Annotated in this window: 42 protein-coding genes and 1 pseudogene; 20 read left to right on the top strand and 23 right to left on the bottom strand. The window is 65.7% G+C overall.

Features of this window, described 5'->3' with window-relative positions:
• Positions 1-337: 337 nt before the first annotated feature.
• Positions 338-1,627 (bottom strand): glutamate-5-semialdehyde dehydrogenase, encoded by a 1,290-nt coding sequence (locus BMW28_RS12145; protein WP_091818318.1) that lies wholly within the window; start codon positions 1,625-1,627, stop codon positions 338-340.
• A 136-nt stretch (positions 1,628-1,763) separates the two neighbouring features.
• Here BMW28_RS12145 and BMW28_RS12140 point away from each other — a divergent pair, with 136 nt between their 5' ends.
• Positions 1,764-3,209: a mechanosensitive ion channel family protein gene (locus tag BMW28_RS12140; protein ID WP_234970144.1), complete on the top strand. Its 1,446-nt coding sequence runs from the start codon at positions 1,764-1,766 to the stop codon at positions 3,207-3,209.
• A gap of 28 nt (positions 3,210-3,237) precedes the next feature.
• Here the strand turns inward: BMW28_RS12140 and holA are convergent, their stop codons facing one another.
• The 3 genes from holA to leuS are packed head-to-tail and all read right to left on the bottom strand — an operon-like array spanning position 3,238 to position 7,525.
• Positions 3,238-4,308 (bottom strand): DNA polymerase III subunit delta, encoded by a 1,071-nt coding sequence (holA, locus tag BMW28_RS12135; protein WP_091818316.1) that lies wholly within the window; start codon positions 4,306-4,308, stop codon positions 3,238-3,240.
• A gap of 8 nt (positions 4,309-4,316) precedes the next feature.
• Positions 4,317-4,811, bottom strand: a complete 495-nt coding sequence (locus tag BMW28_RS12130) for an LPS-assembly lipoprotein LptE (protein WP_234970143.1) — start codon at positions 4,809-4,811, stop codon at positions 4,317-4,319.
• Between the two features lie 8 nt (positions 4,812-4,819).
• Positions 4,820-7,525: a leucine--tRNA ligase gene (leuS, locus tag BMW28_RS12125; protein ID WP_091818314.1), complete on the bottom strand. Its 2,706-nt coding sequence runs from the start codon at positions 7,523-7,525 to the stop codon at positions 4,820-4,822.
• Positions 7,526-7,610: 85 nt separating this feature from the next.
• Here leuS and gorA point away from each other — a divergent pair, with 85 nt between their 5' ends.
• Positions 7,611-8,993: a glutathione-disulfide reductase gene (gorA, locus tag BMW28_RS12120; RefSeq protein WP_091818312.1), complete on the top strand. Its 1,383-nt coding sequence runs from the start codon at positions 7,611-7,613 to the stop codon at positions 8,991-8,993.
• Positions 8,994-9,281: 288 nt separating this feature from the next.
• Positions 9,282-10,271, top strand: coding sequence for a TauD/TfdA family dioxygenase (locus BMW28_RS12115; protein WP_091818311.1), 990 nt, complete (start codon positions 9,282-9,284; stop codon positions 10,269-10,271).
• Positions 10,272-10,333: 62 nt separating this feature from the next.
• On the opposite strand, the gene BMW28_RS12110 is transcribed toward BMW28_RS12115, so the two are convergent.
• The 5 genes from BMW28_RS12110 to BMW28_RS12090 are packed head-to-tail and all read right to left on the bottom strand — an operon-like array spanning position 10,334 to position 13,292.
• Complete coding sequence (locus BMW28_RS12110; protein ID WP_091818309.1) at positions 10,334-10,693, bottom strand: DMT family protein; 360 nt, start codon at positions 10,691-10,693, stop codon at positions 10,334-10,336.
• Between the two features lie 50 nt (positions 10,694-10,743).
• Entirely contained in the window at positions 10,744-11,166 is a 423-nt protein-coding gene (locus BMW28_RS12105; protein WP_091818307.1) for an ExbD/TolR family protein, read from the bottom strand.
• Positions 11,167-11,187: 21 nt separating this feature from the next.
• Positions 11,188-11,868: a MotA/TolQ/ExbB proton channel family protein gene (locus BMW28_RS12100; protein ID WP_091818305.1), complete on the bottom strand. Its 681-nt coding sequence runs from the start codon at positions 11,866-11,868 to the stop codon at positions 11,188-11,190.
• Positions 11,865-12,722: a 4-hydroxy-tetrahydrodipicolinate reductase gene (gene dapB / locus BMW28_RS12095; protein ID WP_091818303.1), complete on the bottom strand. Its 858-nt coding sequence runs from the start codon at positions 12,720-12,722 to the stop codon at positions 11,865-11,867. Before dapB ends, BMW28_RS12100 begins: the two co-directional genes overlap by 4 nt.
• Before the next feature lie 45 nt (positions 12,723-12,767).
• Positions 12,768-13,292, bottom strand: coding sequence for an outer membrane protein assembly factor BamE (locus BMW28_RS12090; protein WP_091818325.1), 525 nt, complete (start codon positions 13,290-13,292; stop codon positions 12,768-12,770).
• 154 nt (positions 13,293-13,446) lie between these two features.
• On the opposite strand from BMW28_RS12090, the gene fur reads away from it, so the two are divergent.
• The 6 genes from fur to BMW28_RS12830 all read left to right on the top strand — a co-directional run bounded on the left by fur (position 13,447) and on the right by BMW28_RS12830 (position 17,981).
• Positions 13,447-13,875 (top strand): ferric iron uptake transcriptional regulator, encoded by a 429-nt coding sequence (gene fur, locus BMW28_RS12085; RefSeq protein WP_091818301.1) that lies wholly within the window; start codon positions 13,447-13,449, stop codon positions 13,873-13,875.
• 79 nt (positions 13,876-13,954) lie between these two features.
• On the top strand, positions 13,955-15,094 hold the full coding sequence (glcE, locus tag BMW28_RS12080; protein WP_091818299.1) for a glycolate oxidase subunit GlcE: 1,140 nt from the start codon (positions 13,955-13,957) through the stop codon (positions 15,092-15,094).
• Between the two features lie 9 nt (positions 15,095-15,103).
• On the top strand, positions 15,104-15,475 hold the full coding sequence (locus BMW28_RS12075) for a CidA/LrgA family protein (protein ID WP_091818296.1): 372 nt from the start codon (positions 15,104-15,106) through the stop codon (positions 15,473-15,475).
• Positions 15,468-16,184, top strand: coding sequence for an LrgB family protein (locus tag BMW28_RS12070; RefSeq protein WP_091818295.1), 717 nt, complete (start codon positions 15,468-15,470; stop codon positions 16,182-16,184). The genes BMW28_RS12075 and BMW28_RS12070 overlap by 8 nt, the downstream gene beginning before the upstream one ends.
• A 4-nt stretch (positions 16,185-16,188) precedes the next feature.
• Positions 16,189-17,442 (top strand): glycolate oxidase subunit GlcF, encoded by a 1,254-nt coding sequence (gene glcF / locus BMW28_RS12065; protein WP_091818293.1) that lies wholly within the window; start codon positions 16,189-16,191, stop codon positions 17,440-17,442.
• 356 nt (positions 17,443-17,798) lie between these two features.
• Complete coding sequence (locus BMW28_RS12830; protein ID WP_143280601.1) at positions 17,799-17,981, top strand: hypothetical protein; 183 nt, start codon at positions 17,799-17,801, stop codon at positions 17,979-17,981.
• A 44-nt stretch (positions 17,982-18,025) separates the two neighbouring features.
• Here BMW28_RS12830 and BMW28_RS12060 read toward each other — a convergent pair whose 3' ends face one another.
• Positions 18,026-18,925, bottom strand: a complete 900-nt coding sequence (locus BMW28_RS12060) for a DMT family transporter (protein ID WP_091818291.1) — start codon at positions 18,923-18,925, stop codon at positions 18,026-18,028.
• A 43-nt stretch (positions 18,926-18,968) separates the two neighbouring features.
• The gene (gene lplT / locus BMW28_RS12055) at positions 18,969-20,258 is read right to left on the bottom strand and encodes a lysophospholipid transporter LplT (RefSeq protein ID WP_091818289.1); all 1,290 of its coding nucleotides are present in this window, start codon (positions 20,256-20,258) and stop codon (positions 18,969-18,971) included.
• A gap of 255 nt (positions 20,259-20,513) precedes the next feature.
• Between lplT and alr the strand changes: the two genes are divergently transcribed.
• Positions 20,514-21,632 carry an alanine racemase gene (gene alr, locus BMW28_RS12050; protein ID WP_091818287.1) on the top strand — a complete coding sequence of 373 codons (1,119 nt, stop codon included), beginning with the start codon at positions 20,514-20,516 and terminating at the stop codon, positions 21,630-21,632.
• Positions 21,633-21,737: 105 nt separating this feature from the next.
• Here the strand turns inward: alr and BMW28_RS12045 are convergent, their stop codons facing one another.
• The 3 genes from BMW28_RS12045 to BMW28_RS12035 form a co-directional block, all read right to left on the bottom strand.
• Entirely contained in the window at positions 21,738-22,547 is an 810-nt protein-coding gene (locus tag BMW28_RS12045; RefSeq protein ID WP_091818285.1) for a carbon-nitrogen hydrolase family protein, read from the bottom strand.
• Between the two features lie 104 nt (positions 22,548-22,651).
• Positions 22,652-23,656: a type I glyceraldehyde-3-phosphate dehydrogenase gene (gene gap / locus BMW28_RS12040; RefSeq protein ID WP_091818283.1), complete on the bottom strand. Its 1,005-nt coding sequence runs from the start codon at positions 23,654-23,656 to the stop codon at positions 22,652-22,654.
• 37 nt (positions 23,657-23,693) lie between these two features.
• The gene (locus tag BMW28_RS12035) at positions 23,694-25,841 is read right to left on the bottom strand and encodes a transketolase family protein (RefSeq protein WP_091818281.1); all 2,148 of its coding nucleotides are present in this window, start codon (positions 25,839-25,841) and stop codon (positions 23,694-23,696) included.
• A 140-nt stretch (positions 25,842-25,981) separates the two neighbouring features.
• Between BMW28_RS12035 and BMW28_RS12030 the strand changes: the two genes are divergently transcribed.
• Complete coding sequence (locus BMW28_RS12030) at positions 25,982-26,752, top strand: nucleotidyltransferase family protein (RefSeq protein WP_234970142.1); 771 nt, start codon at positions 25,982-25,984, stop codon at positions 26,750-26,752.
• 48 nt (positions 26,753-26,800) lie between these two features.
• Here BMW28_RS12030 and BMW28_RS12025 read toward each other — a convergent pair whose 3' ends face one another.
• Positions 26,801-27,154, bottom strand: coding sequence for an I78 family peptidase inhibitor (locus tag BMW28_RS12025; protein ID WP_091818324.1), 354 nt, complete (start codon positions 27,152-27,154; stop codon positions 26,801-26,803).
• Between the two features lie 50 nt (positions 27,155-27,204).
• Positions 27,205-27,762, bottom strand: coding sequence for a cytochrome b (locus BMW28_RS12020; RefSeq protein ID WP_234970141.1), 558 nt, complete (start codon positions 27,760-27,762; stop codon positions 27,205-27,207).
• A 227-nt stretch (positions 27,763-27,989) separates the two neighbouring features.
• On the opposite strand from BMW28_RS12020, the gene BMW28_RS12015 reads away from it, so the two are divergent.
• Positions 27,990-29,390, top strand: coding sequence for an aminopeptidase P N-terminal domain-containing protein (locus tag BMW28_RS12015; protein ID WP_091818277.1), 1,401 nt, complete (start codon positions 27,990-27,992; stop codon positions 29,388-29,390).
• 12 nt (positions 29,391-29,402) lie between these two features.
• Here BMW28_RS12015 and BMW28_RS12010 read toward each other — a convergent pair whose 3' ends face one another.
• Complete coding sequence (locus BMW28_RS12010; RefSeq protein ID WP_091818275.1) at positions 29,403-29,864, bottom strand: Lrp/AsnC family transcriptional regulator; 462 nt, start codon at positions 29,862-29,864, stop codon at positions 29,403-29,405.
• A 288-nt stretch (positions 29,865-30,152) separates the two neighbouring features.
• On the opposite strand from BMW28_RS12010, the gene BMW28_RS12005 reads away from it, so the two are divergent.
• Positions 30,153-30,728, top strand: a complete 576-nt coding sequence (locus BMW28_RS12005; protein WP_234970140.1) for an MOSC domain-containing protein — start codon at positions 30,153-30,155, stop codon at positions 30,726-30,728.
• A gap of 30 nt (positions 30,729-30,758) precedes the next feature.
• Here the strand turns inward: BMW28_RS12005 and BMW28_RS12000 are convergent, their stop codons facing one another.
• Positions 30,759-31,505, bottom strand: coding sequence for a hypothetical protein (locus BMW28_RS12000; RefSeq protein WP_091818273.1), 747 nt, complete (start codon positions 31,503-31,505; stop codon positions 30,759-30,761).
• A gap of 51 nt (positions 31,506-31,556) precedes the next feature.
• On the bottom strand, positions 31,557-34,586 hold the full coding sequence (locus tag BMW28_RS11995) for a DNA topoisomerase III (RefSeq protein WP_091818271.1): 3,030 nt from the start codon (positions 34,584-34,586) through the stop codon (positions 31,557-31,559).
• Positions 34,587-34,737: 151 nt separating this feature from the next.
• Between BMW28_RS11995 and BMW28_RS11990 the strand changes: the two genes are divergently transcribed.
• The 4 genes from BMW28_RS11990 (at position 34,738) to BMW28_RS13045 (ending at position 37,953) form a co-directional block, all read left to right on the top strand.
• Entirely contained in the window at positions 34,738-35,547 is an 810-nt protein-coding gene (locus tag BMW28_RS11990) for a biotin--[acetyl-CoA-carboxylase] ligase (protein WP_091818269.1), read from the top strand.
• Between the two features lie 69 nt (positions 35,548-35,616).
• Entirely contained in the window at positions 35,617-36,279 is a 663-nt protein-coding gene (locus BMW28_RS11985; RefSeq protein WP_091818267.1) for a glutathione S-transferase family protein, read from the top strand.
• A 10-nt stretch (positions 36,280-36,289) separates the two neighbouring features.
• Positions 36,290-36,718, top strand: coding sequence for an acyl-CoA thioesterase (locus tag BMW28_RS11980; protein ID WP_159430759.1), 429 nt, complete (start codon positions 36,290-36,292; stop codon positions 36,716-36,718).
• Positions 36,715-37,953, top strand: coding sequence for a thiamine phosphate synthase (locus tag BMW28_RS13045; protein ID WP_200785796.1), 1,239 nt, complete (start codon positions 36,715-36,717; stop codon positions 37,951-37,953). Before BMW28_RS11980 ends, BMW28_RS13045 begins: the two co-directional genes overlap by 4 nt.
• 167 nt (positions 37,954-38,120) lie before the next feature.
• Here the strand turns inward: BMW28_RS13045 and BMW28_RS11970 are convergent, their stop codons facing one another.
• Complete coding sequence (locus BMW28_RS11970) at positions 38,121-38,603, bottom strand: copper resistance protein NlpE N-terminal domain-containing protein (RefSeq protein ID WP_091818263.1); 483 nt, start codon at positions 38,601-38,603, stop codon at positions 38,121-38,123.
• A gap of 193 nt (positions 38,604-38,796) precedes the next feature.
• Between BMW28_RS11970 and BMW28_RS11965 the strand changes: the two genes are divergently transcribed.
• On the top strand, positions 38,797-39,588 hold the full coding sequence (locus BMW28_RS11965) for a 5'-methylthioadenosine/adenosylhomocysteine nucleosidase (protein ID WP_091818261.1): 792 nt from the start codon (positions 38,797-38,799) through the stop codon (positions 39,586-39,588).
• Positions 39,589-39,637: 49 nt separating this feature from the next.
• On the opposite strand, the gene BMW28_RS11960 is transcribed toward BMW28_RS11965, so the two are convergent.
• The gene (locus BMW28_RS11960; protein WP_091818259.1) at positions 39,638-40,078 is read right to left on the bottom strand and encodes an HIT family protein; all 441 of its coding nucleotides are present in this window, start codon (positions 40,076-40,078) and stop codon (positions 39,638-39,640) included.
• A 213-nt stretch (positions 40,079-40,291) separates the two neighbouring features.
• Complete coding sequence (gene uvrA, locus BMW28_RS11955) at positions 40,292-43,309, bottom strand: excinuclease ABC subunit UvrA (protein WP_091818257.1); 3,018 nt, start codon at positions 43,307-43,309, stop codon at positions 40,292-40,294.
• Positions 43,310-43,566: 257 nt separating this feature from the next.
• Here uvrA and BMW28_RS11950 point away from each other — a divergent pair, with 257 nt between their 5' ends.
• Positions 43,567-44,739 carry an iron-containing alcohol dehydrogenase gene (locus BMW28_RS11950; protein ID WP_091818255.1) on the top strand — a complete coding sequence of 391 codons (1,173 nt, stop codon included), beginning with the start codon at positions 43,567-43,569 and terminating at the stop codon, positions 44,737-44,739.
• 105 nt (positions 44,740-44,844) lie between these two features.
• On the opposite strand, the gene BMW28_RS13310 is transcribed toward BMW28_RS11950, so the two are convergent.
• Positions 44,845-46,263, bottom strand: a complete 1,419-nt coding sequence (locus BMW28_RS13310; RefSeq protein ID WP_234970139.1) for a hypothetical protein — start codon at positions 46,261-46,263, stop codon at positions 44,845-44,847.
• A gap of 270 nt (positions 46,264-46,533) precedes the next feature.
• Between BMW28_RS13310 and BMW28_RS13305 the strand changes: the two are divergent.
• Positions 46,534-46,800, top strand: a pseudogene (locus BMW28_RS13305) (transposase); the annotation flags it as partial.

Genomic DNA, 46,800 nt, shown 5'->3' with positions numbered 1-46,800 from the left:
GATGTTGTCGAAGACGTTCACCTACACGTCGAGGCAACGCCCGAAACGGTTTGAGAATCAAACCAATACCCGTCCACGGAAGTGGGTCAACTCCAACTCCATTCCCTCGTCGATCACAGGCCAAACATTGGCAATAAGTTCCATGCGGCTTCCTTTGGTACGCGGTATGGCGCCTAATACTCAGTATGCACCACTATCGGCACCTACCAACTGAAACTCGGCGCCTATTAGCCATATCTGACTAGAAAGTTCATATCTATTAGTAACGTGGCCTCAGATATGACCCCCTGGATGGTGTATCGCACAGAATCGGTAGCAGAGTCACCACCCCTGCCCCTCAACCCCGCACTTCCCCCTGCCCCAACACCACATACTTCAACGAGGTTAGCCCCTCAATCCCCACCGGCCCCCGCGCATGGAACTTGTCGGTACTGATGCCAATCTCTGCGCCCAGCCCGTACTCGAAGCCATCCGCAAATCGCGTACTGGCATTCACCATCACGCTGCTGCTGTCCACCTCGCGCAGGAAGCGCTGCGCATGGATGTGATCGGTGGTAACGATCGCCTCGGTATGTTGCGACGAATAACGGTTGATATGCGCAATCGCCTCGTCCAAGCCCGCCACCACCTTGACGCTGATGATGGGCGCCAGGTATTCGGTCGACCAGTCTTCCTCCGTCGCATCCACCAGCTGTGCATCGCGCGTATCCGCATGGCCGGCCAGAATGGCGCGTGACGCGGCATCGCAACGCATCTCCACGCCCTTGTCCTTGTAGATGCGGCCTATCCGCGGCAGGAAGGCCTCTGCCATCTCGGCAGCCACCAGCAGGCTCTCGGTCGCGTTGCAAGGGCTGTATTTCTGCGTCTTGGCGTTGTCGGCCAGCTTCACCGCCATATCCAGGTCGCAAGGCGCATCCACGTAGGTATGGCAGTTGCCATCCAGATGCTTGATCACAGGCACCTTGGCTTCGGCACTGATGCGCTCGATCAGGCCCTTGCCGCCGCGCGGGATGATCACGTCCACATACTCGGGCATGGCAATGAGGCGGCCCACGGCGGCACGGTCGGTGGTGGGCACCAGCTGCACCGCATCGGCCGGCAGGCCGGCAGACACCAGCGCCTGCTGCACGATGGCCGCCAGCGCCTTGTTCGATTCGATCGCCTCGCTGCCGCCACGCAGGATGCAGGCATTGCCGCTCTTGATGCTCAGGCTGGCCGCCTCGATGGTCACGTTGGGGCGGCTCTCGAAAATCATGCCGAACACGCCAATCGGCACACGCATCTGGCCCACGCGGATGCCGCTGGGCTGCTCCTGCAGGCCCTGGATGGTGCCGATCACGTCCGGCATGGCGGCCAGTTGCAGGCAGCCTTCCTGCAACGTGGCCACCACCTTGGTACCCAGACGCAGGCGGTCCACCATCGGTGCGCTCAGGCCGGCCGTCTCGGCGCGGGCGATGTCCTGTGCGTTGGCAGCATCCAGCGCCGCGCCGGATTCGCCAAGCAGGCGCGCCAGTTCGCGCAGGGCCGCGTTCTTGCTGGCCGCGTTGGCGCGGGCCATGGCAGTGGCAGCGGCGCGGGCGCGTTCGCCCATCTGCTGCATCAGTTCGTTGACGTCTTGGGTGCTCATGGATTTACAGTTCGAATAACATCCGCAGGGCAAGGTCATGCGCCTTGCAAACCTCCATGATAAGCTGACCGGCATGTTTGTGCCATCGTGGCGGCCGTCCGGCTTCTGGCCCGGCTCCGACCCCTACTCCAGACTGATGCCTCCCCTGCCCGACCAAGTTCGGGATCCGCTGCGCGGCGCCATGCGCGACGCGCTGAACTGGCTCCCGCCCGACTGGCCGGCCTCGGCCCGCGTGGCCGGCATCATCGCCCTGCTCTTCCTCGCGACCTGGATGTTGCGCGTCTCCCTCGAATTTGGCCTGCTGCAACTGCGCGAGCGCGTGCTGCGTTCCGACAGCCCGGCCTGGCTCGACATCCTGCTGGACCGGGCCGTGCTGCGCCGCTCGGCACGGATCGTCTCGCCCCTGCTGGTACAGCTCGGCCTGCTCAGCCTGCCCAAGCCACACGGGCTGGCCACCATCATCCTCTACACCCTGCTTTCGGCCTATGTGGTGCTGTGCGTGGTCCGGGTGATCCTGGCCTACCTCGATGCCACGCTCAAGCACCAGACGGTGTTCCTGCGGCATTCGCCCCGCCAGCAGCTGTCCATCAAGAGCTACATCCAGCTCGCCAAGCTGGTGGTGGTGCTGGGCGGCCTGATCATCATGGCCGCCGAACTCACCGACCGCTCACCGCTGCTGCTGCTCTCGGGTCTGGGTGCGCTGTCGGCCGTGCTGATGCTGGTATTCAAGGACACCATCCTGTCCTTCACGGCCGGCGTGCAGCTCTCCAGCAACGACATGCTGCGCGCCGGCGACTGGATCGAGATGCCGCAGGTGGGCGCCGACGGCCAGGTGGTGGACATGGCGCTGCATGCCGTCAAGGTGCAGAACTGGGACAAGACCATCACCACCATCCCCACCTGGCGCCTGATGAGCGAGAGCTACCGCAACTGGCGCGGCATGAGCGAATCCGGCGCACGCCGCATCAAGCGCACGCTCTCGCTGGACGCCACCTCGGTGCATTTCCTGCAGCCCGAGCAGATCGAACAGCTGGAACGCATCGAACTGCTGCGCCCCTATCTGCAGAAGAAGCGCCAGGCGCTGGCCGACACCAACGCCGCCCGCCTGCAGACGCTCTCACCCGAGGCAGCATCGCTGCCGCTCAACCTGCGCCAGCTCACCAACCTGGGCTGCTTCCGCGCCTACGTTTCGGCCTACCTGGAGAAACATCCGGACATCCGGCAGGACATGACGCAGATCGTCAACACCGCCGGCACCAGCCCGGAAGGGGTGCAGGTGCAGATCTACTGCTTCAGCGCCACCACCAACTGGCAGGAATACGAGACCATCCAGGGCGACCTGTTCGACCACCTGCTGTCGGTGCTGCCGGAGTTCGGGCTGCGCGTGTTCCAGCAGCCTTCGGGGCATGATTTCCGGACCATGATGCAGGGTGCTGCCATTCCGGTCACTCCGACGTCAGCCGCCCCCGCAAGTCCGGAAGCCTCTCCAGTCGGTGCCTCGCGTGCGATGCAGGCTGCATCGGTATCTGAGCCTTTAGCGCCATCCAGCCAAGCCGGAATAGACATTTCCGACAAGCGTTGAGTCCGGAGGCGTGACGGCGTAACAATCGCTAGCGCCGCCCCGCCTGCTGCGTCACCACCGCCTGCCGGCACAGCATGAAGGCCAGCTGGTGCAGGGCCTGCCAGCTGTCGGCCGGCCAGTCCGGCACCTTGATGCCCTTGACGATGCCATCCACCACATGCGCCGCATGCAGCAGACCGTTGAGGGAGGTTGCCGTCAGCCGCGGCACCACGCGCTCGAACAGGCGCTCGCGCATGCCCCACACGCGCTGTTCGCGCAGTGCCATCGGCAGTGGCTTGCCGGCATCCAGCGCATCACGCACGCGCTTGAGCGCACGGATGTCCTCGGCCAGCGTGTAGTGCACCAGCACCTCGCTTTCGCCTTCGGCCTGCAGGCCGTCGAGCATGCGCTGGGTACGCTCCATCTGGCCGGCCAGCACGGCCTCGCTCAGCTTGAACACGTCGTAGCGCGCCACGTTGAGCACCGCCGCTTCGATCTGCTCGGCACTCAGCTCACCATGCGGATAGAGCAGGCCCAGCTTCTGGATTTCCTGGTGCGCCGCCAGCAAGTTGCCCTCGACGCGGTCGGCAAAGAATCGCAGTGCATGCTCGCCTTCGGCGCCGGCAGCCACCTGCTGCCCCTGCAGGCGCAGACGCGCGGCAATCCAGCGCGGCAGCATCTGGCGCTCCACGCTTTCCACCGGAACCGACACGCCATGTCCCTCCAGCGCCACGAACCAGCCACTGCTCTTGGTGGCCTTGTCCAGCCGCGGCAGCGTCACCACCACCAGCAGGGCATCGTTGCCGGCGCTGGCTTCGGCGATCTGCTGCAGCGCCTGGCTGCCATCCTTGCCCGGCTTGCCGCTGGGGATGTGGATTTCGACGATCTGCTTTTCGGCAAACAGGCTGAGCGACTGGGTGGCGGCCAGCACCGTGCCCCAGTCGAAACCCACGCCCGTCACGGTATGCGATGAGCGCTCAGAAAAGCCCTGCCCGCGTGCAGCGGCGCGGATCGCATCCACCGCCTCCTGCACCAGCAGCGGCTCGTTGCCATGCACCACATACAGGGAACGCACCCCGTTCTTCAGTTGCGCGGGGAGTTGGTCAGCACTGACTTGCATGGAATCGTTCAGCGGGGTTTGGCTGCGGCCAGGCGGCGGATGATCTGCTGCACGGCGTCATTGCGCATGTCGCGGTAGAGCAGCTCGAACTCGGCCTCTTTCGACAGCGCCTCGCTCTCGTTGTAGCTCACGTCGCGCACGATGCGCAGCGAGGAACGGTCGACCAGCGTCGCGCCGGCATTGTCCGTCAGCGAAAAATCGACGTATTGGCGCAGTTGCACCTCGCGCACCTTGCCGCTGGTGCTCAGCACCACGGATGCCTGCTCCTGACGCTCGGACAGCACATGCAGCACGGCTTCAGCCGCTTCCGGAGTCTCGGCAACCGTGGCATAACCGGCAAGCGTGCGGCGCAGCAGCGCCTGCAGCGGGCCGTTGCCGCCCTGCACATGCACGGAGCGGAAGGGCAACTGCAGGTTGGATCCGCGCAAGCGGAAGCCGCAACCACTGGCCATCAGGCCAGCGCCCGACCCCAGCCCCAGAAAAAGCATCTGCCTGCGCTGCATATCGCTCCTTACACCACCACGTTGACCAGGCGGCCCGGCACCACGATCACCTTCTTGGGCGTCGCGCCTTCGGCATGCTTGGCAAAGCCTTCGCTGGCCAGAGCCGTCGCCTCGATCGCTGCCTTGTCGGCACCGGCCGGCACGCGGATGCTGCCGCGCAGCTTGCCGTTGATCTGCAGCATGAGTTCGACCTCGTCCTGCACCAGCGCGCCTTCGTCCACCTCGGGCCAGGCCACGTCGAGCAGCGTACCGCAATGGCCGCCATAGCCCAGCTCATCCCACAGGAAATTGGTGATGTGCGGGCACACCGGATACAGCACGCGGAGCAGCACGGAGAAGCCCTCGGCCAGCGCAGCGCTGTCTTCGGCACTGCCGGAGAGCTTGGCGCTTTCCAGCGTGTTCAGCATCTTCATCACGGCAGAAACCACCGTGTTGTACTGCATGCGTTCGTAGTCGTAATTGGCCTGCTTGAGCGTGTTGTGAATGTCGAAGCGCAACTGCTTGGCCGCCGCGCTGAACGCCACCGGCGCCTTGCCGTCGGCGCCACGATCCACGGCAAAGCCGGCCTTGAGCGCCGCCTCGTTCTTGGCGGCAAAGCCCCAGACGCGGCGCAGGAAGCGGTAGCTGCCTTCCACGGCAGCGTCGTTCCACTCCAGCGTGGCCTCGGGCGGCGCCGTGAACATGGTGTACAGGCGCGCCGTGTCGGCACCATAGCGCTCAATCAGCTCCTGTGGATCGACACCGTTGTTCTTGGACTTGGACATGGTGCCCACGCCCTCGTAGTCGATCTCGGTGCCGGCCGGCAGTTCGCCATCGGCACTGGGCACGGCCTTGTTCAGCTTGGCGCCGATCACCTTGCCGCCTTCGTCCACGATGTTCTCCACATCGGCCGGCCAGAAGTATTCCTTGCCGCCCTTGGCGGTGCGGCGACTGTAGATGTGGTTGAGCACCATGCCCTGCGTCAGCAGGCGCTTGAAGGGTTCGTCGCAATCGACCAGGCCCATGTCGCGCATCACCTTGGTCCAGAAGCGCGCGTACAGCAGGTGCAGAATGGCATGCTCGATTCCGCCGATGTACTGGTCCATCGGCATCCAGTAGTTGGTGCGGGCATCGACCATCTGCAGGTCGTTGCCGGCGCAGGTGTAGCGCATGAAGTACCAGGAACTGTCCACGAAGGTGTCCATGGTGTCGGTTTCGCGGCGCGCGGGCTTGCCGCACACCGGGCAGGTCACGCCGGCGTGGAAGCCCTCGTGCTTGTGCAGCGGGTTGCCGGAGCCGTCGGGGATGCAGTCCTGCGGCAGCACCACGGGCAGATCCTTCTCGGGCACCGGCACCGGGCCATGCTCTTCGCAATGGATGATCGGAATCGGCGTGCCCCAGTAGCGCTGGCGGCTGATGCCCCAGTCGCGCAGGCGCCAGGTGGTCTTGAGTTCGCCCAAGCCCTTGTCCTGCAGCGCCTTGGCCACGGCCTGCACCGCCTGCTTGTGGCCCATGCCGCTGAAGTCGGTGGAGTTGATGGTGACGCCGCGTTCCTTGTCGGCGTACCAGTCCTGCCACTGGTGGAAATCGAAATGCGGCTCACCCTCGACGAGGATGACTTGCTTGATCGGGATGCCGTACTTGAGCGCAAAGGCAAAGTCGCGCTCGTCATGCGCCGGCACGCCCATCACGGCGCCATCGCCATAGCCCAGCAGCACGTAGTTGCCCACCCACAGCGGCACGGCTTCGCCGGTGATCGGATGCGTCACCGTCAGGCCGGTGGGCATGCCTTCCTTGTCCTTGAGCGCCAGTTCGGCCTCGGTGGTGCCCCCCTGCTTGCACTTCTCGATGAAGGCAGCCAGTTCCGGGTTGCCCTTGGCCGCATGCAGCGCCAGCGGATGTTCGGCAGCCACGGCGCAGAAGGTCACGCCCATGATGGTGTCGGCACGCGTGGTGAACACGTACATGCGGCCGTCGCCGATCAGCTGGCCGTCATCGCCGGCAATGGTGTGCGTGAAGGCAAAGCGCACGCCCTCGCTCTTGCCGATCCAGTTTTCCTGCATCAGGCGCACGCGCTCGGGCCAGCCTTCCAGCGTGGCCTTGTCGTTGCCGACCTGCACGTGGTCCAGCAGTTCCTGCGCGTAGTCGGTGATTTTCAGGTAGTAGCCGGGGATTTCCTTCTTCTCCACCAGCGCCCCGGTACGCCAGCCGCGGCCGTCGATCACCTGCTCGTTGGCCAGCACGGTCTGGTCCACCGGGTCCCAGTTCACCACCTGGGTCTTGCGGTAGGCAATGCCCTTCTCCAGCATCTTCAGGAACAGCCACTGGTTCCACTTGTAGTAGTCGGCATCGCAGGTGGCCACTTCGCGGCTCCAGTCGATGGCCAGACCCATCGCCTGCATCTGCTTCTTCATGTAGGCGATGTTCTCGTAGGTCCACTTGGCCGGCGGCACGCCGTTCTTGAGCGCCGCGTTTTCGGCCGGCAGGCCGAATGCATCCCAGCCCATCGGCATCAGCACGTTGAAGCCCTTCATGCGCAGGTGGCGCGTGAGCATGTCGTTGATGGTGTAGTTGCGCACGTGGCCCATGTGCAGCTTGCCGCTGGGATAGGGCAGCATGGAGCACGCGTAGTAATTGGGCTTGTCGGCGGTTTCGGTGACGCGGTAGACGTCGGCGTTGCGCCAGGCGTCCTGCACGGCACGCTCGACGCCGGCGGGTTGGTAAGTTTCCTGCATGGGACGGGGGCTTCGAAAATCGGGAGAATAAAGAACTTCCCCGATTCTATGGCGCTTTGGCCTTGCACGGCCCCGCGACACCCTTATGCACTACGACTACGACCTGATTACCATTGGCGCCGGCTCCGGCGGCGTTGCGGCATCCCGCCGTTCGGCCGCCCTGGGCGCGCGCGTGCTGATTGCCGAAGCCAGCCGCGTCGGCGGCACCTGCGTGATCCGCGGTTGCGTGCCCAAGAAGCTGATGATGTACGCCGCCGGCTTTGCCGACAGCCTGCAGGATGCGCGCGGCTACGGCTGGGATTTTGGCGAAGCCCGCTTCGACATGGGCCGCTGGGCCGCCACCAAGGCCAAGGAAATCGACCGGCTGGAGAATATCTACGGCACCATGCTGGCCAATGCCAAGGTGGAACTGGTGCGCGGCCATGCCCGCATCGTGGCGCCGCACACGGTGGAGATCAACGGCCAGCGCCATACGGCCGAGCGCATCCTGATCGCGGCCGGCGGCGCGCCGTCCAGCCATGCCATTCCGGGACTGGAACATGCCATGGACTCCACAGCACTGCTGGATCTGCAGACGGTGCCCGACAGCCTGCTGGTGATTGGCGGTGGCTTCATCGCGCTGGAGTTTGCCAGCATCATGGCGCGCCTGGGGGCGCAGGTGCATCTGGCCTACCGCAACGAACTGCCGCTGCGCGGCTTCGACCACGACCTGCGCGTGCGCGTGGCTGGTGCGCTGCAGCAGGCCGGAGTCACGCTGCATCAGGGCGTAGGCCTGGAGCGCCTGGAACGTGATGCCGAAGGTTTTGTGCTGCACCGCGCCGATGGCAGCACCGTGCGCGCCAGCGCCGCGCTGAACGCCACCGGCCGCCATCCGAACGTGGAAGGCCTGGGCCTGGATTCCGTCGGCGTGCAACTCAACAAGAAGGGGGCGATCGAGGTCGACGCCTTCAGCAAGACTTCGGTCGACCACATCTGGGCCGTGGGCGACGTGACGGACCGGGTCAACCTGACGCCGGTCGCCATTGCCGAAGGCCGCGCCTTTGCCGAAACCGAGTTCGGCGGCACACCGCGCCAGATCGATCACAGCCTGGTGGCCAGCGCCGTGTTCACCCTGCCACCCATCGGCACCGTCGGCCTGACCGAGGAAGAGGCAGCGAAGCAGGGGCCGGTGGATGTCTACGTGAGCGACTTCCGCCCCATGAAGGATGCCTTCGTCGACGGCAACAATCGCAGCTACATGAAGCTGCTGGCCGATGCCAACACCGGCAAGGTGCTGGGCCTGCACATGATCGGCGCCGATGCACCCGAAATCATCCAGAGTCTGGCCGTGGCGCTGAGCTGTGGCGCCACCAAGGCTGATTTCGACCGCACCATTGCGCTGCATCCGAGCGCGGCGGAAGAGTTCGTGCTGATGCGGGAGCCGGCGCGGCGCGTGGGCGAGCCACCCGGTGCCGAGCAGCAAGCCTGAGCGGGCCGGCGCACGCCAGCCGTCCAGCGTCCAGCGTCCAGCGTCCAGCGTCCAGCGTCCAGCGTCCAGCGTCCAGCGTCCAGCGTCCAGCGTCCAGCGTCCAGCCGCACAATAGCGTGGATGTCGCCACCGCTCACCTATAAGAAGAATGTGCAAGCGCTGGCGTACAGGTGTCTGATAGAGGCATAATTTCCGGTTGAACCCAGGGTGCCAGTGCACCTGCAACGGAAACAAACATCGCAAGCCCCTGTGCCGTGCGCGGCGCAATGGATTGCTGCAGGAGATTCCATGAGCCTTATCCTCACCCAACCCATCACCGGCCCGTCCGCCTGGAAAGCTGCCGATCTGGCCAACAGCGACGCCTGGATCTATCGCCTGTCGCCCGACGCCATTGCCACGCTCGACGCGGCACTGGCCAGCGTCAAGGCCCGCGGCCTGAGCTTCCCCTGCTTCGGCAAGACCGACTTTCCGATCGAATCGCTGGCTGCTGAACTGAACCGCTGGTCCGAAGAACTGGAAAACGGGCTGGGCTTTCTGCTGGTGCGCGGCCTGCCGGCCGAGCGCTACAGCGATGAGGACTTCCAGATCCTGACCTACGGCATCGGCCTGCACCTGGGCCGCCCGGTGCGCCAGAACCCCAAGGGCGACCTGCTGGGCAATGTGGCTGCCGTCGGCGACATCAACGACAAGCACACCCGCGTCTACGAAACCAACCTCTACCTGCCCTACCACACCGATCCCTCGGACGTGGTCGGCCTGATGTGCGTGCGCAAGGCCAGCGAGGGCGGCCTGTCCAGCCTGGTCAGCACCGCAGCGGTCTACAACCAGATCCTGGAGCAGCATCGCGAGTACCTGGGCCTGTACTACAAGCGCTGGTACATGGCGCACCTGTGCCAGCCCGATCCGGCCCTGACCGCCCTGTTCAGCTTCCACGAAGGCAAGCTGAGCTGCCGCTACCTGCGCCAGTACATCGAACTGGGCCACGAGATCATGGGCCTGCCGCTGTCGCGTGTGGAGATCGAGGCACTGGACGTGTTCGACTCCGTGCTGCACGACCCGGCCAACCGTCTGGACATGATGATGGAGCCGGGCGACCTGCAACTGGCCAACAACAATGCCGTGCTGCACTCGCGCACCGGCTTCGTCGACCATGACGATCCGGCGCAGCGCCGCAAGCTGCTGCGCCTGTGGCTGGAAATGCCCAATGCGCGTGCGCATTCGCCCGATTTTCCGGGGCGCAACGGCTTCCCGGAGCCGGAGGCATTGCAGGCGGCCTGAGCCAGATCGCTGCAAGCACTGCAAAGCCGCACGGTTCGCGGCTTTGCAGGCCATTCTCCGGTTCAGTTGCCCCGGAACATGAAATACACCGCGCCCACCAGGCACAGGGCCGCCCACAGATAGTCGAGCTTGAGCGGCTCCTTCATGTAGAAAACGGCAAAGGGTACGAACACCGCCAGTGTGATGACTTCCTGCATCACCTTCAGTTGCCCCAGACTGAACACCGTGTAGCCGATGCGGTTGCCCGGCACCTGCAGCAGGTATTCAAACAGCGCAATGCCCCAACTGACAATGGCCGCCACATACCAGGGGCGCGCTGCCAGCTCCTTCAGGTGCGCATACCAGGCAAAAGTCATGAACACATTGCTGCAGACCAGCAGCAGCGCGAAGCTCAGCGCAGGGCGTGGGATCCAGGCATCCATGGGAGTGTCTCGGGGATGGTCAGCGTATAGGTGGCCGCGTCAGGCAGCGCCTATTTCTCCGGCTGCAGCGCAACGAAGCCGATCTTGTTGAGACCGGCCTGTTGTGCAAGACCCATGATCTGCACCACCTGCCCGTAAGGTACGGCAGCATCGGCGCGCAGCTGCACTTCCGTCTCGGAGTTGGCCTGTGCTGTCTGCTGCAGGCGCTGCGTCAACGCCTCCCGGCTCACCGGCTGATCATCGAGGAAGAGCGCCCCGTCCGCCTGCAGGGCGATGCGCAAGGCCTGGGTTTGCGGCTGCGCCTGCGTCGCGCCATCGGCCTTGGGCAGATCCAGCGCAATGCGGCTGGCCAGCAAGGGGGCCGTGATGATCAGGATGGCCACCAGCACCAGCATGACGTCGACCAGCGGCGTCATGTTGATCTCGCTCATCGGCTTGTCGCGGCTGGAGGTATCAAAGCGGCCCAAGGACATGCGTGGCTCCGTGGCGAGCGCTCAGGCTGCCTGCGAACCGCTGCCGCCATGCAGCGCCAGCAGGTCATGCGCAAAGCCGTCCAGCCGCTCCACCAGCGCGCCGATCAGCCGGCCGAAGATGTTGTAGGCCACCACGGCAGGAATCGCCACCATCAGACCAAAGGCCGTCATGATCAGCGCCTCGCCCACCGGGCCGGCCACCTGGTCGATGCTGATGGCGCCGCCGCCGGTCAGGCCGGTGAGCGCGTGGTAGATGCCCCAGACCGTGCCCAGCAGGCCGACAAAGGGCGCTGTGGAACCCACGGTGGCCAGCAGGATCTGGCCCCATTGCAGCTGGCGTGTCGACTGCTGCAGGCCGTCGCGCAACAGGCGCGTCAGATGCGCCTGACGGGCCGCCGAGGGGGCCTGAACTCCATCAGTCCCCGATCGCACCCCAGGCTGCTCCGGCAACGCCCCAAGTGCCCCATGCAGCGGCCACAGCAGATGCAGGCGATCAGCCTGTTGCAATGCCTGTTCTGCGCCAGCAGAATCGGCTGCACGCCAGTAGCCCGCCAGACCGCCTTCAATGCTGCGCCGCGCCCGCGCCAGCAGCCAGGCCTTGTAGACAATCACCATCCAGGTCAGCACCGACATCGCCAGCAACAGCAGCATCACGCCGCGGCCAAGCCCGTCGCTCTGTGCCCAGAGAGTGGCCAGATTCATCCCGCTGCACCCGTCTTTTCCAGGCCCAGCACGTCGAACATGTCGTACAGGCCGCTGGTCTTGCCGGCGAGGAAGCGCACGGCGCGCAGGCTGCCCTGGGCATAGCCGGCGCGGTTGCTGGACTTGTGCGTGATCTCGATGCGCTCGCCCGTGCCGGCAAACAGCACGGTATGGTCGCCCACGATGTCGCCACCGCGGATGGTGGAAAAGCCGATGGTGGACGGGTCGCGCTCGCCGGTGTGGCCGTAGCGCTCGTACACGGCGCATTCCTTCAGGTCGCGGCCGATGGCTTCGGCGATCACCTCGCCCATCTTGAGCGCGGTGCCGCTGGGCGCATCCACCTTGTGGCGGTGGTGCGCCTCGATCACCTCGATGTCGTAGCCGGTGGACAGCGCCTTCGCCGCCATCTCCAGCAGCTTGAGCGTAACGTTGACGCCCACGCTCATGTTGGGCGCGAACACGATGGCAATGTCCTTCGCAGCTTCCTCGATCTGCGCCTTCTGCTCCGCGCTGAAGCCGGTGGTGCCGATCACCAGGTTCACCTTGGCCGCACGGCAGGCCTGCAGGTGCACCATGGTGCCTTCCGGGCGGGTGAAGTCGATCAGGACATCGGCGCCCTGCAGCCCCTGCGCCAGATCGGCCGTGATGCGGACATTGGCGGCCTTGCCGGTGAAGGCGCTGGCGTCCAGCCCGAGCGCGGCCGAGCTGTTGTGATCAAGCGCGCCACTCAGCTCGCAATCGTCAGCCGCCTGCACGGCCTCGATCAGCATGTGGCCCATACGGCCGCTGGCGCCGGCCACGGCAATGCGATGCGGAACCGCCGCCACGGGAGAGGAGGAATCGGAAGAAGTCATGGAATGCAAGAAGAAACGGCTGGCCTGGCCAGCCGGTGGGAATGTTTACTGCGGCAGGGCCGGGTAGCTGGTGGTGGAGGGCGCTTCAGGCAGTTCAGGCTGCGGCTTGGCCTTGGCCTTCTGGCTGTCGGTGAAGCTCTGCAGCTTCTCGGGCGACGCCTCGAGGTTGCGGGGCTTGTAGACCTTGCCGTCGCTCATGCGCTCGACGAATTCGGTTTCACTCGGCAGGTCTTCGGCACCTTCGATGCGCGCCAGCGCGTCGCCCTCGAAGAACACGGCCACGGCGTATTTCTGCGGCTCGACGCCCTTGCGGTGCTGCGCGGTGAACACGTAATCCCAGCGGTTGGAGCGGAACATGTCGGTGAGCAGCGGCGTGCCCAGCACCTGGCGCACCTGGTCGCGGCTCATGCCGGGCTGCAGCGCGGAAACCTGCTCGCGCGAAACGAAGTTGCCCTGCAGCACTTCGGGTTTGTAGACAGCGCACCCTGCCAGCAGGGCCGTGCTCAGCGCGAATGCGGAAGCAGCGGTGAGCCAGCGGCGGGGAAGGCGTGCAGGGTTTTGAGCGGGCATGGTCATGCGTCCTGAAGGAAAGTAATATGATGGCGATCCGGCCTGCGGAACATTGTAGCGGGTGCGCCCCGGGGCGCAGGCATGCTGCTGTTACAGCATTTTGCCGCTCCCTCCGCCGGCATTTCGCCAGTTCCGAACATTCGCAGCGGTTTGCATGGACAACATCGAAGAAATCAAGAGCACGGGCCTGAAAGCCACCGGGCCGCGCCTGAAGATCCTGGAGATCTTCCAGACCACCGAACAGCGCCACATGAGCGCCGAGGACGTGTTCCGCCAGTTGATGCTGGAAGGCTCCGACATCGGCCTGGCCACCGTCTATCGGGTGCTCACGCAATTCGAGCAGGCCGGCCTGCTGAGCCGCAACAGCTTCGACAACGGCAAGGCGGTGTACGAGTTGAACCAGGGCGAGCACCATGACCACCTGGTCTGCCTGGACTGCGGCCATGTCGAGGAATTCTTCGATCCCAAGATCGAACAGCGCCAGAACGCCATCGCGCAGGAACGCGGCTACGAGCTGTCCGACCACGCGCTGAGCCTGTACGCCCACTGCCGCAAGCCCGACTGCCCGAACAAGCCCCGCTGAGTTCCGCTCACAGGCGCTGTCTGAAAAATTCACGGCGGCGCTGCACACCGCCCCTGCCGCTCTGGCTTAGCATTGCGGCATGGCGCATCTTCCCGACCCCTCCCTCAACGCACTGCGCGACTCCATCCTCGCAGCCGTGGCCGACCGCAGCCGCCTGCGCATTCGCGGCGGAGGCAGCAAGAATGGCCTGTGCACGGCAACGGCCGATGCCGCCGTGCTCGACACCCGCGCCTGCTGCGGCATCCTCAGCCATGAACCCGGCGAACTGGTGCTGACCGCCCGCGCCGGAACGCCCCTGGCCGAAGTGGAAGCCGCACTCGCGGAACTCGGTCAGGCGCTGGCGTTCGAACCGCCGCGCCTGAGCGCAGAAGGCAGCACAAGCGGCACCCTGGGGGGAGCCGTGGCCAGCGGCCTGAGCGGCCCGGCCCGCGCCAGCGCCGGCGCACTGCGCGATTTCGTGCTGGGCGTGCAGGCCCTCAACGGCAAGGGCGAGCCCCTCACGTTCGGCGGCCAGGTGATGAAAAACGTGGCCGGCTACGACATCAGCCGCCTGCTTGCTGGTTCCTGGGGCAATCTGGCGGTATTGACGGAAATCTCCCTCAAGGTGCTGCCGGTGGCGCCCGCAGAGGCCACGCTGCAATTTGCGCTGCCCCAGCAGGCCGCGCTGGACCTGCTGCACAACTGGGGCGCGCAGCCCCTGCCCCTCCATGCCAGCCGCTGGCAGCAGCACGCAGAGGGGCCGCTGCTGCATCTGCGCCTGCGCGGTGCCCGGGCGGCCGTCGATGCCGCGGTACAGATGATGACCAGCAACCACGCTGCCACGCTGCCGGATCAAGCGGAAGCGGTGGCCGGCTGGACGGCCTGCCGTGACCAGCGCCTGGACTTTTTCACCCGGACCCCAGCCTCCGGGCACGGGCTGTGGCGCCTGTCCGTACCTCAGGTGACGCCCGCCTTTGACCTGCCCTGGCCGACTCTGGTCGAGTGGCACGGCGGGCAGCGCTGGCTATGGGCGCCCTGCGATGCGGCCACTGCCGCCTCCATGCATGCCCTGGCCGCCTCTGTCGGCGGCCACGCCATGCTGTGGCAGCTGCCGGCGCAGGAGGCCGCTCAGGATTGCACGCGCCATGCCCCCCTGCCGGACGTGCTGCAGCGCATCCATCACCAGCTCAAGCAGGCTTTCGATCCGCACGGCGTGTTTGCCGGCGGACAGCCTTTCTGAGGAGACGTCATGCAAGGCCTGCAAGGCTTCACCATCCTGTTGCTGCTGCAGGGCGCCGGCGAGATGATCGCGCGCCTGCTGCACCTGTCGCTGCCGGCTCCGGTGATCGGCATGATCCTGCTGCTGCCCTGCCTGGCCTGGAAGCCCCTGCGCGAGCCGGTGCAGGCCTGCTCGGAGTTTCTGCTGTCACACCTCTCGCTGCTGTTTGTGCCCATCAGCGTGGGCGTGGTAAGCCAGTTGCCGCTGCTGCAGGAGTATGGGGCCCGCATTGCGCTGGTGCTGCTGCTGTCCACCGTGCTCGGTCTGGCCGCCACTGCCTGGGTGCTGCGCCTGCTGCTGCGCGTGCCTGCTGATGCGCAGGAGGAGAACGGCCGTGGCTGATTTCGTCGCCTTCTTCACCTACCTCTCCAGCACTCCGCTGTTCGGGCTGGCGGCCACGCTGTCGGCCTACATCCTGGCCGTCACCCTCTATGCCCGCCTCAACTACAACCCCTGGGCCAATCCGGTGCTGTGGTCGGTGGTCACACTGGTGACGCTGTTGCTGCTCACCGGCACCCCGTATCCGCGCTATTTTTCCGGCGCGCAGTTCATCCACTTCCTGCTCGGCCCGGCCGTGGTGGCGCTGGCCTGGCCGCTGTGGGTGCGCCGCCAGGTGCTGGCACGCCATGCCCGCCCGCTGCTGCTGGCCGCCGTGATCGGCGGTGCCGTGGGTTCCGGTTCGGCCATTGCGCTGGGCTGGCTGCTCGGCCTGCCGCCCTCGGTGCTGCTGTCACTGGCCCCCAAGGCCATCACCGCGCCGGTCGCCATGGGCATTGCGCAATCCATTCACGGCATTCCCGAACTGGCGGCCATCTTCGTGCTGACCACCGGCCTGATCGGCGCCATCCTGGGCAGCTATGTATTCCGGCTGATGGGCGAACAGTACTGGCCGGTGCAGGGATTTGCGCTCGGTACCCAGGCGCATGGCTTCGGCACGGCGCGCGCACTGCAGGTCAATGCCGAAGGCGGTGCCTACGCCGGGCTGGCCCTGGGCCTGCAGGCCCTGCTCGGTTCGCTGCTGATTCCCCTGCTCACCACCCTGTTCCGCTGACGCCATGCAGACCACGCTTGCCCCCGAATTCGCCAACACGCCCGAAGGCCGCGAGGCGGAAGCCATGCTGCGCAAGTGCGTGCACTGCGGCTTCTGCAACGCCACCTGCCCCACCTACCAGCTGCTCGGTGATGAACTGGACGGCCCGCGCGGCCGCATCTACCTGATGAAGCAGGTGCTGGAAGGCAGGACGCCGACCCGCGCCACCCAGCTGCATCTGGACCGCTGCCTGACCTGCCGCAACTGCGAAACCACCTGCCCGAGTGGCGTGCAGTACGGCCATCTGGTCGATATCGGCCGCCGGCTGGTGGACGAGCGCGTGCCCCGCCCGGCCGCCGAGCGCGCCTTGCGCTGGACGCTGAAGGAAGGCCTGCCCTCGCCCCTGTTTTCTCCCGCCATGCGGGTGGGCCAGGCCGTGCGCGGACTGCTGCCCGAAACCCTGCGTGCCAAGGTGCCCGAACGCAGTGCGGCCGGCAGCTGGCCGACGCGCCACCATGCGCGCAGAATCCTGCTGCATGCCAACTGCGTGCAGCCGGCCATGCAACCCGGCATCAATGCTGCCACTGCCCGCGTGCTCGATGCGGCAGGCATCCAGACCCTGCTGGCACCACAAGAGGGCTGCTGCGGCGCCGTACGTTTCCACATGAACGACCAGAGCGGCGGACGCGAACAGTTGCGCGCCCTGATCGACGCCTGGTGGCCGCTGGTGGAAGGCAGCAAGGGACAGCCGGGCGTCGAAGCCATCGTCAGCAATGTCTCGGGCTGCGGCCTGATGCTGAAGGAAAGCGCCCACGTGCTGCGCCACGATCCGACCTACGCCGGCAAGGCCGAGCGCATCGCACCGCTGGTGCGCGACCTGAGCGAACTGCTGCCCGTGATTGGCGAGGCCCTGCTGCCGCGGCATGCCGGTCTGGGCCAGGGCCGGCAGCTGGCCTACCACCCGCCCTGCACCCTGCAGCACGGACAACGCGTGCGCGACACCGTGGAAACCTGGCTGCCGCGCCTCGGCTTCGTGCTGCAGCGTGCCGCCAGTGAGGCGCACCTGTGCTGCGGCTCTGCCGGCACCTATTCGGTCACCCAGCCCGAACTGGCCACGCAGCTGCGCGACCGCAAGCTGGGTCATCTGCAGGGGCGCGGCGACGTCATCGTCTCGGCCAACATCGGCTGCATCACGCATCTGCAGTCCGGCACACCCACGCCGGTGCGGCACTGGATCGAGGTGCTGGATCAGGCACTGGGAGCAGCCGCGAATCTGTAAATCATTGTGCGTATATCAGGGTTTGTCTGACACAGGATTGCCACACATAGTTCATACAATGCCGGCCAACAAGCCACCGGCGTTGTGGCACGAACCGATCCGGAGACCCCATGAAATTCCACAAACTTGCATTTGCCCCCACCACCAAGGCGCTCGACGCGCGCATTGGCAAGATCCTGCGCACCACCGCCAGCGCCTGGCTGCTCGGCCTGGCCGCGGCCTGATGACGCGCGGATGCGCTTGCGTCTGACACCAACTTCCCTTTCCGACTGCGATCATGGCACTCAGGGCAGCATGCGGCTGTCCTGACCGGCAGGGGTCCCCTGCCCTGCAACCCGCCCGCGCGAGGTGCCGCCATGACAACGCGACGCTCTTCCTCCCTCTCTTCCCTGCTGCTGTACCTTGTAGTGGTGATCGCAAGCGCGCTGACCTCCCTGTGGCTCACGCTGGAAGACAAGGACAGTGCCAGCGCCCTGCATGCCATCGCGCATGACCTGGCCGACACGGACACTGTCACCCCGATCGCCCTCGCCGAGTAAACACTGGCATCAGGCTTGCGCCGTTGCGAGGTCCGGGTGCGGCTTCAGTGGCTGCTGATCGCTGCCATCAAAGCGGCAGACATCACCAGCGTGCCGCCCACCAGCACCTGCATGTTGAGTTGTGCCGTGCCGAGCGCGGCCGCCGACACCGCAGCAAACAGCACCTCCAGCAGCATGATGAGCGACATGGTGTGCGCCGACAGCCGCGCCGAGCCGTACTGCAGCGCCACATTGCTGACGATGAAGCCCAGACTGAACACCACTACCAGCGCCGCCCAGCCAAAGGCCAGCGGCGGAATAGGCGTGACCCCCAGCAGTCCGGCCGACAAAGCACCGGCGGCCGTGGCCGTGCCCAGCACGACACCACCAATGAACATGGCATAGACGCGTGATTCCGGCGGCGTGTCGGCCGTGCGGTTGAGCAGCACATTGGTGGCGGCAAAGAACAGCCCGCCGAGCACGGCCAGCACATCGGCCAGACTGGACGGCAAGGGAAAGCGCCATTGCGTCCAGTCAGCCCCTTCCGGCTGCATCACCAGCGAGACACCCGCCAGCGCCACGACCACGCGCAGCGCCGCCATCAGCGTGGGCTTTTCTCCCAGCCACCACCAGGCCAGCAGCACGGCCCACACCGGCATCAGGTAGAACAGGATCACGACGCGGATCACGTCGCCGATGGTGACGGCCCAGTTGAAGCAGGTGTTGGTCAGCCCCGCAGCCAGCATCAGCCACCACAGGTCGGCGCGCGTGCGCAGCCACTGCAGCGGCCAACGGCGCCAGGCCAGCATGGCCAGCACCGGCACGCAGTACATCAGCACCGTGGCCCAGAGCGGGTGCAGGCCGCGCGCCTGCAGCTGGTGCAGCGGCCACCAGGACAGGCCCCAGATCAGCGCATTGAGCGCAATGGCCAGGGAAGGCAGCAGGGGACTGGAGGAGCGGCGCATGAAGGAACTCGGCCGTGCGGAGCGGCACGGCAGCATCGGCAGGTCAGTGGTGGTTGTGGCTCTTGTCTTCGCGCGCCAGCGTCAGCAGTGCTTCCACTTCCTTGGGATAGCGCTGCAGGTTGCTGCGGTACCAGCGCTGGATCAGCCACATGGTGGCCGCCACGATCAGGCCGAAGCCGGTGATGGCACCGAAGGCCGACAGACCCCATTTGGTGGAGAGGCTGTAGAGGAAGCCGAAGCCCAGGATACAGGCCTGCTCGTTGAAGTTCTGCACGGCGATGGAGCGGCCGGCCCCCATCAGGTTGTGGCCGCGGTGCTGCAGCAGTGCGTTCATCGGCACCACCATGAAGCCGCCGATGGCGCCCAGCACGATCAGGAAGGGCACAGCCACCCACAGGTCGCGCACGAAGATCAGCGCGATCACCAGCAGACCCATCACGATACCCAGCGGCATTACCCTGGGGGCCATGTCCAGCCGCATGCGCATGGAGGCCAGCACCGCACCGGCAGCGGTACCGATGGCAACCACGCCGACCAGACTGGAAGCCTGCGTCACGCCATAGCCCAGCGCCGCCGCCGCCCAGGCCAGCACGATGTAACGCAGGTTGCCGCTCACGCCCCAGAACAGCGTGGTGGTGGCCAGCGAGATCTGGCCCAGCTTGTCATCCCAGAGGCGGCGGTTGCAACTGCGGAAATCGGGCAGCAGCGAGAACAGGTTGCGCGGCAGCGGCCGCATGGCCACGCCGGTGAGCGGAATGCGCGTGTTGATCCAGGCGGCGATGGCGTAGATCAGCACCAGCACGCTGATGGCCGCATCCGGCGGCGTGGTGACGCCGGTGTCGATGAAGGGGAAATCGAAGGCCAGCAGGAAGGAGGAAATCGTGGGGGCAATCAGTTGCCCGCCCAGCAGCACACCGAGAATGATGGACGCAATCGTCAGGCCTTCGATCCAGCCATTGGCCTTGACCAGTTGCGAGGGCGGCAGCAGCTCGGTGAGGATGCCGTACTTGGCGGGGGAATAGGCGGCAGCGCCCAGGCCGACCACCGCGTAGGCCAGCAGCGGGTGCGAACCGAACAGCATCATCAGGCAGCCCACCACCTTGATGGCGTTGCTGTAGAACATGACGCGGCCCTTGGGCTGGGCATCGGCAAAGGCGCCCACGAACGGCGCCAGCAGCACGTAGAACAGCGCGAACATGGGTACCAGCGCGGCCTTCTGCCAGTCGGGCGCGCCACTGCTCTTGAGCAGCGCTACCGCCCCGATGAACAGCGCATTGTCGGCCAGCGAACTGAAGAACTGCGCGGACATGATGGTGTAGAAGCCGCGCTTCATGCCTGGGCCCGCTCCATCCTGCCGTGTGTCAATTGAACTCTCAAAGGCAACCTCAGTCCTGCCTGCACCTCGTGCGTGTCGGATTGCCGGCCGCGCGCAGCGCAGCCGGAAACTGTGTCTCCATCCCCTTGTGGGGCTGCCCATAGTATCCCCTATTTGCATGGCAGATCGGCTCGCCGTGCAGAAAATCACGCACGCTCCCATGACAAGCGACACAGGCGGATAATGCAGCATTTCCTCTGCTTCCCTGCCGTCATGCCCCGTCCGATCCAAGCCCTGATCCATACCGATGCCCTGACCCACAACCTGCAGCGCTGCCGCCAGGCGGCGGGCGAGAGCAAGGTCTGGGCGGTGGTCAAGGCCAATGCCTACGGGCATGGCATCGAGCGCGCCTATGAAGGGCTACGCGGCGCTGACGGCTTCGCCTTGCTGGATCTGGCCGAGGCCGAACGCATCCGCGCGCTGGGCTGGCGCGGGCCGATCCTGCTGCTGGAAGGCGTGTTCGATCCGCGCGACCTGGAACTGTGCTCGCGCCTGGGGCTCTGGCACACCATCCACAGCGACGAGCAGCTGGACATGCTGGCCGGCCACAAGACACTGCAGCCGCACAAGGTCTTCCTCAAGCTGAACAGTGGCATGCAGCGCCTCGGCTTTGCGCCCGAGCGCCTGCGTGCGGCCTATGCGCGGCTGCAGGCGCTGCCGCAGGTGGACGATATCGGGCTGATGACGCACTTCGCCACGGCGGACGTGGCAGTGCCGGGTCTGGACGCAGCGTGGCAGGTGTTCCAGACGGCTACCGCCGAACTGCCCGGCGAGCGCAGCGTGTGCAACAGCGCGGCGCTGTTGCGCCACCCCCAGCTGGCGGAGCAGACCGACTGGGTGCGGCCGGGGATTGCGCTGTATGGCAGCAGCCCGGATTTTCCGGAGTACGGCATTGCACACTGGGATCTGCAGCCGACCATGAGCCTGCGCAGCGAACTGATCAGCGTGCGGGAACTGCAGCCGGGGGATTCGGTGGGGTATGGGGCGATTTTCACTGCCGAGCGACCGATGCGCATTGGCGTTGTCGCTTGCGGTTACGCCGACGGCTACCCGCGCGTGGCGCCGACTGGCACACCGGTGCTGGTGGCGGGGCACCGCAGCCGGACGCTGGGGCGGGTGAGCATGGATATGCTGGCGGTGGATCTGAGCACCGAAAGCACCGGCATCCCGGCGGATCTGGACGTGGGAGTGGGCACGGAAGTGACGCTGTGGGGACGCTCCTCCTGCGGCAAGGTGCTGCCTATCGATGAAGTCGCCGCCAGTGCCGGAACGCTGGGCTACGAACTGATGTGCGCACTGGCGCAGCGGGTGCCGGTGGAAGTGACCGAATAAGCCTGCATCGCCATTCAGTGCGAGGATGCCAGGCGCAGCACGGCCTCGCCTGAAGCAGCGCACCCCTCGCTGGCAACCGGGGCGAAGAACGCCCCGCAGCGCCGCTCAGCGGAATTTCCGATGCTGCAACGCCGGCAGCTGCTGCCGCATCTCCTGCATCAGCGCCCAGTCGCAATCTGCCACCACCACGCCCTCCCCCTCGGCCAGCTGGTTCAGCACCTTGCCCCAGGGGTTGATCACCATGCTCTGCCCCCAGGTGCGGCGGCCATTCTCGTGGTCGCCGCCCTGCGCCGGCGCCAGCACATAGGCCAAGTTCTCGATGGCACGGGCGCGCAGCAGGATTTCCCAGTGCGACTGGCCGGTGGTGAAGGTGAAGGCGCTCGGCACCAGCAGCAGATCGGCCCCCAACTGGCGGTACAGCTCGGGAAAGCGCAGGTCATAGCAGGTCGTCATGCCGATGCGCCAGGTGTGGCCATCCTGCGAGGGCAGATCGAAGGTCACGGGCTCGGTACCCCCCTGCTGCACGCGCGATTCGTCATAGCTCTCGGCGCCGCGCGAGAAGGCAAACAGGTGGATCTTGTCGTAGCGCGCCACCTGCTCGCCCTGCGGGTTGAACACCAGTTGGGTGTTGGTCACGCGACGCTCGTCGGCGGTGCGCAGCGGGATGCTGCCGCCCACCAGCCAGAGGTTCAGCGCACGCGCCTGTTCGCTCAGGAAGCGCTGCAGCGGGCCGTCGCCTGGCGCCTCGGCAATGCCCAGCTTGTCCTCGTCCTTCTGTCCCATCAGGCAGAAGTATTCCGGCAGCGCCACCAGCTCTGCCCCCTGGGCCGCAGCCTGCTCCAGCAGGCGCTGCGCGACGACCAGGTTGTCGTCCACAAGGGTTCCGGAAACCATCTGGATGGCGGCGATTTTCATGGTGTTGCTCCGTTGCTTTTGTGTTCCCTCCAGTGTAGCCACCGGCGCATGAAAAAACCGGCCTGCTTGCGCAAGGCCGGTTCTTCAGCGGATCAGGAAAACGCTTACTTGGCGTTCACGACCTTGACCATCTCCAGGCACTTGTTGGAGTAGCCCCACTCGTTGTCGTACCAGGACACGACCTTCATGAAGGTGCCGTCCAGGGCGATGCCGGCTTCGGCGTCGAAGATGGAGGTGCGTGCGTCGCCGCGGAAGTCGGTCGCCACGACCTTCTCTTCGGTGTAGCCCAGAACGCCCTTCATCTTGCCTTCGGACTGGGCCTTCATTTCGGCGCAGACTTCTTCGTAGGTGGCGGGCTTGTCCAGTTCCACGGTCAGGTCAACCACGGACACGTCGGACGTCGGCACACGGAAGGACATGCCAGTCAGCTTGCCCTTCAGTTCGGGCAGCACCACGCCCACAGCCTTGGCAGCGCCGGTGCTGGAGGGGATGATGTTTTCCAGGATGCCGCGGCCGCCGCGCCAGTCCTTGTTGGACGGGCCGTCCACGGTCTTCTGCGTGGCGGTGGCAGCGTGCACGGTGGTCATCAGGCCGCGCTTGATGCCCCACTTGTCGTTCAGCACCTTGGCGATGGGCGCCAGGCAGTTGGTGGTGCAGGACGCGTTGGAGATGATGGCCTGGCCAGCGTAGCTGCCGCAGTTCACGCCATGCACGAACATCGGGGTGTCGTCCTTGGACGGAGCGGACATGATCACCTTCTTGGCGCCGGCGTCGATGTGCTTCTGGGCGGTTTCCTTGGTCAGGAACAGGCCGGTGGATTCGATCACCACGTCGGCACCGACTTCACCCCACTTCAGGTTGGCCGGATCCTTCTCGGCGGTCAGGCGGATGGTCTTGCCGTTCACCACCAGGTTGTTGCCGTCCACGGCCACGTCGCCCTTGAAGCGGCCGTGCACGCTGTCGTACTTCAGCATGTAGGCCAGGTAGTCGGGCTCCAGCAGGTCATTGATGCCAACGATCTCGATGTCGTTGCCGAAGTTTTCAACGGCTGCGCGGAATACGCAACGACCGATGCGGCCGAAGCCGTTGATGCCTACCTTGATTGCCATGTGATTTCTCCTAGGAACTTGAAACTCTGAAAACCGATTACGCCTTGAGCGCGGCCTGCACGGTGGCAGCCACGTTCTCGGCCGTGAAACCGAAGTGCTTGAACAGCACACCGGCAGGAGCCGACTCCCCGTAGGTGTCGATGCCCACCACTGCAGCGCAGCCGTACTTCCACCAGAAGTCGCTCACGCCCATCTCGACCGCAATGCGCGGCACGCCGGCGGGCAGCACGCTCGCCTTGTACTCGGCATCCTGGCGGTCGAAAGCGGTGGTGCTGGGCATGGACACCACGCGTACATTGATCTTCTTCTCGGCCAGCTGCTGCTGCGCAGCCAGCGCCAGCTGCACCTCGCTGCCGGTGGCGATGATGACCGCCTGCGGCTTGCCGCCTGCCGCCTCGGACAGCACATAGGCGCCCTTGTGGATGATGCTGGCGTCTTCCTTCTTGGCATACGGCAGGTTCTGGCGGCTCAGCAGCAGTGCCGTGGGGCGCTCACGATTCTGCAGCGCGCTGGCCCAGGCCACCACGGTCTCGGCCGTGTCGCAGGGGCGCCAGACGTCCAGGTTCGGGATCAGGCGCAGGCTGGCAGCATGCTCGATGGACTGGTGCGTCGGACCGTCCTCGCCCAGGCCGATGGAGTCGTGCGTGAACACGTGCACCACGCGCTGCTTCATCAGCGCGGCCATGCGGATGGCGTTGCGGCTGTAGTCGCTGAAGGTGAGGAAGGTGCCGGCGTAGGGGATGTAGCCGCCGTGCAGCGCCACGCCGTTCATGATGGCGGCCATGCCGAACTCGCGCACACCGTAGTTGATGTGGAAGCGCAGGGACAGCGGCGCGTCATCGGCCTTGACCTGGATGGCGGGCAGCTGCGGCGCCGTGGTGGTCGTGGCTTCGTCTTCCTTGCCCAGGCCGCTGTTGTCGCGGGCGAAATGCTCGTCGCGCGCCATGTCCAGCGGCGGCAGCACCACGCTGCCATCGTCCTCGAAGCGCATCGGGTTCGTGAACGAGGTGTTGGTCAGGTTGGAACCGGTCAGGTCGGCAGAGCCGCCTAGCAGTTCGGGCATGGCAGCCGTGAAGGCTTCCAGTGCCAGCTGGCTGGCCTTGCGGCTGGCCACGGTCTCGGCCTTTTCGTTGGCCGTCACGGCCGTGTCGATGGCGAGCTGGGCAAAGCTGTCAGGCAGCTGGCCGTTCATGCGGCGCAGGAATTCGGCCGCCAGCACCGGGTAGGCGTTGGCGTAGGCGGCAAAGGCCTTGTCCCACTCGGCCTGGGCCTTCTGGCCGGCGGCCTTGGCGTCCCAGCCGGCGTACACATCGGCCGGAATCTCGAAGGGGGCATGTTCCCAGCCCAGCGCCTCGCGCGTCAGGGCGATCTCGGCGGCACCCAGCGGCTCGCCGTGGGCCTTGGCGGTATCCACGCGGTTCGGGCTGCCCTTGCCGATGTGGGTCTTGCAGATGATCATCGTCGGCTTGCTCTGACTCTTCTTCGCCTCGGCAATGGCGGCGGAGACGGCGGCGGCATCATGGCCGTCCACCGGGCCGATCACGTTCCAGTCGTAGGCCTGGAAGCGCTGCGCGGTGTTGTCGATGAACCAGGGAGCGACCTTGCCATCGATACTGATGCCGTTGTCGTCATACAGCGCGATCAGCTTGTTCAGCTTCCAGGCGCCAGCCAAGGCGCAGGCCTCGTGGCTGATGCCTTCCATCAGGCAGCCGTCGCCCAGGAACACATAGGTGTGGTGGTCGACGATGCTGTGGCCCTTGCGGTTGAATTCGGCAGCCAGCAACTTCTCGGCCAGCGCCATGCCCACGGCATTGGTCACGCCCTGGCCCAGCGGGCCGGTGGTGGTTTCCACGCCGGGGGTAATGCCCACTTCGGGGTGGCCGGCGGTCTTGCTGTGCAGCTGGCGGAAGTTCTTCAGCTCCTCGATCGGCAGCTCGTAGCCGGTCAGGTGCAGCAGCGCGTAGATCAGCATGGAGGCGTGCCCGTTGGAGAGCACGAAGCGGTCACGGTTGTGCCACTTGGGATCCACGGGGTTGTGGCGCAGGTGCTGGCCCCACAGGGCGACTGCCATGTCGGCCATGCCCATGGGCGCGCCGGGGTGGCCGGAATTGGCCTGCTGCACGGCGTCCATGGCGAGTGCACGAATGGCATTGGCCAGGGTGGCGGCCGGTACGGAGGAGGTCATTGGCTGGCTCCGGAAGGGAGTGGGAGGGGGTAAAGACCCATTATTTTAGCCTCCCTCGCCGTGCTGCGGAGTTTCCCTGACGCCGGTGACGTCTTGCAGCGGGCGCGATTGTGTCACATAGGCCTCATTACAATCGCGGCATGTCGTCCCCGAACCCCTCTCCTGCGGCCGCCCAGGCCATGCTGCTGGCCGCCGGCCGCGGCAACCGCATGCGCCCGCTCACCGATGCCACGCCCAAGCCGCTGCTGCAGGTGCATGGCCGCCCGCTGCTCGAATGGCCGATGCGCGCGCTGGCCGCGCAGGGGGTGGAGCGGGTGCTGGTCAACACCGGCTGGCTGGGGGAACAGATCCCGGCGCGCTTCGGCGCGATGTATGCCCATGATGGCGGCCTGCCGGCCACACAGCTGGATTATTCGGAAGAAGAAATCGACTTCGGCTACGCGCTGGAGACGGCTGGCGGCATCGCGCGCGCGCTGCCCCGACTGGAAGAAGGCTTCTGGCTGGCGGCAGGCGATGTGTATGCGCCGGATTTCGTGTTCGACGCCGAAGCGCGCGCCCGTTTCCTGGCCTCCGGCGCGCTGGCCCACCTGTGGCTGGTGCCGAATCCGGCTCACAATCCGCGCGGCGATTTTGCGCTGGCGGCGGATGGACTGCTGCACGCCACCGTAGCTGATGACACAGCCCTGCCCCGCTACACCTACAGCACCATCGGGCTGTTCCGCCATGCGCTGTTTGCGCAGCCGTGGTGCAGCATTCCGCACGGCAATCCGCAGGGCACGGCCGCCCCGCTGGCGCCCTTGCTGCGGGCCGCCATGGCACAGGGTCTGGTCACCGGCAGCCTCTACACCGGCCGCTGGACCGATGTAGGCACACCTGAGCGTCTGGCAGAACTCAACGCCACGCCGCTCTGACAAGCCCGACACCGGACGCTGTGAGCGGCATGTGCCCAGCTACGCCGCTCAACCGCAGCGCACCAGGGTGATCACGTTCTGCCGGTTGACGATGAGGTTCAGGCGCCCGTAGGCGTACTCCATGGTCACCGGTTGTCCCTCCAGCAGGGTGCGCACCGTGGTAGCGCCCGCCAGCCGCATGGCCTGTTGCTCGATCTGCGGGCTGGACACCTTGCCCAGCACTTCCACCGAGGCGGCCGTGGCGTTGCAGCTGTCGACGCGAGGAAGGTCGGGCACCGTCCCGGTGGGCGAGCCCGGCAGCGGAGCAGGCTGGATCGGCTGGGGAGCCGGCGCGCTGCAGCCGGCCAGCGCCAACACACCGGCGCAGGTCAGCCATTTCAGGGTGGAGGGGAGTCGGGTCATCAGCATGGCAATCCTTTCGCTTGCAGGAATGCCAGCCGATGGCATTCCGTTTACAGGGTGCGGCCCAGCATGCGGCGCAGCGTGCCGTCACCGTCGAGCAGGTGGTGCTTGAGGGCGCCAGCCACATGCAGCGCCAGTGCGCCCAACATCACCCACAGCAGCAGGCCGTGCATGGCGCGGGCGTTGCCGGCCATGGCCTTGTCGATGGGCATATTCTTGCCGGGATTGGCGGGATCGGGGTTCATCGGAAACAGTTCGACACCAAACACTGCAATGCCGTTACCGCCCATGGCCGACATGACGAGGCCTGACAGCGGGAACAGGATGGTGCCGATCAGCAGCACCCACTGCACGATGCGCGCCAGACCGCGCTCCCAGGCCGCGTAGTTGGAGGCCGCCGGCGGAAAGCCCTTGCCCAGGCGCCACAGCAGGCGCAGGATGGCCAGCACGAACACGATCGCCCCGAAGGACTTGTGCAGCGGATAGAGCGCGTACACCTCGTTTCGCTCCATGTAGAAACCCACCGCAAGCAGCACGATGAAAAACAGGCCGACGATCCAGTGCAGGGCGATGGTGGTCGGGGCGAGGCGTTGCGAGGTTTCTTTCATGAGAGTCTCCCGGAAGCGGTCATGAGGGAAAAAACGGGCACCAATTGCCTGCCCGCCACGGATCTTGTCGGTCCATCGTACCACCCCTCCCGAAAATCCGGCGAAAAGTGTGAACTTTGCCCACTCTCGTGCCGCATGACACGCTCCGCTGCAGAACGCGCCGGCACGGGTGACAATGGGGCCTGCCGCGCAACCTGCGCCGTGATTTTTTCCGCGATGCCGACCCCATGACCGACTTCTCCTTCCACGCGCAACGCCGCGCACGCTTCGCTGCCCTGCTGGGGCCGAATGCCGTGGCCGTGATTCCCACTGCCTCCGAGCGGTCCCGCAACCGCGACAGCGATTTTCCGTACCGGCATGACAGCTACTTCTTCTACCTGACCGGCTTTGCCGAGCCGGGCGCCACGCTGGTGCTGCGCACCGATGCCCAGTCTCGCCCGCATGCCACGCTGTTCTGCCAGCCCAAGGATCTGGAACGCGAAATCTGGGACGGCTACCGTCTGGGCCCGGAAGCGGCGCCTGCCGCGCTGGGTGTGGAGGCCGCCCTCAGCAGCGCGCAGATCGACGCGGAACTGCCGGGCCTGCTCGATGGCGCCGACAGCGTGGCCTACCCCTTCGCCACCCACGCCGGCTTCGAGGGCCGCGTGGCCGGCTGGCTGGACAGCCTGCGCGCCCGCGTGCGCCAGGGTGCATTGGTGCCCACGCGCCAGCTCGATGCCTGCGCCCTGCTCGACGAGATGCGCCTGATCAAGGACGCTGGCGAACTGGACACCATGCGCCGCGCCGCACAGATCAGCGTCGAAGCCCATGTGCGCGCTATGCAGGCCAGCGCCCGCCTGCTGCGCAGCGGCATGGATGCGCGCGAATACCATCTGGAGGCCGAGCTGCTGCACGCCTTCCGCTGGCATGGCTCGCAATACCCGGCCTATACCAGCATCGTGGCGGCCGGCGCCAACGCCTGCGTGCTGCACTATCGGGCCGATACCGCACCGCTGCGGGCGGGCGAACTGGTGCTGATCGATGCCGGCTGTGAACTCGATGGCTACGCCAGCGACATCACGCGCACCTTCCCGGCCGATGGCCGCTTCACCGGGCCGCAGCGTGCCGTATACGAACTGGTGCTGGCCTCGCAGAAAGCGGCCATCGCCGCCACGCGCGCCGGCGCCCGCTTCAATGATCCGCACGAAGCCACCGTGGCCGTGCTGGCGCAGGGCCTGCTGGATCTGGGCCTGCTGGATGGAGGCAAGGTCGGCAATGCGCAGGACGTGATCGCGCAGCGCGCCTACCACCGCTTCTACATGCACCGCACCGGCCACTGGCTGGGCATGGATGTGCATGACTGCGGCAGCTATGTGGAACCGTCCGAGGCCGATCAGGCGGTGGAGCGGCGTGATCCTCTCAGCGGCAAGACCGTGCTGGAACGCCCCAGCCGCATCCTGCAGCCGGGCATGGTCACCACCATCGAGCCGGGGCTCTACATCCGCCCGGCGGACGATGTGCCGGAGGCGTTCTGGAATATCGGCATCCGCATCGAGGATGATGCCATCGTGACTGCCGACGGCTGCGAGCTGATCACGCGCGGCGTGCCGGTGGAGCCGGACGAGATCGAGGCGCTGATGCGCGACTGACGCGCTGAACTGCTACACCGGCAGCGGCCGGTGATCAAAGATGCGTCGCAGCACAAAGTGCGTCTCCACCCCCGTCACGCCCTCGATGCGCGTAATGCGGTTGAGCAGCAGGTGCTGGTAGTGGTCCATGTCGCGCACGGCGATCTTGAGCTGGTAGTCGGATTTCTGGCCGGTGATCAGCAGGCACTCCAGCACTTCGGGGATATCGCCTACCAACGCCTCGAAATTGGCAAAGCGCTCCGGCGTGTGTTTGTCCATGGACACGCTCAGCAGCGCCATCAGGCTGAGCCCGAGCTTGCGGGCATCGACCCGCGCGTGGTAGCCGGCGATCAGGCCGGCTTCTTCCAGCGCGCGCACGCGGCGCAGGCAGGGGGATGGTGACAGGCCGATACGGTCGGCCAGCTCCTGGTTGGACGTGCGGCCATCGCGCTGCAATGCGGCGAGAATGGCGCGGTCATAGCGATCAAGCTCCATGAATTACCCTCTTCATCTATTTTTAGCAATTTTCTGCCAAATTGCTGCATCGCACACATGATCATGGCAATAAACCGCCTGCGGCGCAGACCTAAGATGAAGCCATGTGCAGAAAGCACACACCGGCCCCGAGACACGCACTACTCCGCGATGCCTCGCCCACCAGGGGATTGCAGCGACTCCGCACAACGGAGATCAAGCAAGGGAAGAGCGCTTACCGGCGAGCTCAAGGCCAGAACATCCAGTGATACAGTGGCGGCACCTCAACCAGGTGCCGCTTTTGTTTGTATGTCCACCATCACCCTGCTCAGCATCAACACTGCCACTGCCCAGCCCCTGCAGATCCAGGGACGCAAGGTGCTGTCCGCCATCGGCAAGCAGCCGCGCCAGGGCCGCCTCCGCGTCGGCCCGCTCGGGCTGGAAGGGGATGAGCAGGCCGATCCGCAATGGCATGGTGGCGTGAGCAAGGCGGTGTACGCCTATCCCGCCGAGCATTACGGCTGGTGGGAGCAGCGCCGTCGCGCGCAGCAGGTGGACCTGTTCGACCAGCCCCTGCCGCAGGGCTTTTTCGGCGAGAACCTGACCGTGCGGGGCCTGCTGGAGCAGGACGTATTCGTGGGCGATGTGCTGCATTTTCCGGACTGCAGCCTGCGCGTGACCGAGCCGCGCCAGCCCTGTTTCAAGTTTGTGCACATCATGGGCTATGTGCAGGCGGCCAAGGACATGGTAAGCAGCGGCTACAGCGGCTGGTATCTGGCCGTGCAGCGTGTGGGCACCTTGCAGGCGGGCGAGCAGGCCACGGTGGAGCTCGGGCCGCGCCAGACGCCGGTTGCCAGCCTGCTGCGCAGGCATCGCCAGCTCTGAACCGCCCCGCTTCCGGCGGGCAGCATCCCGTCAGGGTCGCGCTTCGTCTGCCAGACCTGTACCGGGCTGGTCGGCTGCAGCCCCGTCGGTACTCCTGCCGCCCTGCATGGCCACGCCCATGCCAAGTCCCACTCCGCCCATGCTGGCGCCAGCAGCTCCACCACCACCGCCTCCTCGTCCCCCACCCGCTGGTCCGGCAGCTCCACCGCGGGCAGCACCTGCGCCCCGGGTGCCGCCACTGGCACCCCCCGTGCGTTGCGGCCCCTGCGGGGGAATCTGCAACTCCGGCGCTACCGGTGCCAGATCCAGCGCCTGACGGATGAAATCGCGCAAGGACACCACCAGCGTAGCCAGCTCCACCTTGCGGCCGGCCACCATCTCGCTGGCGGCATGGGCAGCCAGACGCACCTGCTCCTCGGTACCCAGCAGGATGATGTCCGACAGCGCTGCCTCAACAGCATCACGCGTGCGGCGTGCGCGCTCGGCCGCGGGAGAATCGGGGGGCGGCATGCCCTCTGCCGGCAGCCCTGCATTGCGCAGATCACGCAGATGCGTGGGGTCGACCGCCAGCGTTCCGGTAAACGACCCGCCCAGCACCTTGTAGGCAGCGATCAGCGTGCGCAGGCGCTCATTGATCTGGCGGTTTTCACGCTCACGCCGGCGCTGGATGGTCTGCATGAACAGCAGCCGCACGCCAATCATCAGAAGCGACATCAGCAACAGGCCCAGAATGGTACTCAGGGCCGTGCTCCATGAGCTGAAATCCAGACCGCGCATTCACATCCTCCTCAGCCTGTCCGGAATGCCTCCGGCAGGCGCCGCAAGCAATCAGCTCACATGCTTGCCGATGATGCCCGCAATCGCGAACATGTTGACGCTGTCCGCGCCCAGAACGGCGCGCAGCTTGTCGTCGGCGACGATGGTGCGCTTGTCCTTGGGGTCCTGCAGGTTCTGCGCCTTGATGTAGTCCCAGATCTTCTTCATGGCCTGCGGACGGGATACGAGCTCGTCGCCGATCACGGCGGCCAGTTCGGTGCTGGGCTTGAGCGTACCCGCCGCACTGGCGCGCGGTTTCCTGGGGGCTGCTGCCTTGCTGGCGCTGGCCTTGGTAGCTGCAGCCTTGGTGCCCGTCTTGCCCGCTGCGGCCTTAGTCGCCTTGGCGGGCTTGCCAGCCGTGCTCTCGCCGTCGCCAGCAGCCGCGCGCGCGGACTTGCCCTTGGCCGGCGCCTTGGCCGCTGCAGCAGCTCCACGCCGCGCAGGAGCGCCCTTGCCCCCCGCCCGCGGCTCAAACTCGAACCCGACCTTGCCCGCAGCCGCATCCCACACCAGGAAGGCCTTGAACGCGCGGCGCGTCTTGTTCGAGATGAACTTGTCCAGCAGGTCGGTCTTGCCATCCACCAGCAGCTTGGCCAGCTGTTCGTGGCTGATGGGCTGCTGCAGGATGATGGTGCCGGTCTTGAACTTGCAGCTCGGTGTCGGATGCGCCACCGTGGGCACGGCCTTCTCGCAGACATAGCTGCTGCCGTGCTCCACCACATTGCTGCCGCAGGACGGGCACTTGCCCAGCACATGCGCGCCGGCAAAGTCGGCCAGTTCGCCGCTTTCGGCCTCGTCCTCGTTACCGAAGTCGAACTCCAGCTTCCAGTTGTTCAGTTCCTCGTCGCGCACCAGCTGCAGCTCGGCCGTGAACGGCCAGCCCGCCTTGCTGCGGAAGCCTTCCAGCGGGCCGATGCGCTTGTCGGCCAGCAGCTGTTCCACCTCTGGCGCATCGAAGGTGCGGCCGCCCGGCGTCTTGGGAATGGAGAAGCCGCAGCCCTCGGCCGCACCCTGCGCGCCGGTGCAGCCATAGCGGCGGTAGTTTTCCTTCACCACACCACCGCAGTTCGGGCAGGGCGTGGCCAGCGTGGCGTAGTTGCCCGGCACGGTGTCTCGGTCGTATTCCTTGGCCTTGCGCACGATGCGCTCGGTCATGGCGGCAATGTCCTGCATGAAGGCCGCGCGGCTCAGCTTGCCATGCTCGATCTGCGCCAGTTTGTATTCCCAGTTGCCGGTGAGTTCGGGCTTGCTCAGTTCCTCCACCTGCAGGCCGCGCAACAGCGTCATCAGCTGGAAGGCCTTGGCGGTGGGGATCATCTCGCGCCCTTCGCGCAGCAGGTATTTCTCGGTCAGCAGGCCTTCGATGATGGCCGCGCGCGTGGCTGGCGTGCCCAGGCCTTTTTCCTGCATGGCCTCGCGCAGCTCGTCATCCTCGATCCACTTGCCGGCGCCTTCCATGGCGCCCAGCAGCGTGGCTTCGCTGTAACGGGCCGGGGGCTTGGTCTTGAGGCCCTTGGCTTCGGCATGTTCGGTGCGCACCATCTCGCCCGGCTTGACCGGCACTAGATGCTTCCCGTCCTTGTCGTCACCGGCTTCGGCAGCCGCTTCCTTGCCGTAGATGGCCAGCCAGCCCGGCTTGACCAACACCTTGCCGTCGGAACGGAAATGGTGGCTGGTGCCGATGCGCTCGCCACCGGCGGCCGGCGTATCGGCCGGCACGGACACGGTACTGATGCGCGTGGTCACGGTGAATTCGGCACTCGGATAGAACACTGCCATGAAGCGACGCACCACCAGATCGTACAGCTTGCGCTCGGCCTCGCTCAGCTGGCCTGGCGCCTGCAGCGTGGGGATGATGGCAAAGTGGTCGCTCACCTTGCTGTTGTCGAAGATGCGGCGGCTCGGCTTGATGTAGCCCTTGTCGATGGCCTGCTGCGCGTACGGCGCCAGGTGCGACATGCCGCTGCCGGCCAGCATGGCAAAGGTCTTGTGCGCCACGCCCAGATAGTCCTCGGGCAGGTGGCGGGCGTCGGTACGCGGATAGGTCAGCGCCTTGTGGCGCTCGTACAGGCTTTGCGCCAGGCTCAGCGTGGTCTTGGCCGAAAAGCCGAACTTGCCGTTGGCCTCGCGCTGCAGGCTGGTCAGGTCGAACAGCAGCGGCGATGCCTGCGTGGTGGGCTTGCTCTCTTCCGTCACGCTGGCGGCCTTGCCGCGCACGGCATTGGCGATGGCGCGGGCCTGCTCCTGGTTCCACAGGCGATCCGCCCTGGCCTCGGCATCCTCGCCCTTCTTCCAGGCCGGATCGAACCATTTGCCCGCATACTCACCCGCCTCGGCACCGAAGGTGGCATGCACCTCCCAATAGTCGCGGCTGACGAACTGGCGGATTTTCTCTTCCCGTTCGACGACGATGGCCAAGGTTGGCGTCTGTACGCGGCCGACGGTGGTCAGGAAGAAGCCGCCATCGCGCGAGTTGAAGGCCGTCATGGCACGCGTGCCGTTGATGCCCACCAGCCAGTCGGCCTCGGAGCGCGAACGCGCCGCATCGGCCAGACCCTGCATCTGCTGGTCGGTACGCAGCTTGTCGAAACCGTCGCGGATGGCCTGCTGCGTCATGCTCTGCAGCCACAGGCGGCGCACCGGCTTGCCCAGCGGCTTGGCGCCGCCCGCATACTGCTCGATCAGCCGGAAAATCAGTTCCCCTTCGCGCCCCGCGTCACAGGCGTTGATCAACTCGGTCACGTCCTTGCGCTTGGCCTGCTTCACCACCGCGTTCAGGCGCGTCTTGGTCTTGTCCACCGGCTTCAGGTCGAAGTGCGGCGGAATCACCGGCAGGTTGGCAAAGCTCCACTTGCCGCGCTTGACGTCGTACTGCTCGGGCGCCTGGATTTCCACCAGGTGGCCGACGGCACTGGTGACGATGTAGCGCTCATTCTCGAAGTGATCGTCGTGCTTGGCGAACTGGCCGGCAACGGGCGTGAGGGCGCGCACGATGTCCTGTGCGACGGAGGGTTTCTCTGCGATGACGAGAGCTTTGCTCATGGAGTGTTCTTGCTGAAAGGCGGATGGGCGCGGGGAGTAAAGACTTCTACAATGCGTCAGGCTACGCGGGACTGCATCTTACCCGGGTAGACCTTCTCCCTTTTTATAAACTAGCACATTCTTCTGCGGTATCCGGCCGCAGCCCCCGTCCATGCCCGCCCTGACCCTGCAATGGCCCGCCGAAACCCTGTGGCACAGCATCGAGCCGACCTGGCCCGGTTTCAGCGTGGAAGTGCTGCCCCAGCTCGATTCGACCAACTCCACGCTGATGGAGCGCGCCCGTGACGGCTACCTGCAGCCGGTGCTGCTGGTGGCCGAGCAGCAGAAGGCCGGCCGCGGCCGCATGGGCAAGCAGTGGCTGAGCACCCAGCCGGTGGGCGGATCGCTCACCTTCTCGCTCGGGTTGCCGCTGGAGGACTGCGACCTGTCGGGCCTGTCGCTGGTGGTGGGCTGCAGCCTGGCGCACAGTCTGGATCCGCAGCACCGGCATGAGCTGCGCCTGAAATGGCCGAACGACCTCTGGTACCGCCAGCGCAAGCTCGGCGGCATTCTGGTGGAAGTGTGCATGCTGGGCCGACAGCGCTTTGTGGTGGTGGGCGTGGGCATCAACATCAGCGAGCCGCCCCCCCTGCCCGAGGTCGATCCTGCCTTGCCAGCCCCCATGCAGCCAGCCTGGATGCAGGAGCTGGATCCCGCCGCCACGGCACCGTCGGTGCTGGGGCAGATCGCCCAGCCGCTGGCCCTGGCGCTGCACCAGTTCGGCCAGCATGGGTTTGCGCCCTGGGTAAGCCGCTTTCAGGTGCGTGATGCGCTGGCGGGGCAGGAAGTATGGCTGTCGGATGGCACGCAGGGCCGCGCCGTGGGCGTGAGCGCCTCGGGTGCGCTGCAGGTACGGACCGAGTACGGATTGCGCGATGTGCTGAGCGACGAGGTGAGTGTCAGGCCGCTGGCACGCGGATAAAGGGAGAGGGCCGCGCGGCGCTGGTGCTTGCGGCACAATGTCCGCAAGCAAAAAAACCGGAGACACCCCATGCCCCTGAAGCTCTACTACGCCCCCGGCACCTGCTCGCTGGTGCCGCACATCGCCCTGGAACTGATCGGCCAGCCCTTCGAGGCGCAGCTGGTCAAGATGCACAAGGGCGAGCACCGCTCGCCCGAATTTCTTGCCGTGAACCCCGCCGGCCAGGTGCCGGTGCTGCAGGATGGCGACGAGACCATCACGCAGATCATCGCGATCACGCTGTATCTGGACGCCCTGCACCCGCAGGCCGGCCTGTTCCCGCAGGAACTGCTGGCGCGCACCCACGCCATCGAGACGCTGGCCTGGCTCAACAACACGGTGCACACCACCTTCAACCGCGTGTTCAAGCCCGAAGGGGCCGTGGATGGCGAGGAGATGCAGGCCGCCGTGCGCGCAAAGGGCAAGCAGGGCTACGCTGCGCTGATGGAGCGTCTGCAGGACAAGGTCGTGGCAGCACGCGCCGCCGGCAATGACTATCTGAACGGCGCCTCCATCGGGGTGGTCGACGCCTATGCGCTCACGGTGATCCGCTGGTCGCAGCTGGGCGGCATGGTGCCCGAGCAGCAATGGCCGCAACTGTGGGACTATGCCGAGCGCGTGGCGGCACAACCCGCGGCCCAGCGCGCCATGGAGCGCGAGCGCATCCGCCTGCGCGCCCAGCCGCTGGTCTGAGCCGCACGCCATGGCTGAGGTTTTCCGCAGGACGCGCGTGGTGCGCTTCGGCCAGTGCGATCCGGCCGGCATCGTCTACTATCCGCGCTACACCGAACTGGGCCACGAACTGGTGGAGGAATGGTTCCGCGAAGGCCTGGGGGTGGATTTTCACACCCTGCACGAGGAGTGGGGGCAAGGCTTTCCCACCGCCTCGCTGGAGCTGGATTTCCTGCGCCCCACGCGCTACGGCGAGACGCTGGATTGCGCGCTGTGGGTGACCCGGCTCGGCGAATCCTCGCTGATGCTGGTGCTGGAGTTCGCCTGCGCGGGCGAAGTGCGGGTGCGCATCCGCCAGCGCCTGGTGAACGTGGATTACAGGACGCTGCGCCCCGGCGCCATGGCACCGGCCCTGCGCACGCAGTTTGCGCGCTTTCTGCATGCCAAGGACACCCCATGACCGCCCTGACTCCCACCCCCGTGACCGTGCATGTGCTCGACTGGCAACCGGCGCTGGCCGGCCTGCCCGGCGTGGCTGCCGGCATTGCGCGTGACCAGGCCATCGAGAACTGGGCCCAGCAGTGCTGGCAGGACCTGTGCATCGCCCTGCCCGGCCAGCAGCATGCCGTGCTGGCCACCCCCGGCAATGTGGAAGAGCCGGCGCGCCTGTACCTGGCCAGCCCGCAGGTGCAGGGCTGGCTGCATTCCCCGCTGGCCGAGCCGCCGCGCTGGCGTGCCGAAATGGGCACGGTGGCATCCGATGCCGCTGCACTGGCCACGGAGCGCGGCTTCTGCGCCGCCGATGCCGCCCTGCTGGGCATGATGGCCGCACTCGCAGCGCTGGACCAGTCCTGCAGCCATGTGCCGGCGGATTTCACACGCCAGCGCCGCCATTTTCCGCTGCTGGGCGCGCCGCGTGCCGCTGCCTTCTCCCCCATGCCGCGCGCCCTGCTGCAAGCGGGCCACCCGCATGCGCTGTATGGCGTGATGGGCGATGCCGACTGGGTCATCCGCTGCATGGACATGGGGGTGAAGTTGGTGCAGCTGCGCCTGAAGGACCCGGCCCCGGGCGAACTGGAAACGCAGATTGCCCGCTGCGCCGAAGCCGCCGGCCGCCACGGTGCGCTGCTCATCATCAATGACCACTGGCAGGCCGCGCTGCGCCACCTGCTGCATCGCAACGGCCATGGCATCTACGGCGTGCACATGGGGCAGGAAGACCTGCAGACCCTGTCCGACACCGACCTGGACCGGTTGATGCTGTCCGGCCTGCGCCTGGGCCTGAGCACGCACAGCCTGTGGGAACTGTCACGCGCGTTGCGCACCCGGCCCAGCCATGTGGCCTGCGGCCCGGTGCATGCCACCACCACCAAGGACATGCCCTGGATCCCGCTGGGCAACACCAATGTGGGCTGGTGGGCGCAGCTGGTGCATGGCGAGGTGGATGCGCACCAGCCCCCGCTGCCCCTGGTGGCGATCGGCGGCATGCAACCGACGCGCGCCGAAGCGGCCGCAGCGGCAGGCGCGGATATGGTGGCAGTGGTGAGTGACATCACCGGAGCGGCTGACCCGAAACAGGCTGTGGAAGCGCTGCGCGAGGCGATTGCGCGGGGACATGCACAGCGCGGTACAGTTCCGGCGCCGGAATGGCCGGAGCCGACGCTGAGGCCGGCGCCCTGCGTGCCGATGCACTGAATCGGCCGTTCGAGGCGTTCGCAGCCTCGTCAACAGGCAACAGGCAACAGGCAACAGGCAACAGGCAACAGGCAACAGGCAACAGGCAACAGTCAGCGGTCAGCGGTCAGCAGTCCGCAGTCCGCAGTCCGCAGTCCGCAGTCCGCGCATCGTGCCCGCTACCGCTCTCACAGCTTGCGGAACACCAGCGGCGTGCGCGCCGCTTCGGACTGCGTCAGCCCGTCGGCACCGATGCGCTCCAGCGTGCCGTTGCTGTTTACGCGCAGGCGGGCATTCTCGTCCTTGGAGGCCAGCACGATGTCACGGCCATCCCAGCGGAAGCGCGCTCGGCTGGTGAAGCTGTAGGGCGCGCCGCTGCGGCGGTAGGTGGTGGTGGTGAGGCTGTAGGTGTTGTCCGGATTGAGCATCAGCATCAGCGTCTGGCTGGTGCAGCCGGGCGCACCGGTGAGCGGACAGGGGGCATTGGTACGGTAGCTGCCTACCCAGCCCAGATTGGCATTCTGCGCCGGGCGCTTGATCTGGCGCACCGTGCTCTTGCTGGTGGACTGGGGCGGTGTGCCGCAGCCTGCCAGCAGCAGGGCTCCGGCAGCCAGTGCCAGGCCCACGGCACGCAAGGGGCGGGACACCAGGGAACGGAAAGAAGAATACATGGCGCTTCCTGCAGGGCCATTACCGGAGCAATGGCGGCTTCTTGCAACAAAATCGTGAAAATTTGCCTTAATTAGACCATGATGGGCCGAACGCGTGTCAAGGCAGGCGTTTCGCTACGCCTGTTACCTTTGCATGCAATTGTCTTCCAATGGGACAATAGCGGCTTTTCCCGCCTGACAACACCCTCCTGCCATGACGCTTCCTCTGCCCGCCACCGGCCGCATCGGCATCATTGCCGCCATGCGCGATGAACTCTCTGCCGTGCTCAACCGCATGCCCGACGAACACAAGACGCGCGTGGCCGGCCGCAGCTTCTGGCGCGGCCACTGGCATGGGCGCGAGGTGGTGGCGGTGCTCTCGCGCATCGGCAAGGTGGCGGCGGCCACCACGGCGACGGCGCTGATCGAGCGCTTCGAGGTCGATGCCATCGTCTTTACCGGCGTGGCCGGCGGACTGGCCGACGGCGTGAACGTGGGCGATGTGGTGCTGGCGCGCAGCTTTCTGCAGCACGACATGAACGCCTCCCCGCTGTTTGCACAGCATGAGGTGCCGCTGTACGGCAAGGCGCGCTTCGAAACCGATGCTGCACTGTCGGACACGCTGGCGACGGCGGCGCGCAAGGTGCTGGCTGACCCGCAGGCCGCCCTGGGCGCCGCGGCCGTGGCCGAATTCGGTCTGCAGGCACCCCGCGTGCACGAAGGCCTGATCCTGAGCGGCGACCGCTTCGTCGCCACCAGCGCCGAAAGCGGGGCCTTGCGCCAGCGCCTTCCGGATGGCCTGGCCGTGGAGATGGAAGGCGCTGCCGTGGCCCAGGTCTGCCATGACTACGGTCTGCCCTTCGTCGCCATGCGCACCATTTCCGACCGCGCCGACGATGCCGCGCACATGGATTTCACCCGCTTTGTCGAGCAGGTGGCGAGCCACTACAGCGTGGCCATGCTGGATGCGTGGCTGGCGCAGCTTGCCACGGCGCCGGACGCCTGACTCCGCACGGGATGCCGGCCGCAATGCCTTGGATAGCGGCGCGCCCCTGTCAGGCTAACGCCGCCCGCAGACGTTCCGCATAACCGTTCAGCACCTCCGCCCCCGGCTCCTTGCGCGGCCAGGACAGGGCGATGCCGTCATTGCCATGGCGCGGCACCACGTGCATGTGGAAGTGGAATACGGTCTGGTCGCCTTCCTTGCCGTTGGCATGCAGCAGCGTCAGTCCCGGCGGATCGAACACGGCCTGCACCGCCTGCGCCACCTTCTGCGCCGTCTGCATCGCGGCTGCCGCTTCCTCGGGCGTGATGTCGAACAGGGTGGCCGCGTGGCGTTTGGTGGCCACCAGCACGTGGCCGGGATTGACTTGGCCCAGATCCATGAAGGCCAGGGTCAGATCATCCTCGTAGACGCGGGCGGCAGGGATATCACCGGCGACCAGCTTGCAGAAGATGCACTGGCCGGGCGGGGTCGTATCGACGAACATGGGCATGAAAGTGTCTCCGTTATTCCTTGTGGGTAGATGCCCGATCTTCGCATGACTCTTGCGCCGGACCGGGCAGATCACGCCACGAAAAGCGCAAGGGTGCCGCCACCAGTGGTCCGTGGGGCGCATGCGCTGCCACGCAGCAAGTTCATTGGCGCTCCTTCCCTGCTGCTTCCGGGAAAGAAGACGCTGTGAAAACACCCCCCCAAGTTCCAAGCCTTACTTTCCAGCCCGCAACATCCGCCCCAGATAGCGCCCGGTATGGCTGGCCTCCACATTAGCCACCTGCTCCGGCGTGCCTTCCGCCACCACCGTGCCGCCGCCATCGCCGCCTTCCGGCCCCATGTCGATCAGCCAGTCGGCCGTCTTGATCACGTCCACGTTGTGCTCGATGATGACGATGGTGTTGCCCGCGTCGCGCAGCTGGTGCAGCACCTTGAGCAGCAGGGCGATATCCGCGAAATGCAGGCCGGTGGTGGGCTCGTCCAGGATGTAAAGCGTGCGGCCGGTGTCGCGCTTGCTCAGCTCCAGTGCCAGCTTCACGCGCTGCGCCTCGCCGCCCGAGAGCGTGGTCGCACTCTGGCCCAGCTTGATGTAGCTCAGGCCCACGTCCAGCAGCGTCTGCAGCTTGCGCGCGATGGTCGGGACGGCGTTCATGAAGGCATAGGCCTCCTCCACCGTCATGTCGAGGATCTGGGCGATGTTCTTGCCCTTGTACTGCACTTCCAGCGTTTCGCGGTTGTAGCGCTGGCCGTGGCAGACGTCGCAGGGCACGTACACGTCGGGCAGGAAGTGCATTTCCACCTTCACCACGCCATCGCCCTGACAGGCCTCGCAGCGGCCGCCGGCGACGTTGAAGCTGAAGCGACCGGGGCCGTAGCCGCGTTCCTTGGCAGTCGGCATTTCGGCCATCAGGTCGCGGATGTGCGTGAACAGGCCGGTGTAGGTGGCCGGGTTGCTGCGCGGCGTGCGGCCGATGGGCGACTGGTCCACGTTGATGACCTTGTCGAACTGCTCCAGCCCCTCGATGCTGTCGTGCGGTGCCGGTTCGGCGTGGGCGCGGTGGATTTTCTGCGCGGCGGCAGTGTAGAGCGTGTCGTTCACCAGAGTGGACTTGCCGGAGCCGGAAACGCCCGTCACGCAGGTCATCAGGCCGACCGGGAAGTCGACGGTGACGTCCTTCAGGTTGTGGCCGCGGGCGCCGGCAATGGTGATCTTCTGCAGGCCGGGGTGCTGGTCGGGCGCCTTGGCAGCGTCTTCCTCGCCGCGCACCCGGTCCAGCAGGCTGCCCGTGCGCCTGCCGGCCCCCTTGCCGCGCCCGGCTGACTCCGCAGGCGGCTCATTCGTCAGCGGCAGCCAGGGCGTGCGGCGTGCCGGCACGGCGATCACCTGTGCACCGCTCAGGTATTGTCCGGTGAGCGACTGCGGCGTAGCGACCAGTTCGTCATAGCTGCCCTGCGCCATCACGCGGCCACCATGCACACCCGCGCCCGGCCCCATGTCCACCACGAAGTCGGCCGCGCGGATCATGTCCTCGTCATGCTCCACCACCAGCACGCTGTTGCCGATATCGCGCAGATGCTGCAGCGTGCCGATCAGGCGGTCGTTGTCGCGCTGGTGCAGGCCGATGCTGGGCTCGTCCAGCACGTACATCACGCCGGTCAGGCCACTGCCGATCTGGCTGGCCAGGCGGATGCGCTGGGCCTCGCCGCCGCTGAGCGTTTCGGCGCTGCGCTCCAGACTCAGGTAGTTCAGGCCGACATCGTTCAGGAATTTCAGGCGCGAGGCAATCTCGCGCACCACCTTGTCGGCGATCTCGGCCTTGGCGCCCTGCAGCGTGAGTTGCTCGAAATAGCGCTGCGCCTCGCCCAGAGTGGCGTGGCTGATTTCGTAGATGGCGCGCTTGTGCTCGCCTTCGCCGATCAGCACATGACGCGCTTCCTGGCGCAGGCGGGTGCCGTGGCAGCTCGGGCAGGGTTGCACGCTGCGGTAGCGTGCCAGATCCTCGCGCACCACGCTGGAATCGGTGTCGCGGTAGCGCCGCTCCATGTTGGGCAGAATGCCTTCGAAGGGATGGCTTTTTTCGACCGCCTGGCCCTTGCGCGAGCCGCTTTCCATCACGTAGCGAAAGGGGATCTCGTCCTCGCCCGAGCCGTGCAGCACCACATCACGCACCGGTTGCGGCAACTGCTCGAACGGGGTTTCCACATCCACACCGTAGTGCTGGCAGACGCTTTCCAGCAGCGAAAAATAGTAGCCATTGCGCCGGTCCCAGCCCTTGACGGCGCCGCTGGCCAGGCTGAGCGTGGGAAAGGCCACTACGCGGTGGGCGTCGAACACATCCACGCTGCCGATACCATCGCACGAAGGGCAGGCACCCACCGGCGAGTTGAAGGAAAACAGGCGCGGTTCCAGTTCGGCAATGCTGTAGCCGCATATCGGGCAGGCGTACTTGGCGTTGAAGAAGTGCTCCTGCCCGTTGTCCATCTCCAGCACCAGCGCGCGCCCTTCGGCCAGACGCAGCGCGGCCTCGAAACTCTCCGCCAGACGCTGGCGCGCATCGGGGCGCACCTTCAGGCGGTCGATCACCACGTCGATATCGTGCTTCTCGTTCTTGGCCAGCGCAGGCGCATCCTCGCCATCCACGGTCTGGCCGTCGATGCGGAAGCGGATGTAGCCCAGCGCCTGCATCTGCGCCAGCAGATCGGCAAACTCGCCCTTCTTGCCGCGCGCCACCGGCGCCAGCAGCATCACGCGCGATTCGGCCGGCAGCGCCAGCACGGCATCGACCATCTGGCTCACGGTCTGTGCCTGCAGCGGCAGATGGTGATCCGGGCAATGGGGTGTGCCGGCGCGGGCAAACAGCAGGCGCAGGTAGTCGTGGATTTCCGTCACCGTGCCCACGGTGGAGCGCGGGTTGTGGCTGGTGGCTTTCTGCTCGATGCTGATCGCGGGCGACAGGCCCTCGATCAGGTCCACATCCGGCTTGTCCATCAGCTGCAGGAACTGGCGCGCATAGGTGGACAGGCTCTCCACATAGCGCCGCTGCCCCTCGGCATACAGCGTGTCGAAAGCCAGGCTGGACTTGCCCGAGCCGCTCAGGCCGGTGATCACCACCAGCTGGTTGCGCGGAATGTCCAGGTCGATGTTCTTGAGGTTGTGCGTACGCGCGCCACGAATGCTGATGTGCGTGTGGGCGCTGGGGCGCTGCGGAACTTTGGGTGCGGATTTCGCCATGAGAGGGCCGCTCGGTGCGGTGCAAGGGGAACCCTTCATGATAGCGCTGGCGTGTGACGGGAACAAATCCGGCCCCGCAACACCGCAGCCGGATGATGGGCTTGCCGGTCCCCCGCGTGGAGGCAGCGAGAAATTCCTGGATCTGCCCATCATGCACACCACATGCCTGTGCAGGAATCAGGGACACCGCGACGGCGTTACCATGAATGTTTACGCGGCGCCTTGCTCCGCATTTCCTGTCCTTCCCACACACCACCATGCAGAACTTCGACTACCAGAACCCCACCCGCATCCTGTTCGGCCAGGGCAGCATTGCCAAGCTGGCCAAGGCCGTGCCTGCCAATGCCCGCGTGCTGCTGCTCTATGGTGGTGGCAGCGCGCTCAGGAACGGCACGCTGGACGAAGTGAAAGCCGCGCTGGCCACCGCCGGCATCGGCCACGTCAGCGAATTCAGCGGCATCGAACCCAACCCCACCTTCGAGACGCTGATGCGCGCCGTGCAGCAGGTCAAGGCCGAGCAGATCGACTTCCTGCTGGCCGTGGGCGGCGGGTCCGTGATCGACGGCACCAAGTTCGTGGCTGCCGCGGCTGCGCTGCCCGAAGGCGAAGATCCCTGGAACATCCTGCTCACCGGTGGCCGCGTCGTCAAGTCCGCCCTGCCCTTCGGCTCGGTGCTGACGCTGCCCGCCACCGGCTCGGAAATGAACAACGGCGGCGTCATCACCAAAGCCGCCACGCACGACAAGCTGCCCTTCTCCAGCCGCTGCACCTACCCGCAGTTCTCGGTGCTGGACCCGACCAAGACCTTCACCCTGCCCAAGCGCCAGGTCGCCAACGGCGTGGTCGATGCCTTCGTGCACATCACCGAACAGTACCTGACCTACCCCGCCAACGCCCGCGTGCAGGACCGCTTTGCCGAGGGCCTGCTGCGCACGCTGGTGGAAATCGGCCAGGACGCCGTGAACAAGCCGGAGGATTACGACACCCGCGCCAACCTGATGTGGACTGCCACCCTGGCGCTCAACGGCCTGATCGGCGCCGGCGTGCCGCAGGACTGGGCCACGCACATGATTGGCCATGAACTGACCGCGCTGCACGGCATCGATCACGCGCGAACGCTGGCCGTGGTGCTGCCTGCCGTGATGCAGGTGCGCCGCGAGGAAAAGCGCGCCAAGCTGCTGCAGTACGCTGAGCGCGTGTGGGACATCCGCGATGGCAGCGAAGATGCCCGCATCGATCAGGCCATCGAGCGCACCCGTGCCTTCTTCGAGTCGCTGGAGGTGCCCACGCGCCTGTCGGCCTACCAGCTCGACGCAACGGCCATCGATCCGCTGGTGGCCCAGCTGGAAAAGCATGGCATGGTGAAGCTGGGCGAGAAGCAGGACATCAACCTGGAAACCAGCAGGCACATCCTGCAGGCAGCGCTGTAAATCGCATCAGCTCTCCAATAAAAATGGCGTCCAAGCCGAGCTGGACGCCATTTTTGCTCAGCCTCCACCCGTTGCCTGGGCGCTTGTGCAAATGCAGAAGCCCTTTCAACGGACGGAAGCATTCTCCCGGTGGCTTACCAGGAGAACCCGGCCTGCGCCTTCACTGCAGTCTTGCCGCCAGAGCGCGTCGCTTGCGACACGCCCAGGCCAAGGTTCCAACGCTCGTTCACCTGATAGCCTACAGCCAGACCCACCGCGGTGGCGCTGCCGTAATTGCCCACGGCCATGCCAGCCTTTGCCAGGGGCAAGAGCAGGCATGCTGGGAATCGCCAGAGCAGCAGCAACACCATTGTCAACGTACTTGTTGGTTTCTGCAAAACGCTCATTTAACTGGTTCAGGTTGACCGCATCGGTGCCTGCAACGGCGGCGCCCACGTTCTGGATACGCTGGCCGTTGTTGTCAATGCCATTGGTGTTGGTCATACCGGTTACGGACAGGTTGCGACCGACATTGACATCTTGGCCAACAGTCAGGTGGCCTTGCAGATCCGAGTTGCCTTTGACGATCAGATCCTTATTGACAACAGCATTACGCCCCACGGTCAAATCGTTGGTGATATTTCCAGTCGTAGCGTTCACGGTGCCAAAGTTACCTGTGGCTGCGTTCACTACGCCAGCGTTCACCTTGTGCGTGTTCACTTCGCCAGCGTTCACCTTGTGCGTGTTCACTTCGCCAGCGTTCACCTTGTGCGTGTTCACTTCGCCAGCGTTCACCTTGTCCGTGTTCACTTCGCCAGCGTTCACCTTGTCCGTGTTCACTTCGCCAGCGTTCACCTTGTCCGTGTTCACTTCGCCAGCGTTCACCTTGTCCGTGTTCACTTCGCCAGCGTTCACCTTGGCAGAGCCTACCGTCCCCGTAACCTCTAAATCTCCAACGACCTTGGCGTTTCCATTGTTGGTCAACAAGCCGGTATTGGTGATGTTGCCGGTATTGGTGATGTTGCCCGTATTGGTGATGCCCTTGGTGGTGGTCATCTGGGTCACGTCTAGAGTGCCATTCAGCGCGGTATTACCGTTGACAGTCAAATCACCATTCAAAGTCGAATTGCCAGCGCTGGTCAGTCCACCAACATTGGTGATGCCTCCCGTGTTGTTGATGCCGCCAGTATTCGTAATACCTCCCGCATTGGTCAATCCCCCGGCAAGGTTGCTGATGCCACCACTGACGTTGGACATTCCATGTGTCGTAGTAGACCCCGTTACAGCCAAGGTACCGCCGACAGAAGTATTACCACTCGTCTGAAGCGTCGTGGTCGTAATGCCGCCCGGTGCATTCAAAACGCCACCATTGTTCTCATCGGGAACAGGTATTCCTAAAAATACGCCATCCTTGACAAGTACGTCTTCACCGCCAATGGTGACCTGTGCATGCGCCGGCTGCATGGCCGCCATGAAACCTGCGCCTGCCAGCAATGCGCACAGCAGCGTATGGGAAGCCAGTTTGTTGCGATTGCGTGATTGCATAGTGTCTCTCCTTTAAAAATGATTGCCGTTGTAAATTTCCGCGCGGGGTAGAACCATGACACAAGAGCCCATTGCAACTACCTCTTGTGACTTTTGTCACATTTTTCAATAACAAACCCATGATATCAGAAGAATTGATTCACTCACACACAAAGACCGTTGCATAACCCCCCGGAAGCCCAACAAACCATGTTCCAATGACAAGACCGTTGCATAACCCCCCGGAAGCCCAACAAACCATGTTCCAATGACAGCAGGAGGATGATCGCGATGGACAGTTTCTTCTTGATGGGTGCCAAGCCGCTGGTGCAGGACAGTCCCAGCATGAAGCTGCACGAGTTGCTGGACTGGCATTCCATCGCCGGCCACCTCAAGGGACTGTAGCAGCGTGAGAAGTCGGGTGCCGGTGGCCCCGAGCCCTATAACCGCCTGGGCATGTTCAAGCTCATGCTGCTCGGTCAGTGGCACGGCCTGTCTGATGCCCAGCTGGAACAGGCCCTGCGCGTACGCCTGGACTTCATGGTCTTTACCGGATTC

Source organism: Allobrachymonas denitrificans DSM 15123 (assembly GCF_900110225.1).
Classification (GTDB): domain Bacteria; phylum Pseudomonadota; class Gammaproteobacteria; order Burkholderiales; family Burkholderiaceae_C; genus Brachymonas; species Brachymonas denitrificans.
Note: the sequence above shows the minus strand (reverse complement) of the source record. Positions and strands in the feature narration are given on the sequence as shown.

What these genes read in the sequence shown, in the direction of transcription:
- BMW28_RS12145 (WP_091818318.1), bottom strand. Translation starts at nt 1,627, where the DNA reads ATGAGCACCCAAGACGTCAACGAACTGATGCAGCAGATGGGCGAACGC.
- BMW28_RS12140 (WP_234970144.1), top strand. Translation starts at nt 1,764, where the DNA reads ATGCCTCCCCTGCCCGACCAAGTTCGGGATCCGCTGCGCGGCGCCATG.
- holA (WP_091818316.1), bottom strand. Translation starts at nt 4,308, where the DNA reads ATGCAAGTCAGTGCTGACCAACTCCCCGCGCAACTGAAGAACGGGGTG.
- BMW28_RS12130 (WP_234970143.1), bottom strand. Translation starts at nt 4,811, where the DNA reads ATGCAGCGCAGGCAGATGCTTTTTCTGGGGCTGGGGTCGGGCGCTGGC.
- leuS (WP_091818314.1), bottom strand. Translation starts at nt 7,525, where the DNA reads ATGCAGGAAACTTACCAACCCGCCGGCGTCGAGCGTGCCGTGCAGGAC.
- gorA (WP_091818312.1), top strand. Translation starts at nt 7,611, where the DNA reads ATGCACTACGACTACGACCTGATTACCATTGGCGCCGGCTCCGGCGGC.
- BMW28_RS12115 (WP_091818311.1), top strand. Translation starts at nt 9,282, where the DNA reads ATGAGCCTTATCCTCACCCAACCCATCACCGGCCCGTCCGCCTGGAAA.
- BMW28_RS12110 (WP_091818309.1), bottom strand. Translation starts at nt 10,693, where the DNA reads ATGGATGCCTGGATCCCACGCCCTGCGCTGAGCTTCGCGCTGCTGCTG.
- BMW28_RS12105 (WP_091818307.1), bottom strand. Translation starts at nt 11,166, where the DNA reads ATGTCCTTGGGCCGCTTTGATACCTCCAGCCGCGACAAGCCGATGAGC.
- BMW28_RS12100 (WP_091818305.1), bottom strand. Translation starts at nt 11,868, where the DNA reads ATGAATCTGGCCACTCTCTGGGCACAGAGCGACGGGCTTGGCCGCGGC.
- dapB (WP_091818303.1), bottom strand. Translation starts at nt 12,722, where the DNA reads ATGACTTCTTCCGATTCCTCCTCTCCCGTGGCGGCGGTTCCGCATCGC.
- BMW28_RS12090 (WP_091818325.1), bottom strand. Translation starts at nt 13,292, where the DNA reads ATGCCCGCTCAAAACCCTGCACGCCTTCCCCGCCGCTGGCTCACCGCT.
- fur (WP_091818301.1), top strand. Translation starts at nt 13,447, where the DNA reads ATGGACAACATCGAAGAAATCAAGAGCACGGGCCTGAAAGCCACCGGG.
- glcE (WP_091818299.1), top strand. Translation starts at nt 13,955, where the DNA reads ATGGCGCATCTTCCCGACCCCTCCCTCAACGCACTGCGCGACTCCATC.
- BMW28_RS12075 (WP_091818296.1), top strand. Translation starts at nt 15,104, where the DNA reads ATGCAAGGCCTGCAAGGCTTCACCATCCTGTTGCTGCTGCAGGGCGCC.
- glcF (WP_091818293.1), top strand. Translation starts at nt 16,189, where the DNA reads ATGCAGACCACGCTTGCCCCCGAATTCGCCAACACGCCCGAAGGCCGC.
- BMW28_RS12830 (WP_143280601.1), top strand. Translation starts at nt 17,799, where the DNA reads ATGACAACGCGACGCTCTTCCTCCCTCTCTTCCCTGCTGCTGTACCTT.
- BMW28_RS12060 (WP_091818291.1), bottom strand. Translation starts at nt 18,925, where the DNA reads ATGCGCCGCTCCTCCAGTCCCCTGCTGCCTTCCCTGGCCATTGCGCTC.
- lplT (WP_091818289.1), bottom strand. Translation starts at nt 20,258, where the DNA reads ATGAAGCGCGGCTTCTACACCATCATGTCCGCGCAGTTCTTCAGTTCG.
- alr (WP_091818287.1), top strand. Translation starts at nt 20,514, where the DNA reads ATGCCCCGTCCGATCCAAGCCCTGATCCATACCGATGCCCTGACCCAC.
- BMW28_RS12045 (WP_091818285.1), bottom strand. Translation starts at nt 22,547, where the DNA reads ATGAAAATCGCCGCCATCCAGATGGTTTCCGGAACCCTTGTGGACGAC.
- gap (WP_091818283.1), bottom strand. Translation starts at nt 23,656, where the DNA reads ATGGCAATCAAGGTAGGCATCAACGGCTTCGGCCGCATCGGTCGTTGC.
- BMW28_RS12035 (WP_091818281.1), bottom strand. Translation starts at nt 25,841, where the DNA reads ATGACCTCCTCCGTACCGGCCGCCACCCTGGCCAATGCCATTCGTGCA.
- BMW28_RS12030 (WP_234970142.1), top strand. Translation starts at nt 25,982, where the DNA reads ATGTCGTCCCCGAACCCCTCTCCTGCGGCCGCCCAGGCCATGCTGCTG.
- BMW28_RS12025 (WP_091818324.1), bottom strand. Translation starts at nt 27,154, where the DNA reads ATGACCCGACTCCCCTCCACCCTGAAATGGCTGACCTGCGCCGGTGTG.
- BMW28_RS12020 (WP_234970141.1), bottom strand. Translation starts at nt 27,762, where the DNA reads ATGAAAGAAACCTCGCAACGCCTCGCCCCGACCACCATCGCCCTGCAC.
- BMW28_RS12015 (WP_091818277.1), top strand. Translation starts at nt 27,990, where the DNA reads ATGACCGACTTCTCCTTCCACGCGCAACGCCGCGCACGCTTCGCTGCC.
- BMW28_RS12010 (WP_091818275.1), bottom strand. Translation starts at nt 29,864, where the DNA reads ATGGAGCTTGATCGCTATGACCGCGCCATTCTCGCCGCATTGCAGCGC.
- BMW28_RS12005 (WP_234970140.1), top strand. Translation starts at nt 30,153, where the DNA reads ATGTCCACCATCACCCTGCTCAGCATCAACACTGCCACTGCCCAGCCC.
- BMW28_RS12000 (WP_091818273.1), bottom strand. Translation starts at nt 31,505, where the DNA reads ATGCGCGGTCTGGATTTCAGCTCATGGAGCACGGCCCTGAGTACCATT.
- BMW28_RS11995 (WP_091818271.1), bottom strand. Translation starts at nt 34,586, where the DNA reads ATGAGCAAAGCTCTCGTCATCGCAGAGAAACCCTCCGTCGCACAGGAC.
- BMW28_RS11990 (WP_091818269.1), top strand. Translation starts at nt 34,738, where the DNA reads ATGCCCGCCCTGACCCTGCAATGGCCCGCCGAAACCCTGTGGCACAGC.
- BMW28_RS11985 (WP_091818267.1), top strand. Translation starts at nt 35,617, where the DNA reads ATGCCCCTGAAGCTCTACTACGCCCCCGGCACCTGCTCGCTGGTGCCG.
- BMW28_RS11980 (WP_159430759.1), top strand. Translation starts at nt 36,290, where the DNA reads ATGGCTGAGGTTTTCCGCAGGACGCGCGTGGTGCGCTTCGGCCAGTGC.
- BMW28_RS13045 (WP_200785796.1), top strand. Translation starts at nt 36,715, where the DNA reads ATGACCGCCCTGACTCCCACCCCCGTGACCGTGCATGTGCTCGACTGG.
- BMW28_RS11970 (WP_091818263.1), bottom strand. Translation starts at nt 38,603, where the DNA reads ATGTATTCTTCTTTCCGTTCCCTGGTGTCCCGCCCCTTGCGTGCCGTG.
- BMW28_RS11965 (WP_091818261.1), top strand. Translation starts at nt 38,797, where the DNA reads ATGACGCTTCCTCTGCCCGCCACCGGCCGCATCGGCATCATTGCCGCC.
- BMW28_RS11960 (WP_091818259.1), bottom strand. Translation starts at nt 40,078, where the DNA reads ATGCCCATGTTCGTCGATACGACCCCGCCCGGCCAGTGCATCTTCTGC.
- uvrA (WP_091818257.1), bottom strand. Translation starts at nt 43,309, where the DNA reads ATGGCGAAATCCGCACCCAAAGTTCCGCAGCGCCCCAGCGCCCACACG.
- BMW28_RS11950 (WP_091818255.1), top strand. Translation starts at nt 43,567, where the DNA reads ATGCAGAACTTCGACTACCAGAACCCCACCCGCATCCTGTTCGGCCAG.
- BMW28_RS13310 (WP_234970139.1), bottom strand. Translation starts at nt 46,263, where the DNA reads ATGCAATCACGCAATCGCAACAAACTGGCTTCCCATACGCTGCTGTGC.